Source organism: Pontitalea aquivivens (assembly GCF_046507575.1).
GTDB classification, from domain to species: Bacteria; Pseudomonadota; Alphaproteobacteria; order Rhodobacterales; family Rhodobacteraceae; genus Pontitalea; species Pontitalea aquivivens.
Genome location: NZ_JBKFEY010000002.1, coordinates 444,061 through 500,438 on the forward strand (window position 1 = coordinate 444,061; position 56,378 = coordinate 500,438).

Annotated in this window: 48 protein-coding genes (2 of these 48 only partly in view); 26 read left to right on the forward strand and 22 right to left on the reverse strand. The window is 65.5% G+C overall.

The features are described from left to right. On the reverse strand, window positions 1-339 hold the 5' portion of the coding sequence (locus ACK8OU_RS05750; RefSeq protein WP_410302407.1) for an alpha/beta fold hydrolase. Its footprint begins 423 nt before the window's first position; the window shows 339 of its 762 coding nt (coding positions 1-339); it begins with the start codon at window positions 337-339; its stop codon lies beyond the left edge, outside the window. Window positions 340-428: 89 nt separating this feature from the next. Between ACK8OU_RS05750 and ACK8OU_RS05755 the strand changes: the two genes are divergently transcribed. Further along, window positions 429-800, forward strand: coding sequence for a hypothetical protein (locus ACK8OU_RS05755; RefSeq protein ID WP_410302408.1), 372 nt, complete (start codon window positions 429-431; stop codon window positions 798-800). Window positions 801-847: 47 nt separating this feature from the next. On the opposite strand, the gene glyA is transcribed toward ACK8OU_RS05755, so the two are convergent. Further along, window positions 848-2,140 (reverse strand): serine hydroxymethyltransferase, encoded by a 1,293-nt coding sequence (glyA, locus tag ACK8OU_RS05760; RefSeq protein ID WP_410302409.1) that lies wholly within the window; start codon window positions 2,138-2,140, stop codon window positions 848-850. A gap of 166 nt (window positions 2,141-2,306) precedes the next feature. Here glyA and ACK8OU_RS05765 point away from each other — a divergent pair, with 166 nt between their 5' ends. Beyond that, a complete protein-coding gene (locus ACK8OU_RS05765; protein WP_410302410.1) occupies window positions 2,307-3,068 on the forward strand; it encodes an NAD kinase in 762 nt (253 codons plus the stop codon). A 15-nt stretch (window positions 3,069-3,083) separates the two neighbouring features. Here the strand turns inward: ACK8OU_RS05765 and prpE are convergent, their stop codons facing one another. Together prpE and ACK8OU_RS05775 are read right to left on the reverse strand one after the other, a co-directional pair. Further along, window positions 3,084-4,976 carry a propionate-CoA ligase PrpE gene (gene prpE, locus ACK8OU_RS05770; RefSeq protein ID WP_410302411.1) on the reverse strand — a complete coding sequence of 631 codons (1,893 nt, stop codon included), beginning with the start codon at window positions 4,974-4,976 and terminating at the stop codon, window positions 3,084-3,086. 295 nt (window positions 4,977-5,271) lie between these two features. After that, window positions 5,272-7,551 carry an NADP-dependent malic enzyme gene (locus ACK8OU_RS05775; protein WP_410302412.1) on the reverse strand — a complete coding sequence of 760 codons (2,280 nt, stop codon included), beginning with the start codon at window positions 7,549-7,551 and terminating at the stop codon, window positions 5,272-5,274. A 157-nt stretch (window positions 7,552-7,708) separates the two neighbouring features. Between ACK8OU_RS05775 and ACK8OU_RS05780 the strand changes: the two genes are divergently transcribed. The 6 genes from ACK8OU_RS05780 (at window position 7,709) to ACK8OU_RS05805 (ending at window position 12,863) form a co-directional block, all read left to right on the forward strand. Next, complete coding sequence (locus tag ACK8OU_RS05780) at window positions 7,709-8,101, forward strand: cytidine deaminase (protein WP_410302413.1); 393 nt, start codon at window positions 7,709-7,711, stop codon at window positions 8,099-8,101. Further along, entirely contained in the window at window positions 8,101-9,408 is a 1,308-nt protein-coding gene (locus ACK8OU_RS05785) for a thymidine phosphorylase (RefSeq protein ID WP_410302414.1), read from the forward strand. Before ACK8OU_RS05780 ends, ACK8OU_RS05785 begins: the two co-directional genes overlap by 1 nt. Before the next feature lies 1 nt (window position 9,409). Further along, on the forward strand, window positions 9,410-10,621 hold the full coding sequence (locus tag ACK8OU_RS05790) for a phosphopentomutase (protein WP_410302415.1): 1,212 nt from the start codon (window positions 9,410-9,412) through the stop codon (window positions 10,619-10,621). Further along, window positions 10,622-11,602 carry an adenosine deaminase gene (locus ACK8OU_RS05795; RefSeq protein WP_410302416.1) on the forward strand — a complete coding sequence of 327 codons (981 nt, stop codon included), beginning with the start codon at window positions 10,622-10,624 and terminating at the stop codon, window positions 11,600-11,602. Further along, window positions 11,595-12,227 carry a uracil phosphoribosyltransferase gene (gene upp, locus ACK8OU_RS05800; protein WP_410302417.1) on the forward strand — a complete coding sequence of 211 codons (633 nt, stop codon included), beginning with the start codon at window positions 11,595-11,597 and terminating at the stop codon, window positions 12,225-12,227. Before ACK8OU_RS05795 ends, upp begins: the two co-directional genes overlap by 8 nt. Before the next feature lie 75 nt (window positions 12,228-12,302). Next, the gene (locus tag ACK8OU_RS05805) at window positions 12,303-12,863 is read left to right on the forward strand and encodes an SPOR domain-containing protein (RefSeq protein ID WP_410302418.1); all 561 of its coding nucleotides are present in this window, start codon (window positions 12,303-12,305) and stop codon (window positions 12,861-12,863) included. A gap of 4 nt (window positions 12,864-12,867) precedes the next feature. Here ACK8OU_RS05805 and ACK8OU_RS05810 read toward each other — a convergent pair whose 3' ends face one another. Both ACK8OU_RS05810 and ACK8OU_RS05815 read right to left on the reverse strand, forming a co-directional pair. After that, the gene (locus ACK8OU_RS05810) at window positions 12,868-13,884 is read right to left on the reverse strand and encodes a hypothetical protein (protein ID WP_410302419.1); all 1,017 of its coding nucleotides are present in this window, start codon (window positions 13,882-13,884) and stop codon (window positions 12,868-12,870) included. A 77-nt stretch (window positions 13,885-13,961) separates the two neighbouring features. Then, window positions 13,962-15,584 (reverse strand): AMP-binding protein, encoded by a 1,623-nt coding sequence (locus tag ACK8OU_RS05815; RefSeq protein ID WP_410302420.1) that lies wholly within the window; start codon window positions 15,582-15,584, stop codon window positions 13,962-13,964. Between the two features lie 93 nt (window positions 15,585-15,677). On the opposite strand from ACK8OU_RS05815, the gene ACK8OU_RS05820 reads away from it, so the two are divergent. Next, window positions 15,678-16,601, forward strand: a complete 924-nt coding sequence (locus tag ACK8OU_RS05820; protein WP_410302421.1) for a DMT family transporter — start codon at window positions 15,678-15,680, stop codon at window positions 16,599-16,601. 54 nt (window positions 16,602-16,655) lie between these two features. Here the strand turns inward: ACK8OU_RS05820 and ACK8OU_RS05825 are convergent, their stop codons facing one another. The 8 genes from ACK8OU_RS05825 to ACK8OU_RS05860 all read right to left on the reverse strand — a co-directional run bounded on the left by ACK8OU_RS05825 (window position 16,656) and on the right by ACK8OU_RS05860 (window position 24,650). Further along, window positions 16,656-18,854, reverse strand: a complete 2,199-nt coding sequence (locus ACK8OU_RS05825) for a 3-hydroxyacyl-CoA dehydrogenase NAD-binding domain-containing protein (RefSeq protein ID WP_410302422.1) — start codon at window positions 18,852-18,854, stop codon at window positions 16,656-16,658. A 36-nt stretch (window positions 18,855-18,890) separates the two neighbouring features. Then, a complete protein-coding gene (locus tag ACK8OU_RS05830; RefSeq protein WP_410302423.1) occupies window positions 18,891-19,316 on the reverse strand; it encodes a hypothetical protein in 426 nt (141 codons plus the stop codon). Between the two features lie 155 nt (window positions 19,317-19,471). Next, window positions 19,472-20,683, reverse strand: a complete 1,212-nt coding sequence (locus tag ACK8OU_RS05835) for an acetyl-CoA C-acetyltransferase (RefSeq protein WP_410302424.1) — start codon at window positions 20,681-20,683, stop codon at window positions 19,472-19,474. A gap of 13 nt (window positions 20,684-20,696) precedes the next feature. Then, window positions 20,697-21,335, reverse strand: a complete 639-nt coding sequence (locus tag ACK8OU_RS05840) for a glutathione S-transferase family protein (RefSeq protein ID WP_410302425.1) — start codon at window positions 21,333-21,335, stop codon at window positions 20,697-20,699. Between the two features lie 267 nt (window positions 21,336-21,602). Further along, window positions 21,603-21,815, reverse strand: a complete 213-nt coding sequence (locus ACK8OU_RS05845) for a hypothetical protein (protein ID WP_410302426.1) — start codon at window positions 21,813-21,815, stop codon at window positions 21,603-21,605. 47 nt (window positions 21,816-21,862) lie between these two features. Then, the gene (locus ACK8OU_RS05850; protein ID WP_410302427.1) at window positions 21,863-23,641 is read right to left on the reverse strand and encodes an acyl-CoA dehydrogenase C-terminal domain-containing protein; all 1,779 of its coding nucleotides are present in this window, start codon (window positions 23,639-23,641) and stop codon (window positions 21,863-21,865) included. 25 nt (window positions 23,642-23,666) lie between these two features. Next, window positions 23,667-24,065, reverse strand: coding sequence for a MerR family transcriptional regulator (locus tag ACK8OU_RS05855; protein WP_410302428.1), 399 nt, complete (start codon window positions 24,063-24,065; stop codon window positions 23,667-23,669). 216 nt (window positions 24,066-24,281) lie between these two features. Beyond that, window positions 24,282-24,650: a MerR family transcriptional regulator gene (locus ACK8OU_RS05860; RefSeq protein ID WP_410302429.1), complete on the reverse strand. Its 369-nt coding sequence runs from the start codon at window positions 24,648-24,650 to the stop codon at window positions 24,282-24,284. A gap of 151 nt (window positions 24,651-24,801) precedes the next feature. Between ACK8OU_RS05860 and ACK8OU_RS05865 the strand changes: the two genes are divergently transcribed. Genes ACK8OU_RS05865 through ACK8OU_RS05875 form a run of 3 tightly spaced genes read left to right on the forward strand, consistent with a single transcriptional unit; the run spans window position 24,802 to window position 27,106 of the window. Beyond that, window positions 24,802-25,266 (forward strand): PaaI family thioesterase, encoded by a 465-nt coding sequence (locus tag ACK8OU_RS05865; RefSeq protein ID WP_410302430.1) that lies wholly within the window; start codon window positions 24,802-24,804, stop codon window positions 25,264-25,266. Next, complete coding sequence (locus tag ACK8OU_RS05870) at window positions 25,263-25,799, forward strand: PaaI family thioesterase (RefSeq protein ID WP_410302431.1); 537 nt, start codon at window positions 25,263-25,265, stop codon at window positions 25,797-25,799. Before ACK8OU_RS05865 ends, ACK8OU_RS05870 begins: the two co-directional genes overlap by 4 nt. Then, window positions 25,796-27,106 (forward strand): MATE family efflux transporter, encoded by a 1,311-nt coding sequence (locus ACK8OU_RS05875; RefSeq protein WP_410302432.1) that lies wholly within the window; start codon window positions 25,796-25,798, stop codon window positions 27,104-27,106. The genes ACK8OU_RS05870 and ACK8OU_RS05875 overlap by 4 nt, the downstream gene beginning before the upstream one ends. Window positions 27,107-27,167: 61 nt before the next feature. On the opposite strand, the gene trpS is transcribed toward ACK8OU_RS05875, so the two are convergent. After that, window positions 27,168-28,208: a tryptophan--tRNA ligase gene (gene trpS / locus ACK8OU_RS05880; RefSeq protein WP_410302433.1), complete on the reverse strand. Its 1,041-nt coding sequence runs from the start codon at window positions 28,206-28,208 to the stop codon at window positions 27,168-27,170. Window positions 28,209-28,307: 99 nt separating this feature from the next. Between trpS and ACK8OU_RS05885 the strand changes: the two genes are divergently transcribed. Next, window positions 28,308-28,991 (forward strand): rhomboid family intramembrane serine protease, encoded by a 684-nt coding sequence (locus tag ACK8OU_RS05885; protein ID WP_410302434.1) that lies wholly within the window; start codon window positions 28,308-28,310, stop codon window positions 28,989-28,991. A gap of 1 nt (window position 28,992) precedes the next feature. Here the strand turns inward: ACK8OU_RS05885 and murJ are convergent, their stop codons facing one another. From murJ to ACK8OU_RS05900, 3 genes are all read right to left on the reverse strand, one after another. Beyond that, window positions 28,993-30,537, reverse strand: coding sequence for a murein biosynthesis integral membrane protein MurJ (gene murJ, locus ACK8OU_RS05890; protein ID WP_410302435.1), 1,545 nt, complete (start codon window positions 30,535-30,537; stop codon window positions 28,993-28,995). Beyond that, window positions 30,537-33,299: a [protein-PII] uridylyltransferase gene (locus ACK8OU_RS05895; protein ID WP_410302436.1), complete on the reverse strand. Its 2,763-nt coding sequence runs from the start codon at window positions 33,297-33,299 to the stop codon at window positions 30,537-30,539. Before ACK8OU_RS05895 ends, murJ begins: the two co-directional genes overlap by 1 nt. A 62-nt stretch (window positions 33,300-33,361) precedes the next feature. Then, window positions 33,362-34,543, reverse strand: a complete 1,182-nt coding sequence (locus ACK8OU_RS05900; RefSeq protein ID WP_410302437.1) for a penicillin-binding protein activator — start codon at window positions 34,541-34,543, stop codon at window positions 33,362-33,364. A 96-nt stretch (window positions 34,544-34,639) separates the two neighbouring features. Here ACK8OU_RS05900 and rsmI point away from each other — a divergent pair, with 96 nt between their 5' ends. Genes rsmI through gshB form a run of 3 tightly spaced genes read left to right on the forward strand, consistent with a single transcriptional unit; the run spans window position 34,640 to window position 36,881 of the window. Beyond that, window positions 34,640-35,521 (forward strand): 16S rRNA (cytidine(1402)-2'-O)-methyltransferase, encoded by an 882-nt coding sequence (gene rsmI, locus ACK8OU_RS05905; protein WP_410302438.1) that lies wholly within the window; start codon window positions 34,640-34,642, stop codon window positions 35,519-35,521. Next, on the forward strand, window positions 35,521-35,880 hold the full coding sequence (locus ACK8OU_RS05910; protein ID WP_410302439.1) for a YraN family protein: 360 nt from the start codon (window positions 35,521-35,523) through the stop codon (window positions 35,878-35,880). The genes rsmI and ACK8OU_RS05910 overlap by 1 nt, the downstream gene beginning before the upstream one ends. A 59-nt stretch (window positions 35,881-35,939) precedes the next feature. Then, window positions 35,940-36,881, forward strand: coding sequence for a glutathione synthase (gene gshB, locus ACK8OU_RS05915; RefSeq protein WP_410302440.1), 942 nt, complete (start codon window positions 35,940-35,942; stop codon window positions 36,879-36,881). Here the strand turns inward: gshB and ACK8OU_RS05920 are convergent, their stop codons facing one another. Next, entirely contained in the window at window positions 36,882-38,396 is a 1,515-nt protein-coding gene (locus ACK8OU_RS05920) for a YifB family Mg chelatase-like AAA ATPase (RefSeq protein WP_410302469.1), read from the reverse strand. It lies immediately after the preceding gene. Between the two features lie 283 nt (window positions 38,397-38,679). Here ACK8OU_RS05920 and ACK8OU_RS05925 point away from each other — a divergent pair, with 283 nt between their 5' ends. From ACK8OU_RS05925 to ACK8OU_RS05950, 6 genes are all read left to right on the forward strand, one after another. Continuing rightward, window positions 38,680-39,558: an RNA polymerase factor sigma-32 gene (locus tag ACK8OU_RS05925; protein ID WP_410302441.1), complete on the forward strand. Its 879-nt coding sequence runs from the start codon at window positions 38,680-38,682 to the stop codon at window positions 39,556-39,558. Further along, window positions 39,555-40,355, forward strand: a complete 801-nt coding sequence (locus ACK8OU_RS05930; RefSeq protein WP_410302442.1) for a ChaN family lipoprotein — start codon at window positions 39,555-39,557, stop codon at window positions 40,353-40,355. Before ACK8OU_RS05925 ends, ACK8OU_RS05930 begins: the two co-directional genes overlap by 4 nt. A gap of 57 nt (window positions 40,356-40,412) precedes the next feature. Next, window positions 40,413-41,615, forward strand: a complete 1,203-nt coding sequence (gene coaBC, locus ACK8OU_RS05935) for a bifunctional phosphopantothenoylcysteine decarboxylase/phosphopantothenate--cysteine ligase CoaBC (protein ID WP_410302443.1) — start codon at window positions 40,413-40,415, stop codon at window positions 41,613-41,615. Window positions 41,616-41,678: 63 nt separating this feature from the next. Then, on the forward strand, window positions 41,679-42,125 hold the full coding sequence (gene dut, locus ACK8OU_RS05940) for a dUTP diphosphatase (protein WP_410302470.1): 447 nt from the start codon (window positions 41,679-41,681) through the stop codon (window positions 42,123-42,125). Continuing rightward, the gene (locus ACK8OU_RS05945) at window positions 42,122-43,162 is read left to right on the forward strand and encodes a HesA/MoeB/ThiF family protein (RefSeq protein ID WP_410302444.1); all 1,041 of its coding nucleotides are present in this window, start codon (window positions 42,122-42,124) and stop codon (window positions 43,160-43,162) included. Before dut ends, ACK8OU_RS05945 begins: the two co-directional genes overlap by 4 nt. 30 nt (window positions 43,163-43,192) lie before the next feature. After that, on the forward strand, window positions 43,193-45,211 hold the full coding sequence (locus ACK8OU_RS05950) for a M3 family metallopeptidase (protein ID WP_410302445.1): 2,019 nt from the start codon (window positions 43,193-43,195) through the stop codon (window positions 45,209-45,211). Between the two features lie 8 nt (window positions 45,212-45,219). On the opposite strand, the gene ACK8OU_RS05955 is transcribed toward ACK8OU_RS05950, so the two are convergent. Together ACK8OU_RS05955 and ACK8OU_RS05960 are read right to left on the reverse strand one after the other, a co-directional pair. After that, a complete protein-coding gene (locus ACK8OU_RS05955) occupies window positions 45,220-46,107 on the reverse strand; it encodes a cation diffusion facilitator family transporter (RefSeq protein ID WP_410302446.1) in 888 nt (295 codons plus the stop codon). Between the two features lie 51 nt (window positions 46,108-46,158). Next, on the reverse strand, window positions 46,159-46,710 hold the full coding sequence (locus ACK8OU_RS05960; RefSeq protein ID WP_410302447.1) for an SH3 domain-containing protein: 552 nt from the start codon (window positions 46,708-46,710) through the stop codon (window positions 46,159-46,161). Window positions 46,711-46,872: 162 nt separating this feature from the next. On the opposite strand from ACK8OU_RS05960, the gene ACK8OU_RS05965 reads away from it, so the two are divergent. The 3 genes from ACK8OU_RS05965 (at window position 46,873) to ACK8OU_RS05975 (ending at window position 51,124) form a co-directional block, all read left to right on the forward strand. After that, window positions 46,873-47,859, forward strand: a complete 987-nt coding sequence (locus ACK8OU_RS05965; RefSeq protein WP_410302448.1) for a 2-hydroxyacid dehydrogenase — start codon at window positions 46,873-46,875, stop codon at window positions 47,857-47,859. 308 nt (window positions 47,860-48,167) lie between these two features. Continuing rightward, window positions 48,168-50,663, forward strand: coding sequence for a GcvT family protein (locus tag ACK8OU_RS05970; RefSeq protein WP_410302449.1), 2,496 nt, complete (start codon window positions 48,168-48,170; stop codon window positions 50,661-50,663). 116 nt (window positions 50,664-50,779) lie between these two features. Next, window positions 50,780-51,124 (forward strand): carboxymuconolactone decarboxylase family protein, encoded by a 345-nt coding sequence (locus tag ACK8OU_RS05975; RefSeq protein ID WP_410302450.1) that lies wholly within the window; start codon window positions 50,780-50,782, stop codon window positions 51,122-51,124. 65 nt (window positions 51,125-51,189) lie between these two features. On the opposite strand, the gene carB is transcribed toward ACK8OU_RS05975, so the two are convergent. Beyond that, window positions 51,190-54,522: a carbamoyl-phosphate synthase large subunit gene (gene carB, locus ACK8OU_RS05980; RefSeq protein ID WP_410302451.1), complete on the reverse strand. Its 3,333-nt coding sequence runs from the start codon at window positions 54,520-54,522 to the stop codon at window positions 51,190-51,192. A gap of 208 nt (window positions 54,523-54,730) precedes the next feature. On the opposite strand from carB, the gene aspS reads away from it, so the two are divergent. Continuing rightward, on the forward strand, window positions 54,731-56,378 hold the 5' portion of the coding sequence (gene aspS / locus ACK8OU_RS05985) for an aspartate--tRNA ligase (RefSeq protein ID WP_410302452.1). Its footprint extends 131 nt past the window's final position; only the first 1,648 of its 1,779 coding nucleotides appear in the window; it begins with the start codon at window positions 54,731-54,733; its stop codon lies beyond the right edge, outside the window.

Sequence of the window (56,378 nt, forward strand, 5' to 3'; positions counted from 1 at the left end):
CACGGGGGCGATGTCGGCCACGATCAGGCGGCGGACCAGCCCGGGCCGGGTCAGCGCCAGCTGCATCGCGGCCTTGCCCCCCATCGAATGGCCCAGCACATCGGCCATCCCGCCGTGGTCGTCGATCACGCGGGCCAGATCGGCGGCCATGTCCGCATAGCCATGGGCGTCATTCCAGGGGCTGTCGCCGTGGTTGCGCTGATCGACGGCGATGACCAGCCGATCCTCGGACAGGCGGCGCGCGATCACGCCCCAGTTGCGGGCCGACCCGAACAGGCCATGCACGATCAGAAGCGGCGGGTGGTGCGAGGGCGCACCATGCAGGTGATGGTTCAACATGGCCGCAAGCTAGCGCAGGCCCGCGTTGCCCGCCAGCCCCGTTGCAAGGCGCCGGGACCGGGGCTAGGCTGACCGCGGAAGGAGCGCCAATGGACCCGATGGCCTTGCAGCAGATGACCGACCGTGTCGCCCGGCTGATGGAACAGCGGCTGGGGGCCAGGGGCGATGGGTTGCAGGCCAGGCTGCGGGCGCGGTCGCGCGCGTTACCGCGCAAGGTGCGCCGCGCCGTCGCGGTTCTGGCCGAGGCCGAGGCACTGGCCGCCGCCCCCAAGATTGCCCGCCAGCTGGACCCCGGCCAGGTACGGAAGGCCCATGACATCGCCGTTCACCACCTGCAGCCGTTGGGCGCGGGCGCGCGGTTGCGCGCGACGGTTCTGGGCATCGCGGCCTCGGTCGTGCTGGCGCTGCTGGTGACGGGGGCAGGGGTGCTGGCGGTTATGGTCTGGCGCGGGCTGATCTGAAACGAAAAGGGCCCCCGCAGGGGCCCTTCGCGCCTGTGACCCTGGGATCAGAGGTTCGGATAAATCGGGAAGCCAGCGCAAAGCGCGGCGACCTTGGCCTTCACGGCATCCTCGACCGCGCCGTTGCCGTCTTCGCCATTGGCAGCCAGGCCATCGATCACCTCAACGATCAGGCGGGCGATTTCGCGGAATTCCGTCTCGCCAAAGCCACGGGTGGTGCCGGCGGGCGTGCCCAGACGGATGCCCGAGGTCACCATCGGCTTTTCCGGGTCGAACGGGATGCCGTTCTTGTTGCAGGTGATATGCGCGCGCCCAAGCGCCTTTTCGGTCGCATTGCCTTTCACGCCCTTGGGGCGCAGGTCTACCAGCATCACATGGGTGTCGGTGCCGCCGGTGACGATATCAAGGCCACCTTTCATCAGTTCATCCGCCAGCGCCTGGGCGTTCCTGATGACCCGCTGGGCATAGACCTTGAATTCGGGGCGCAGGGCCTCGCCGAAGGCGACGGCCTTGGCGGCGATCACATGCATCAGCGGGCCGCCCTGTATCCCGGGGAAGATCGCCGAATTGACCTTTTTCGCGATATCTTCGTTGTTGGTCAGGATCATGCCGCCGCGCGGGCCACGCAGGGTTTTATGCGTGGTGGTGGTGGCCACATCCGCATACGGGAAGGGCGAGGGATGCGCCCCGCCCGCGACCAGACCCGCGAAATGGGCCATGTCGACCATCAGCCAGGCGCCGACCTTGTCGGCAATCGCGCGGAACCTGGCAAAGTCGATCTGGCGCGGAATCGCCGAGCCGCCGGCGATGATCAGCTTGGGCTGGTGTTCAACCGCCAGCGCCTCGACCTGATCATAGTCGATCAGGTTGTCCTGCTGGCGCACGCCATATTGCACCGCGTTGAACCACTTGCCTGACTGGTTCGGCGCCGCGCCATGCGTCAGGTGCCCGCCCGAGGCAAGGTTCATGCCCAGGATGGTGTCGCCCGGCTTGATCAGCGCCTGGAACACGCCCTGGTTCGCCTGCGAACCCGAATTCGGCTGTACATTGGCAAATTCGCAGCCAAACAGCTGTTTGGCGCGTTCGATCGCCAGATTTTCGGCCACATCGACGAACTGGCAGCCGCCGTAATAGCGCTTGCCCGGATAGCCTTCGGCATATTTGTTCGTCATGACAGAGCCCTGGGCTTCCATCACCGCCGCCGAGACGATGTTTTCGGACGCGATCAGCTCGATCTCGTCGCGCTGGCGGCCAAGCTCATCGCGGATCGAACCGAACAGTTCGGGGTCGCGGGTGGCAAGGCTTTCGGTGAAGAAACCGGCGTCACGTTGCGCAGTCATGGGCGTCTCCTGCAAGGGGTCATCGGGTTTGGGCGGAGCTTTATCGCAGTTTTCCCCACGCCGGAAGCGTTCAAAACGCGCAAGGGTCAATTTGGGCCCGGGCATTGGCGCTTGTCTTTCCGGGCGGGTCTTGCCACACCTTGGAAAAACAGGAAGGACATGGCCCGTGGCACAGGCACAGCACATCCATTTTGCCGCATCGACCAGCGCCAGCGCGCAAACGGCGCTGGCGGCGCTGGTCGCGCGCTATGGTCAGGTGCCGCGCTATGCGGCCGATGTGATCGTGGCGCTGGGGGGCGATGGCTTCATGCTGCAGACCCTGCATGAAGGTACCGGCCTGCCGGTCTATGGCATGAACTGCGGCACGATCGGCTTTCTGATGAATGACTATTCCGAAGACAGCCTGACCGAACGGCTGGCCGCCGCGGAAGAGGCGGTGATCAACCCGCTGTCGATGCGCGCACAAACCGAGGATGGCACGCTGCACGAAATGCTGGCGATCAATGAGGTGTCGTTGCTGCGCGCAGGCCCCCAGGCCGCCAAGCTGCAGATTTCCGTCAATGGCCGCGTGCGGATGGAAGAACTGATCTGCGACGGCGCGATCCTGTCCACCCCGGCCGGGTCCACCGCCTACAACTACTCTGCCCATGGGCCGATCCTGCCCATCGGGTCGGATGTGCTGGCGCTGACCGGCATCGCCTCATTCCGGCCGCGGCGCTGGCAGGGCGCGATCCTGCCGCGATCTGCCGTGGTGCGGTTTGACGTGCTGGAGCCCGACAAGCGCCCGGTCATGGCGGATGCCGATTCCCGATTTGTCCAGCCGGTGATCTGGGTCGAGGTGCGGTCCGAACCCCAGGTCGAACACCGCATCCTGTTCGACCCGGGCCATGGGCTGGAGGAACGGCTGATGCGCGAACAGTTCGCCTGATCGCGCGTCGCCCGTTCAGGCCGCGGGATACCCCAGCCCCTTCAGGGCCACGGCGATTTCGTCCAGAATTGCGGGGTCGTCGATCGTCGCGGGCATCTTGAAATCCTGCCCGTCGGCGATCTTGACCATCGTCGCGCGCAGGATCTTGCCCGATCGCGTCTTGGGCAGCCGGTCCACCACGCAGGCCAGCTTGAAGGCCGCGACCGGGCCGATCTGGTCGCGCACCAGCTTGACGCATTCGGCCACCACCGTCTCATGCGGGCGGTTCGAACCCTTGTTGAGGCACAGGAACCCCAGCGGCATCTGGCCCTTCAGCTCATCGGTAACACCGATCACGGCACATTCGGCCACATCGGGATGGCTGGCCAGAACTTCTTCCATCGCGCCGGTGGACAGGCGGTGGCCTGCGACGTTGATCACGTCATCGGTGCGCGCCATGATGTACAGATAGCCATCCTCATCCACATAACCCGCATCGCCGGTTTCGTAATAGCCGGGGAACTGCGTGAGGTAGCTTTTGCGGAAGCGGTCCTCGGCGTTCCACAGCGTGGGCAGGGTGCCGGGGGGCAGGGGCAGTTCGATCGCGATGGCGCCCAGCGTGCCCGGGGCGACGGGGTGCCCGCCTTCATCCAGCACCTGCACGTCATAGCCCGGCATCGCGACCGAGGGGCTGCCCACCTTGGTTTCCAGCTCTTCGATCCCCAGCGGATTCGCGGCGATCGGCCAGCCGGTCTCGGTCTGCCACCAGTGATCCACCACCGGCAGGCGCAGATGGCGCTGCGCCCATTTCACGGTATCGGGATCAGCCCGTTCGCCCGCCAGGAACAGCGCCTGAAGCGAGCGGATGTTGTAATCGCCGATCAGCTTGCCCTCCGGATCCTCGCGCTTGATCGCGCGCAGGGCGGTGGGGGCGGTGAAAAAGGATTTTACCTTGTGGTTCTGAATGACCCGCCAGAAGGTGCCGGCATCGGGCGTGCCCACGGGCTTGCCTTCGAAGACAATGGTGGTGGCCCCGGCAATCAGCGGGGCATAACAGATGTAGCTGTGCCCTACGACCCAGCCCACATCCGAGGCCGCCCAGAACACATCGCCCGCCTCGATGTTGTAGATGTTCTTCATCGTCCAGTTCAGTGCGACCATGTGGCCGGCGGTGTGCCGCACCACGCCCTTGGGCGCGCCCGTGGTCCCCGAGGTGTAAAGCACATAGGCCGGGTGGTTGCCTTCAACCGGCACGCAGTCGGCCGGTTCGACGCCATACTGGAAACTGTGCCACGCGAAATCACGCCCCTCGATCAGCTTGGCCACTTCCTGCTCGCGCTGGAAGATCACGGTGAAGGCGGGTTTGTGGGCCGCCTGCTCGATCGCTTTGTCCAGCAGTGGCTTGTAATGCACCACGCGGCCGGGCTCCAACCCGCAAGAGGCCGCGATGATCGCCTTGGGTTTGGCATCGTCGATCCGCACCGCCAGTTCATGCGCCGCAAAGCCGCCGAAAACGACGGAATGGATTGCACCCAGCCGCGCGCAGGCCAGCATCGCCTCAAGCGCCTCGGGGATCATCGGCATGTAGATGATCACGCGGTCGCCCTTCTCTATGCCCTTGGCGCGCAAGGCGCCCGCCAGGCTTGCGACCCGGTCGCGCAGTTCGGTATAGGTGATGCCCTTGGTGGAATGGGTGATCGGGCTGTCGTGGATGATCGCCAGCTGATCGCCCCGCCCGGCCTGTACATGGCGATCGACCGCGTTCCAACAGGTGTTGCAGCGTGCATCGGCAAACCATTCGTAAAGCGGTGCCTTGTCGGCAAACAGCGCCTTCGAGGGCGGTTGGTCCCAGTCGATGGAACCTGCTGCCTGCATCCAGAACCCCTCGGGGTCGTTCTTCCAGGCGGCGTAAACGTCCTTGTATGCCATTGAATGCCTCCTCCTCAGCTTGGGGGCTTGTAACGAGAGGCGGCAGATTCGAGCAAGTTTGTTACCGCCAAAGGTCTGGAGGAATTTGCAGAAATATGCGCGCGTGATCCGCAAATTTTTGCAAACCTGCGGAAAACCGATGTTTTGCGGCTGGCTCTGGTGCGATTTGCAAACTGCCGTGGCGCAGGTCGCAAAGCGGGGGGCTTTCCGCCCCCCGCGCCCCCCGAGAGTATTTTGCCAAGAAGAAGTCAATGTTGCTTCTTCTTGGTGAAAAATACTCCCCCCGGAGGGCCGCTCAGCCGTAATGCGCGACGGGGGTGCCGGCGATTGCGGACATGTTAAGCAGTCCCCGTGCCGTGATCGAGGGGGTGACGATATGGGCACGGTTGCCCATGCCCATGAGGATGGGGCCCACCTCCAGCCCGCCGGCCTTCATCTTCAGGATGTTGCGCACGCCCGATGCGGCATCGGTATTGGCGAAGACCAGGACATTCGCGGCACCTTCTAGCCGCGACCCGGGGAAGATCCTGTCGCGCAGGTGCTGGTCAAGCGCCGCGTCGATGTGCATTTCGCCTTCATAACAGAAATCGGGGTCGCGCTGGTCCAGAAGTTCCAGCGCGCGGCGCATCCGGCGGCCCGAGTCGGTATCGAGATTGCCGAATTGGGAATGCGAGCACAGCGCGATCTTGGGCGTCAGGCCAAAGCGGCGCACATGCCGGGCCGCGCCGACCACCGTTTCGGTGATCTGCTCGGGCGTCGGTTCGTGGTTTACATGGGTGTCGGCGATGAACAACGGGCCATCTTCCAGGATCATCATTGACAGCGCCCCAACCGGGCTGAGCCCGTCGCGCGCCAGAACCTGCCGGATGTAATTGAGGTGCCACAGGTACTGGCCGAAGGTGCCGCAGACCATGCTGTCGGCCTCGCCGCGGTGGACCATCACGGCGGCGATTGCGGTGGTATTGGTGCGCATCACCGCCCGCGCCAGATCGGGCGAGACGCCACGGCGCGCCATCAGGTCGTGATAGGTTGTCCAATAGTCGCGATAGCGCGGGTCGTCCTGCGGGTTGACGATCTCGAAGTCGGTGCCGGGACGGATCGGCAGGCCCGCGCGTTCGCAGCGTCGCGCGATGACATCGGGGCGGCCGATCAGGATCGGCTTGTCGGTGGTTTCCTCGATCATCGCATTGGCGGCGCGCAGGACGCGTTCATCCTCGCCCTCGGCGAAGACGATCGAGCGGGTGGCCTGGGCGGCGGCTTCGAACACGGGGCGCATCAGCAGCGCGGATTTGAAGACCGATCCGTCGAGCCGTGCCTTGTAGGCGGCGATATTGTCCAGCGGGCGGGTTGCCACGCCGGTTTCCATCGCCGCGCGGGCCACGGCGGTGGCGACGGTTCCGATCAGCCGCGGGTCGAAGGGTTTGGGGATCAGGTAATCCGCGCCGAAGGTCAGTTTTTCACCGCGATAGGCCGCGGCTGCCTCGGCCGAGGTGGTGGCGCGGGCCAGCGCGGCGATGCCCTCGATGCAGGCGATCTGCATTTCATCGTTGATCGTGGTGGCACCCACATCCAGCGCGCCGCGAAAGATGAAGGGAAAGCACAGGACGTTGTTGACCTGGTTGGGGTAATCCGACCGCCCGGTGGCGATGATCGCATCGGGCGCGGCCGAGCGGACCTGATCGGGCAGGATTTCAGGCGTCGGGTTCGCCAGCGCGAAGATGATCGGCCGGGCGGTCATCCTGGCCACCATTTCGGGCGTCAGCACGCCGGGGCCGGACAGGCCCAGGAACATGTCGGCCCCATCGATCACCTGATCAAGCGTGCGCAGGTCGGTCTTTTGCGCAAAGGCCGCCTTTTGCAGATTCATGTCGATCTCGCGGTCCGCATGGACAAGGCCGTGGATGTCGCACAGCCAGACGTTTTCGCGCCGCACGCCCAGTTTCAGCAGCATGTTCAGGCAGGCGATGCCTGCGGCGCCGCCGCCGGTCGAGACGATCTTGATATCCTCGAATCGCTTGCCCGCGATGCGCAGGGCGTTGCTGGCGGCCGCGCCAACCACGATGGCGGTGCCGTGCTGGTCGTCGTGAAAGACGGGGATGTTCATCCGTTCGCGGCAGATCTTTTCGACGATGAAGCAATCGGGGGCCTTGATGTCCTCAAGGTTGATCGCGCCGAAGGTGGGTTCGAGCGCGCAGACCAGCTCGGCCAGTTTTTCAGGGTTGGATTCGTTCAGTTCGATGTCGAAGGCGTCGATATTGGCGAATTTTTTGAACAGGACGGCCTTGCCCTCCATCACCGGCTTGGCGGCCAGCGCGCCGATGTTGCCCAGCCCCAGAACGGCAGTGCCGTTGGTGACCACGCCGACCAGATTGCCGCGTGCGGTATACCGGGCGGCCGTGGCGGGGGCCGCCCTGATTTCCAGGCAGGCTTCGGCCACGCCGGGCGAATAGGCGCGCGACAGGTCGCGCCCGTTCGCAAGTGGTTTCGTGGCGCGGATTTCCAGCTTTCCGGGCTTGGGGAATTCGTGATAATCCAGCGCTGCCTGACGGGCGGTATCCTGCCGAGCCTCTTCCATGCGTGCCTCCTTGAAAACTGGTTTAGCCTTAAACTAAATCTCTGCCCGGGGGAATAGGGTGCCTGCGGGGGTGGCGGCACCCTGCCCGCCGCTGCGGTGATGCTTGCATCGCGGTCCTGCCCGGCGCAGAATCGTCCAAAACCGACCGGAGGGTGTGATGTCGCTTGTCGAAGCTGCGCGCGAGGCGCGCGAAAACGCCTATGCCCCCTATTCCCGATTCAAGGTGGGGGCGGCCGTGCGCGGCAAGTCCGGCCGGATTTATCGCGGGGTGAATGTCGAGAATGTGGCCTATCCCGAAGGCACCTGTGCCGAGGCCGGCGCAATCGCCGCCATGGTGGCCGCGGGTGAGACAGAGCTGATCGAGGTGGCGGTCATCGCAGACAGCCCGTCACCCGTGCCGCCCTGTGGCGGATGCCGGCAGAAACTGGCCGAATTCGGGCGTCACGATACGCCGGTAACGCTGGCCACGGTCGATGGCGGGCGGCTGGATACGACGGTGGGTGATCTGCTGCCGGGTCGGTTTGACATTTCGCACATGGACCGGGCCTGATGGATGCGCGCGCGATCATCGCCGGGGTGCGGGATGGCCGTGGCCTGACCGCCGAGGCCGCGCGCTGGTTCGCGGCGGGGTTGGCTTCGGGTCAGGTGTCGGATGCGCAGGGGGGCGCCTTTGCCATGGCGGTGCTGCTGAAGGGCATCGGCGCGGAGGGCCGTGTGGCATTGACGCAGGCGATGCGCGACAGCGGGCAGGTGCTGCGCTGGGATCTGCCGGGGCCGGTGGTGGACAAGCATTCCACCGGCGGCATCGGCGATTCGGTGTCGCTTTTGCTGGCCCCCGCGATGGCGGCCTGCGGTCTTTATGTTCCCATGATCTCGGGCCGGGGGCTGGGCCATACCGGGGGCACGCTGGACAAGATGGAATCGATCCCCGGTTATCGCGCGGTGCCGGGCGTGGATGTGATGCGCAAGGTGGTGGCCGAGGTCGGCTGCGCCATTCTGGGCGCTACCGATGAAATCGCCCCCGCCGATCGCCGCCTGTATGGCATCCGTGACATTTCCGGCACGGTGGAAAGCATCGACCTGATTACCGCGTCGATCCTGTCCAAGAAACTGGCTGCGGGGCTTGGGGCGCTGGTGCTGGATGTCAAGGTGGGATCGGGGGCCTTCATGAAGACGATGGCGGATGCCCGCGCGCTGGCGCGTTCGCTGGTCGATACCGCCAATGGCGCGGGCTGCAAGACATCGGCGCTGATCACCGACATGAGCCAGAGCCTGGGCCACAGCGCGGGCAATGCGCTGGAGGTGATCGAGGTCATGGAAACCCTGACAGGAACCCGGGTCAGTGAATCGCTTTGGGATGTCACGGCCGCGCTGGGCGGCGAGGCGCTGGTGCTGGCGGGGCTGGCCCCCGACCTGGAAAGCGGTGTGGCAAAGATCGATGAGGCGCTGGAAACCGGCCGCGCCGCCGAGGTGTTCGGCCGCATGGTCGCCGCCCTGGGTGGGCCTGCCGATTTTGTGGAACGCTATCCCGACCGGCTGCCTTCGGCCCCGGTGATGCGCCCCGTGCCCAGTCCGCGGGCGGGCTTTGTCGTCACCGTCGATGCCGAGGCGCTGGGCCATGCGGTGGTGCATCTTGGGGGTGGACGGTTGGTGGGAACCGACCGGGTCAACCCCTCGGTGGGGCTGTCGCGGCTTGCGCCGATCGGGGCCGAGCTGTCGCCGGGCGCGCCGCTGGCCTTTGTGCATGCCGCGACCGATGCCGCCGCCGATGCCGCCGCCGCCGCTGTGGTCGCGGCTTATGGGTTGCACGACGCGCGGGCCGGGGAACCGGCCCTTGTCCACGAAAGGATCGCCTGACATGCCGCGCGCATTCCTGATCGTGATGGACAGTGTGGGCATTGGCGGTGCGCCGGATGCAGGGTCCTATTCCAACGATGGCCACCCCGATACCGGCGCCAATACGCTGGGCCATATCGCGCAGGCCTGTGCCGCGGGCCGTGCCGAACAGGGCCGCTCCGGCCCGCTGCGGATGCCCAATCTGGATGCGCTGGGGCTGGGGGCGGCGATTGAACTGGCCTCGGGCATGGCGGCGCCGGGGTTGGGGGTTGATCCGCGCGGGCTTTGGGGTGCCGCGACCGAGGTGTCGAGGGGCAAGGACACCCCGTCGGGGCATTGGGAACTGGCTGGTGTGCCGGTGCCGTGGGACTGGCACTATTTCCCCAGGACAATCCCCGCCTTTCCCGCCGATCTGTCGGCCGAGATCGCGCGGCGGGCCGGGACGGATGGCATCCTGGGCGATTGCCATGCCTCGGGCACGGATATCATCGGCCGGCTGGGCGGCGAACATCTGCGCAGCGGCTGGCCGATCTGCTATACTTCGGCTGACAGCGTGCTGCAGATTGCCGCGCATGAAGAGGCGTTCGGCCTGGACCGGCTGTTGCGGCTGTGCGCTGCCCTGGCACCGCGGCTGCATGCGATGAAGGTGGGCCGGGTGATCGCGCGCCCCTTCACAGGGACCGAGGGCGGCTTTGTCCGCACGCCCAACAGGCGCGATTTCGCGATTCCCCCACCTGCGCCGACGCTGCTGGATTGGGCCAGTGCCGCCGGGTGCACAACCCATGCCGTGGGCAAGATTGACGACATCTTTTCCGGGCGGGGGATCACGCACCGCCACAAGGGCAAATCCGATGCCGATCTGATGGACGACCTGATCGGCCTGGCCGAGGGGGCGGAAAACGGATCGCTGATCTTTGCCAATTTCGTAGAATTCGACAGTATCTTTGGCCATCGCCGCGATGTGTCGGGCTATGCGCGTGCGCTGGAATGGTTCGATGCGCGTGTGGCCGAATTTCTGGCGCGCCTGCGGCCCCGCGATCTGGCGATCTTTAGCGCCGATCACGGTAATGACCCGACCTGGACGGGGACCGATCACACCCGCGAACGCGCGCCCGTTCTGGGCTGGGGGCTGGGCGCGCGCGCGGTGGGGCAGGTGGGCTTTGCCGATGTGGCGGCCTCGGTCGCGGCGCATCTGAACATTCCGGCCCAGGGGCCGGGGCGGAGCTTTCTGTAGATGATCCCAAAAATAGAACTGCACCTGCATCTGGAAGGCGCCGCACCGCCCGACCTGATCCGTGCCATGGCGCGTGAAAAGCACGCCGACATCAGCGGCATTTTCGATGCGCAGGGCAATTACAGCTATGCCGATTTCCGGGACTTCCTGCGCGTCTATGAGGCGGCGACCTCGGTTCTGACCACGCCCGAGGATTACGCCCGCCTGACCCGCGCGGTGCTGGAACAGGGTGCCCAATCGGGCGTGATCTATTGCGAAACCTTCCTGTCACCCGATTTCTGCGGCGGGCGCGATCCGGTTGCCTGGCGCGAATATCTGCACGCGATGCAGGAGACCGCCGCCGCCGCGGAACGCGATCTGGGGATCACGCTGCGCGGTATCGTCACCGCAATCCGCCATTTCGGCCCGGAAAAGGCGCGTGAAACGGCGATCTGCGCGGCGGAAACGGCTGGCGCCTTCATCGTAGGGTTTGGCCTTGCCGGTGATGAAAGGATGGGCCGGCCCCGTGATTTCCGCTGGGCCTTCGATTGCGCGCGCGAGGCGGGGCTGTGCCTGACCGCCCATGCCGGTGAATGGTCAGGCCCGCAATCGGTGCGTGAGGCCTGGAAGGATCTGGGGGTTGCGCGCATCGGCCATGGCGTGCGCGCCGCCGAAGACCCCCGTCTGGTCGATGAACTGGCCCATGCGGGCATCGTGCTGGAGGTTTGCCCGGGGTCGAACGTGGCGCTGGGGGTCTATCCGTCCTGGGCGGCCCATCCGATCACGCGGCTGCGCGACCGGGGGGTGAAGGTCACCGTCTCAACCGATGACCCGCCCTTCTTTCACACCACGATGAACCATGAATACGATCGCCTGGCCGAAACTTTCGGCTGGGATGACGCCGACTTCGCGGGGCTTGCCCGTACCGCGGCCGAAGCCGCCTTCTGCGATGCCGAGACCCGTGCCAAGCTGCTGAAACAACTGGAGAAAACCGATGACTGAACATCTGACCGTGGTCACCCACCCTCTGGTGCAGCACAAATTGACGCTGATGCGGGAAAAGAACACATCGACTGCCGGGTTCCGCCGCCTGTTGCGCGAAATCAGCCTGCTTCTGGCCTATGAGGTGACACGCGGTCTGGAAATGACCACGCGGGTCATCGAAACCCCATTGTGTGAGATGGAGGCCCCCGCGCTGGGCGGCAAGAAGCTGGCGTTGGTGTCGATCCTGCGGGCGGGCAATGGGCTGCTGGATGGGATACTGGAACTGATCCCGGCGGCACGGGTGGGCTTCATCGGGCTTTACCGCGACCCGGAAACGCTGCGCCCGGTGCAATACTATTGCAAGGTGCCGTCGGAGCTGGAAGACCGCATGGTGATCGTGGTCGATCCGATGCTGGCCACCGGCAATTCCTCGGTTGCCGCCATCGACCTGCTGAAGGAAAAGGGCGCAAGGAACATCCGCTTCCTGTGCCTTCTGGCCGCGCCCGAAGGGGTCGCGCGGATGCAAGACGCCCATCCTGATGTGCCCATCGTTACCGCGGCGCTGGATGAACGGCTGAACGATCATGGCTATATCGTGCCCGGTCTGGGCGATGCCGGTGACCGGATGTTCGGCACGAAATAGCGTGATGCTTTACGCCGGGCCGGGTTTGGGGCAAAGGCCGGGCGTCGGGTTCATGATACGGGGGCGTCGGGCGGAATGGGTCTGGTTCGGTTGGTTGGGGTGGCGGTTGCGGCGATGGTCCTTGGCGGTGCGGCCCTGGCGCAGGGCATGCATGGCACGGTGCCCGCCGAGTTTCCCCCCGCGGGGTTCCGGGGCGCGGTCTATGTCGACAGCACCGGCTGCGCTTTTCGCCGGGCAGAGGATGTGGGTGGCGGCATCCGCTGGGATCCGCAGCGCGCGCGCGATGGCAGCCAGCTGTGCGGTTACGCGCCCAGCGTGATGGCGCCCGCCACCGACCCGGCCCCGGACATGCCGGTGCAGGATGCAGCGCCCGCCAGGCACGGGCCGCGCAGCAAGGCGCAGCCCGCCGCGGCGCCGCGTTATGTCCAGGTCGGCGTCTTTGCCGATCCGGCAAATGCACAGGCCGCGAAGCAACGGATCTGGGCGCTGGATCTGCCGGTATCGGTGGCGCAGGGGCGACGCGGGGGCAGGCCGCTGCAGGCGGTGCTGATCGGCCCGCTTGACACCCCTGCCGCCTTGCGCGCCGCCCTTGCGCAGGCGCGGGGGGCGGGCTTTGCGGATGCCTATCTGCGCTAGGCGATCAGCCCTCGCAGATTGCCTGCAGCGCGATCCACTGGGCATCTTCCAGCACCGGTTGCGGTGCAGGCGCACCCTTGAAGGGATCGGCCTCGATCAGCGCCAGAACGCTTTCGCCTGATGGGTCCAGCGCATAGGCATAGGGTGTGGCGCTGACCCCTGCGGCGGCAAAGGCGGCCAGTAATTTGTCGTCCCCGGGCCTGGTCGGGCGTTCGGCCAGCAGATGTTCGCCATAGCCGCGCAGCGCATCGGCGGGCATGTCCCCCGTGGTCAGCAGCCGGAAGCTTGCACCGACGCCGGCCCAGCGCAGCAGCTTCAGCAGCGGGTCTTCTTCGGGGCTTTCGGGTTCGGCGGCGATGACATGGCCCGCGGCCACCTCGGGGGTGTCATGATCCTCGGCCAGGGTGCGACCGATGACGGTAATCCGCCCGGGCAGACGACGCGCCCCGGTCAGCGCATTCGGCAGCACCACGATCCGGTCGGGCCCGGCCAGCCGCGCGGCCAGCGCCTCAAGTGCTGCGGTGCCCGCGGGGCTGGTACAGGGGGCGCCGGTCAGGGTGGCCAGTTCCGCCAGAACCTGCTGGCCGATCTCGGCGCGTTTGGCCAGCGGCGCGACCGATGCCGCGTGCCGCGTCATCGCGCCCGGCAGCCAGAACAGCGCCAGACCCGCGACCAACATCCCAAAGCCCCCCAGCAGCGCGCCGCGCAGCCGCCCCGGATGCGGGCGGCGGGATTCGATGATCGCATGGACCTTCTCGATCGCGGCGATCATCGTGTCGTCGGACAGTTCCAGTTCTTCCCCCGGTTCTTCCGAGGGGGCATAGATCGCCGGGCGCTTGCCGGGATTACGCCGGATCGTGGCGGGCAGCGACCAATGCGCAAGCGCGCGTGCCGCTTTGTCGTCTGAAATGACCAGCGTGGCATCGCCAAAGGATACGATCACCTCGCGCCGCTGCGCGGTGGGCGCATCGCGCCACAGGCCGGGGCATTCAAGCCGCTGATATTCGGAAAGCGCGGTCATGCGCGGGGGCTGCTCCTGTTCATTGCGGGCAGGATAGCGGATGGGGCCGGGGGGTCAATCGCGCCCGGCCCCGGCGCTTACAGCAGCTTGGCCACGGCGCGCAGCTCGAATTTCTGGATCTTGCCGGTCGAGGTTTTCGGCAGATCGGCAAAGATCACGCGCTTGGGTGTCTTGAAGCCCGCCAGCCGTTCGCGGGCAAAGGCGATGATCTGGTCCTCGGTCGCGCTGGCGCCGTCCTTCAGTTCGACAAAGGCGCAGGGCACCTCACCCCATTTGTCATCGGGCTTGGCCACCACCGAACACAGCGACACCGCCGGATGGGCGGCGATCACGCCCTCGACCTCAACCGAACTGACGTTTTCCCCGCCCGAGATGATGATGTCCTTGGCCCGGTCGGTGATCTTGATATAGCCGTCGGGATGCATGAAGGCGATGTCGCCCGAATGAAACCAGCCACCGGCGAAGGCCTCGGCGGTGGCTTGGGGGTTCTTGTAATAGCCCTTCATCGTGGCATTGCCGCGCATCACGATTTCGCCCAGATGGGCGGCGTCGCGGGTAACCTCGTGGCCCTGATCGTGGACGGTGATCGCCTCCATCATCGGCATCAGCACGCCGGTGCGCGCCTTGATCGCGGCACGCTCAGCGCCGGTGATGGCGTCCCATTCCGGTTTCCAGGTGCATTCGGTGGCGGGGCCGTACACCTCGGTCAGGCCGTAGACCTGGGTGACGTTGAAACCCAGCGGTTCTATCGCGGCCAGGGTGGCGGCGGGCGGTGGGGCGCCGGCGGTAAAGACCTCGACGATGTGGTCGAACGGGCGGCGGTCGGTCTCTTTCGCGTTGACCAGCGTGTTCAGCACGATCGGCGCGCCGCCGAAATGGGTGACGCCGTGGTCCGCGATCGCGTCATAGATCGCCTTTGCGGTGACATCGCGGCAGCAGACCACCGTGCCCCCCAACAGCGGCACCATCCAGCCATGCGTCCAGGCGTTGCAGTGAAACAGCGGCACGATGGTCAGATAGACGGGGTAAAGCTGCATCCGCCAGCTGATCAGGTTGCCCATCGTCGCCAGATAGGCGCCGCGGTGGTGATAGACCACGCCCTTGGGGCGCCCCGTGGTGCCCGAGGTATAGTTCAGCGCAAGGCTTTCCCATTCATCCTGCGGCATGATCCAGGCAAACATCGGGTCGCCCTGGGCCAGAAGATCCTCGTATTCCAGATAGTGGCCTGTGGCGGGGAAGCCGGCCTCGGGGTCGGCCACCTCGATGATTCGGGGTGCGGGGCCCTGCATCTGCTTGATCGCGGTTTCGGCCAGTTTCAGGAAGGCGGTGTCGCACAGCACCACCCTGGCCCCGCCATGTTCAAAGATATAGGCGACGGTATCGGCATCCAGCCGCGTGTTGATCGTGTTCAGAACCGCGCCGCAGGCGGGCACGCCGAAATGCGCCTCAAGCTGGGGGGCGGTGTTGGGCAGGATGGTGGCCACCACATCGCCCGGTTTCACCCCGCGCGCCGCCAGGGCCGAGGCCAGCCGGCTGACGCGGGCGTGATAATCCACATAGCTGCGCTGGACCGACCCATAGATCAGTGCGGTGCGTTCGGGAAACACCTCAAGCGCGCGGTTCAGATGCGACAGCGGGGTCAGTGGTACATGGTTTGCCGCGCATTTTTCCAGCCCGGTTTCGTCCGCCAACCAGCCCATATTCGTCTCCATGTCGCAAAAGATGTCGCTTCCGGGCGGGATTATTGGCCTGTGACGGGCTCTTTGGAAAGGGGTAAGCATGGAGATGCGGATATGGCGATGGCCGAGGCGGCGTCCGCGCCGGTAAACAGAACGCTGGCGGCGGCCGGGGCGATCACGCTTTATGCGGTGTTGATCGGGTTCACCGACAATTCCGTGCGCTTTATCGCCCAGGATATCGGCCTGTGGCAGTTTCTTGCCACGCGCACGGTGTTTGTGGTGGCGCTGATGTTGCTGGCGCTGCCGCTGCTGCGGCTGGACCTGCGCCCGCGCGACCTGCGCGCTGTCGCGGCGCGCAGCCTGCTGCATGGCGTGGCGCTGATGTGCTATTTCGCGGCCTTCGCCTTTCTGCCGGTGGCACAGGCCGCCGCGGGGCTGTTCACCGCGCCGATCTTTGTCCTGCTGATCGCGCGTTTTGCCTATGGCCAGCCGATCGGACCGTTTCGCATCGCGGCTGTGGTATTTGGTTTTCTGGGCATTCTGATGGTGTTGGGGCCGGGGCTGGCGTCGATCGGGCTGGCGGTCGTGGTGCCGGCGCTTGCGGGGTTTTTCTATGCGCTGGGGCATATCGCCACCCGCCGCTGGTGCGCGCGCGAAAGTGCCGCCACGCTGACGCTTGGGTTCTTTCTGGCGCTGGGGATGTTCGGGCTGATCGGAATGGGGGGGCTGCTGGCCTTTCCCCAGGCTGTGCCGCCGGATATGGCGGGGTTCGTGCTGCGCGCCCCGGTCGTGCCGTCGGCCGAGGTGCTGCTATGGATCCTGGTGCAGGCCATCGGCGCGCTGCTGGGCCTTTTGGCGATGGTGCGGGGCTATCAGCTGGCCGATGCCAGCCGGGTCGCGGTGTTCGAATACATCGTGCTGCCGGTGGCTGCGCTTTGGGGGTTCTTGCTGTGGGCCGAGGTGCCATCGGCCCTTGCGGTGGGGGGGATGGCCCTGATCGTCGCGGCGGGCCTGCTGATCGCCCTGCGCGGCGACTGACGACCAGACCCGGGCGGCAGATACCGCCCGGGTCTGTCGTTCGGATCGCGCGGGTCAGGCCGCTTGCGCCGCCTGCCCACCGCCAAAGCGCGCGTAGAAGCTGTCGCCCCCGGCCGCAATGTCGCGCAAAAGCGCAGGTGCCGCGAACCGCGCGCCATGCGCCGCCTCCAGCGCCTCGCAGATTGCGACGGCGCGCGGCGCACCGATGATGTCGAGCCAGGCGAACGGCCCGCCAGACCAGGGCGCAAAGCCCCAGCCCAGGATCGCGCCCACATCGCCTTCGCGGATGTCGGTCAGCACGCCCTGTTCAAAGGCCCGTACGGCCTCCAGCACCTGGGCCATCAGCAGGCGGTGCTGAACCTGATGCAGATCGGGCTGGGTTCCGGCCTGCGGGTATCTGTCCGCCAGCCCGTCCCACAGGCCCTGCCGCTTGCCGCCCTCATAGGCGTAAAAGCCCGCATCTGCCTTTTTTCCCAGCCGCCCCTGATCCGCCATCCAGAACAGCACCTGATCGACTGCGTCGTCGGGATAGGCATCGCCCATCGCGGCCTTGGTCGCCTTGGCGATCTTGACGCCCAGTTCGATTGAGGTTTCATCGACCAGCTGCAGCGGCCCCAGCGGCATGCCCACCAGCCGGGCGGCATTTTCCACCAGCACCGGGTTCACGCCCTCGGCCACCATGCGGATGCCTTCGTTGATATAGGGGATGATGCAGCGGTTGGCGTAAAAGAAACGTGCATCGTTCACCACGATCGGGGTCTTGCGGATCTGGCGCACGAAATCCAGCGCCTTGGCGACGGCGCGATCGCCGGTCTTTTCGCCCTTGATGATTTCCACCAGCATCATCTTGTCCACCGGGCTGAAGAAATGGATGCCGATGAACTGTTCGGGCCGGGCGCTGGCGCGTGCCAGCACCGAGATCGGCAGGGTCGAGGTGTTGGTGGCAAAGATCGCATCGGTCGGCATCACGGCTTCGGCGCGCTGGGTGACCTCGGCCTTGACGGCGGGGTCTTCAAAAACCGCCTCGACCACCAGATCACAGCCCGCAAGCGCGGTGTAATCGGTGGTCGGGGTAATGCGGGCCAGCACCTCGGCCTTGCGTGCCTCGGTCAGCTTGCGGCGGCTGATGCCCTTGTCCAGAATGCCGGCGGAATAGGCCTTGCCCCGTTCGGCCGCCTCGGGGGTGTTGTCGATCAGCACGACCTCGACCCCGGCATTGGCGGCGACATAAGCGATGCCCGCGCCCATCATGCCCGCGCCCAGGATGCCCAGCTTGCGCACGCTTTCATCGGCCAGCTTTGGCCGGTTCGCGCCTTTTTCCAGCGCCTCCTTGTTGATGAACAGGCTGCGGATCATCGCGCCCGAGGATGGATTCATCAGAACATGGGTGAACCAGCGCGCCTCGATCTTCAGCGCGGTGTCAAAGGGCACCAGCGCGCCTTCGTAGACCGCCGACAACAGCGCCTTGGCCGCCGGGTAGACGCCCATGGTCTTGCCATGCACCATCGCGCTGGCGCCGACAAAGGTCATGAAGCCTGCCGGATGATAGGGCGCGCCGCCGGGCATCTTGTAGCCCTTGGCATCCCAGGGCTTGACCAGATCGGCATCCTTCGCCGCCAGCACCCAGGCCTTTGCCGCCGCGACCGGGTCTTCGACCACCTCGTCGATGATCCCGGCGGCCTTGGCCTTCTTCGGATCGCTCAGCTTGCCTTCCAGCAGGAAGGGCGCGGCCATCATCGCCCCCATCTTGCGTGCCAGCCGCGTGGTGCCGCCCGCGCCGGGAAAGATGCCGACCATGATTTCGGGCAGGCCGATCCTGGCCTTTGGATTGTCGGCGGCAAAGATGCGGTGGCAGGCCAGCGGCAGTTCCAGCCCGATCCCCAGCGCGGTGCCGGGCAGGGCCGCAGCGACCGGCTTGCCGCCCTTCAGCGTTTTGGGGTCCATGCCCGCGCGTTCGATCTTGCGCAGCACGGCATGCATCTTCATCACGCCGTCAAACAGGCCCTGCGCGGGATTGTCGCCCGCCGCGTCCTTCATCCGCGCGATGACGTTCAGATCCATCCCGCCGGCAAAATCCTTCTTGCCGCTGGTAATGACCACGCCCTTGACCGCCGGATCGGCCAGCGCCTTGTCTATCATGCTGTCCAGCAGGGCAAAGCCGTCCAGCGACATTACGTTCATCGACTTGCCCGGAACGTCCCAGGTGATGATCGCCACGCCATCCGCGTCGAGGGCATAGGTGAAGTCGGTCATGTCAGATCCTCCGCATGCCCGCCTCACCGGCGGGCGTCAAATGGGTTCGCTGACCTTTGGAAACAGAACGGGCCAGCGTTCGTTTTGTGTTTCGTTCGAAATCGAGGCGGCCTTCCACCGCCCCGCATCGCGCCGCAGGGTCAGAACCGAGCGGAACGGGGGAATGATCTCGGTCGGGCCGGCCAGCGTGCGGGTCACATAGCTGCCCACGATCATGCCGGGGCCCAGTTGCACGATCGCATGCGCCCTTTGGTCCAGCCGCGTCACGCCAAGGTCCTGCATCATGGCGGCAAAACCTTCGAACCCCTCTTCCAGCTGGTCGCGGCAGGTCACCCAGATCGTGGCGGCCCTGGTCATCAGCGTGAAGGGCAGAATGATCTGTTCGGCGTAACCGTCGAAATCCTCGGTCATCACACAGCGGCTGACCGTGTCGAGATGGCCTTGAAAGATTTGCGGGCTCATGGCGCCGGGGTCCTGGGCAATCACACGCAAACCCCGCCCGGCCGGGCAGGGGCAACGCTGGGTTGTCGATTCTCAACCAATGATTGCAGCGCACCTGAATATTATCAAGTCGATAAAATCTACCCGTGGCTGGCCAGACCCCCGTCATCGCGCTGTCAGACCCGCTCGATGATGGTGGCAGCCCCCATGCCGGATGCAATGCACAGCGTGGCAAGCCCCGTGGACAGGTCGCGCCGTTCCAGTTCGTCCAGAAGGGTGCCTATGATGATCGCCCCGGTCGCGCCCAGCGGATGGCCCAGTGCGATCGCCCCACCGTTCACATTGACCTTTGCGGGGTCCACCCCGAATGCCTGCTGGAACCGCAGCACCACGGCGGCGAAGGCCTCATTGACCTCGAACAGGTCGATATCGGAAATCGCCATGCCACTGTCGGCCAGGATCTTTTCCGTCACCGGCACCGGCCCGGTCAGCATGATCGTGGGATCGGTGCCGATCTTGGCCGTGGCGCGGATGCGCGCGCGTGGCTTCAGGCCCATCGCCGCGCCGAATTCGCGGTTGCCGATCAGCACCGCCGCCGCGCCATCGACGATGCCCGAACTGTTGCCGGCGTGATGGATATGCTCAATCCGCTCAAGATGAGGATACTTCATCAGCGCGACCTTGTCGAAGCCAGGCATCACCTCGCCCATGTCCTTGAAGGCCGGCTTCAATGCGGCCAGCCCCCCGGCCGTGGTATCCGGGCGCAGGTATTCGTCACGGTCCAGAATCACCACGCCGTTCTGGTCCACCACCGGCACGATGGAGCGGGCAAAACGATCCTCGGCCCAGGCGGCAGCGGCGCGGTGCTGACTTTCCAGCGCCAGCGCATCGGCCTGTTCACGGCTGAAACCGAATTGCGTGGCGATGATATCGGCTGAAATGCCCTGGGGGACGAAATAGGTCTTCATCGCAAGGCTGGGATCCACGGCGATCGCGGCCCCGTCGCTGCCCATTGCGACGCGGCCCATCATCTCGACCCCGCCGGCGATATAGGCACGGCCAGCGCCACCCCGGATCTGGTTTGCGGCCAGGTTCACCGCCTCCATCCCGCTGGCGCAAAAGCGGTTGATCGACAGGCCGGGGATGCGTTCATCCAGATCCGACAGCAGCACCGCCGAGCGCGCAAGGCAGCCACCCTGTTCGCCCACCTGGGTGACATTACCCCAGATCACATCCTCGACGGCATGGCCGTCCAGCCCGTTGCGGGCCTTCACCGCGTTCAGAAGGCGCGCCGACAGCGCGACCGAGGTCACTTCATGCAGGCTTCCGTCGGCCCGTCCCTTGCCGCGCGGCGTGCGGCAGGCGTCGTAGATATAGGCTTCGGTCATGGGTTCCTCCGTCTCAAATCGGGGCCCGGTCAGCAGGGCTGCCGGGCATCAGGTCATAGGGATGCTGCCAGCCGGGCAGGGCGGCGATACGATCCAGCCAGCGGTCGATATTGGGCAGCGCCTTGCGTTCGAAGCTGAACGGCTCGGGGTAGAACAGATAGCCGCAGCAGGCGGTATCGGCGATGGTGGGCGTGTCGCCCACGATCCAGTCGCGCCCGTTCAGATGGCGCTCCAGCGTCTTGAAGGCGGCGGCCAGGCGCCCCGAAAGCCAGCCGATCGCTTCCATCGGCCGCTTTTCCTCGGGCAGGAAGTTCATCAAAAAGCGCAGCGTACCCGCCTGGGCGGACATCTTGTGATTGTCCCAGAACAGCCAGCGCAGAACCTCGGGCCGGTCTTCGGGCCGGCCCATCAGCTTGCCGGTGGTTTCGCCGATATGCAGCTGAATCACGCCCGACTGGGTCAGAACCCGGCCCCCCTCGACCAGCACCGGCACCTCGCCCATCTCATTGACGGCAAGAAAATCGGGGCTGCGCGTCGCGCCGTGGAAGAAATCCACGAAGACCGGGTCCCAGTCATAACCGGCCAGCGTCATCGTCAGCGCCGCCTTGTAGGCATTTCCGCTTTCGCCAAAGCAGTAAAGTTTCGCGCGCATGTTCCCCTCCCGCTGTTGCGCCGGTTTGCGGCGCTGGAATTGAGTATTTTTGCCAAGAAGAAGCGGCAAAGCGATCGTTTCTAACCTTTCCGTAACCTTGTTCTGCGCCCCATGGTCCCGCGGTACAGGCTGGAGAGCCGATGACCGCCCAAGGAGAAGCGTCCCCGATCCCCTGTGGTGCGCCCACTTAGGCCCGACCGGGGCAGGGATCGGGGCGCGATGCCTGCTTCTTCTTGGTCCAAATACTCATTCGACCGCGTCATCCGATCACGCCCTCCGGTCTTCCAGCGCGGCCTTGAACAGGCGCAGGCGGTGCGACAGGTTTTCCTGATGCACGATGGAACCGAAGTGCTCGAACAGAAAGCTTAGCGCCTCATCCGGAGTGATCCCGGCTTCCTGCGCGAAGCGGTGCAGGTTGCGATACGCGTCATTGCTGAGCGCGACGGGAAAACGGCGGGTCAGGCGCAGGCGTTTGGGCATCAGGCTCTCCGGGATGGGGCAGGGGGCCGCGGTTGGCGACCCGAAGCTTAGAATGCCTCGGCCGGCAGCGCCATGACCGGGTCGGCCCCGCTTTCGATCCGCGCAAGGTGCAGCGCGGTCGCGGGCAGGCAGCGCGCCATATAGAAGCGGCCGGTGGTGATCTTGGTCTCGTAAAAAGCCTTGTCCGGCGCCCCCGAGTCCAGCGCCATCGTGGCGGCCTTGGCTGCGCGCGCCCACATCAGGCCCAGGCAGACATGCCCCATCAGGTGCATGAAGTCGTAAGACCCCGCCAGCGCCGCATTGGGGTTTTTCATGCCGTTCTGCATGAAGAACATCGCCGCCGCCTGCAGATCCTTCGATGCCTTCCTGAGCGGGTCGAGGAAGGTTGCCTTCAGCGCGGCGTCATCCTCGTTTTCCTTGAGGAAGGTCTTGACCATCTCGAAGAAGGCCATGACATGCTTGCCGCCATCCTGCGCCAGTTTGCGTCCGACCAGATCCAGTGCCTGCACACCGTTCGCGCCTTCGTAGATCATGGCGATGCGCGCGTCGCGGACAAATTGCGACATGCCCCATTCCTCGATGTAGCCATGCCCGCCGTAGACCTGCTGGGCCTGCACCGCCATGTCGAAGCCCTTGTCGGTCAGGAAGCCCTTGATTACCGGTGTCAGCAGCGAGATCAGCCCCTCGGCATCGGCATCCCCCATCCGGTGGCTGCGGTCGATCAGATGCGCGCCCCAGAAGGTGAAGGCCCGGGCACCTTCGACAAAGGCCTTCTGTTCCATCAGGCTGCGGCGGATGTCGGGGTGCACGATCAGCGGATCGGCGGGGCCCGTGGGGTTTTCCGCACCCGTCACCGCGCGGCCCTGCAGGCGGTCCCTGGCATAGGCCACCGCGTTCTGATAGGCGGCCACGGCCACGGCATAGCCCTGCAGGCCGACGCCCAGGCGGGCCTCGTTCATCATGGTGAACATGGCGCGCATGCCCTTGTGCAGATCGCCCAGCAGGAAGCCGGTGGCGCCATCGTAGTTCATCACGCAGGTGGCATTGCCGTGAATGCCCATCTTTTCTTCGATCTTGCCGGCCGAGACCGCGTTGCGCGCGCCAGGGCTGCCGTCGGCATTGACCAGAAACTTCGGCACGATGAAGAGCGAGATGCCCTTGGTGCCCTCGCCCCCGCCCGGCGCCTTGGCCAGCACCAGATGGATGATGTTTTCCGCAAGATCATGTTCCCCGGCCGAGATGAAGATCTTTTGCCCGGTGATCGCGTAGCTGCCATCCGCCTGTGGTTCGGCCCTTGTGCGCATCAGGCCCAGATCGGTGCCGCAATGCGGTTCGGTCAGGTTCATGGTGCCGGTCCAGTCGCAGCTGACCAGTTTGGGCAGGTAGGTGCGTTTCTGGTCGTCGGTGCCGTGGGTGCGGATCGCCGAATAGGCGCCGTGGGTCAGGCCCTGATACATGTTGAAGGCCATGTTGGCCGAAACGAACATCTCGCCCACGGCACAGTTCATCAGATAGGGCATACCCTGACCGCCAAAGTCCGGGTCGCAGTCAAGCGCGGTCCAGCCGCCATCCTTCATCGCGGCGAAGGCGGTATCAAAACCTTCGGGCGTGCGCACCACACCGTTGTCCATCACACAGCCCTGGGTGTCGCCAATGGCGTTCAGGGGTGCCAGAACCTCGGCGCTGACCTTGCCGGCCGCGTCCAGCACCGCCTCGGTGAAGTCGCGTTCCAGATCGGCGTAACCGGGCACGCCGGTTTCGGTGATCTTCAGAACCTCGTGCAGTACGAACTGCATGTCCTTCGTGGGGGCGGTATAGCTGGGCATCGGTCGTCTCTCCCTTGCAAATGTGTCAGGCGCCGGGGTTGGCGGCGTTCATGCCCGCCAGTTCCCGTTCGCCCCAGTCGATCTGTTCGCTCAGTTCGGCGATTGCCTGGCCAAGCTCATCGCGCTGTCGCTGCATGGCGGCCAGGCGTTCGCGGGCGACGTCCAGCGTGCGGGCAAGTTGCGCCTTCTGCTGGCCGCCCATCGCATACATGTCCAGCAGCTGCCGGATATCTTCCAGGCTGAAGCCGAACCGCTTGCCGCGCAGGATCAGTTTCAGCCGCGCCCGGTCGCGCCGCGTGAACAGGCGCCTCTGCCCTTCCCGGATCGGGAACAGAAGCTCCTTGGCTTCGTAAAAGCGAAGCGTGCGCGGCGTCACTTGGAATGCATCGCACATTTCGCGGATCGTCATCAGGTCTTCACTCATCTCTCTGTCCTGCCTCTCAGGTCGCCGGTCCTTGCGTCACCCGGGGCAGATCCGGTCTCTGTCCCCTTGATACAAGCGAAGTTGACGTTCACGTCACTGTAACGTGGCGTCACGAATTCGCTGACGTAATGTCAGACAAACTTTACCTCAAGGTAAAGCAATTTTCCAAGCCGGCCAGATCGGCCAGGGCCTGCAGGAAGTTTTGAAGGGTGGGGATCAACGCTTCAGGGAATCAGCGACCTGATCGCGCAGCGCGCGCAGATCGGCGATCGTGACGTCCAGTTCGTCGCGCTGCCGGTTCAGCACGTCCAGCTGACGGTCGGCCAGTCCGATCCAGACCCGATTTTGTTCCTCGGTGCCCATCTGGTCATAGATCAGCAGCCACTGGCGCAGCTCTTCCAGGCTGAAGCCAAAACGCCGCCCGCGCAGGATCAGCGTCATGCGCGCGATTTCGCGCGGGCCGTAGAACCGGGCGCGGCCTTCTTTCTGCGGCGACAGCAATTCGATATATTCATAATAGCGCAGCGTCCGCGGGGTCACCTCGAAGCGTCCGCACATGTCCTTGAAGCTCAGTCGTTCCGCCATCGGTGCCTCCTGCTCGGGCAAAAGCTAGCGCGCGGGCGGGGCAAGCTCAACCGTATTGGGGGCGCGGTGTATCAGGGGGTTGCAGAGCCGCGCCGCTGGCGGGATAGTCGGTCCGTCACCGCCGCGGCCCCGACCAGCCCAAGGACAGATCATGCCTGACACCGATTCCCATCCTGCACCCGACCCCGAGGCGGTAATGCGCGCGGCGCAGCAGTTCATCGAGGCAATCCCCCATGCCAATGCCTGCAATATGCGCATCGAAGAAATCGGCGGCGGCGCGGCGGCGATCTCGATGCCCTATGACCTGCGGCTGGTGGGTGATCCGCGCACGGGCGTGGTGCATGGCGGGGCGGTTTCGGCCTTGATGGATACCTGTTGCGGGGCAGCGGTGATGTCGCATCCCGACGGGCCGGCGGTCACCGCCACCATCGACCTGCGGATTGATTACATGCGCGCGGCCACACCCGGCCAGCGCATCATCGCGCGGGCGACCTGCCATCACGTCACCCGCAGCGTCGCCTTCGTGCGTGCCACCGCCCATGATGAAGAAGACGGCCCCCCCGTGGCCACCGCCACCGGCGCCTTTACAGTCGATCGTTCCAAAGGTGCGCCATGACCCGGCCAAAGCCCGAACCCGTTCAGGTCGTCAAGCAACGCCGTGATGCGGCGCTGCGCGCGCTGGTCTCTGGCGTGCCCTATATCCAGTTTCTGGGCATCGAATTCGAACGCCGCGGCGATGAGCTGACGGCGATCCTGCCCTTTGACGAAAAGCTGATCGGCAACCCGATGTTGCCCGCGCTGCATGGCGGCGTCACCGCGGCCTTCCTTGAGGTCGCCGCGATCATCGAGCTAAGCTGGTCAACCCTCTGGGAAGATGTGGAAAGCGGCCGGATAGCCCTGTCCGGTCTGGATTCGCTGCACATGCCGCGCCTGCCCAAGACCATCGACTTCACGCTTGATTACCTGCGATCGGGCCTGCCGCGTGACGCCTATGCGCGCGCGCGCGTCAACCGGTCGGGCCGGCGCTACGCCAGCGTCCATGTCGAGGCCTGGCAGGACAACCGCGCGCGCCTGTTCGCGCAGGGGACGGGTCATTTCCTGATGCCGGATCGCGATCCGAAGGCCCCCGTGGCCCGGGCCCGGACTTGACCGATCGGATCAGCAACCGCCGCGTTCTGGCGATTGCCTTGCCCATCGTGCTGTCGAACGCGACGGTGCCGATCCTGGGGGCGGTCGATACCGCCGTGGTCGGGCAGCTGGGTCAGGCCGCGCCGATCGGGGCGGTCGGCATCGGCGCGATCATCCTCGCCTCGCTCTACTGGGTCTTTGGCTTTCTGCGCATGGGCACGTCGGGGCTTGTCGCGCAGGCGCATGGCGCGGGCGACCGGGCCGAGGTCGCGGCCGGCCTGATGCGCGCGCTACTGGTCGCGGGCGCGGCGGGGCTTGCCCTGATCACGCTGCAGGGGCCGCTTTTCACCGCGGCCTTCCACCTCGCCCCCGCCTCGGATCAGGTTGAAACCCTTGCGCAATCCTATCTGTCACTGCGCATCTGGGGGGCCCCGGCCACCATCGCGCTTTATGCCCTGACCGGCTGGCTGATCGCGCTGGAACGGACGCGGGCGGTTCTGGTGATCCAGCTGTGGATGAACGGGCTGAACGTGGTGCTGGATCTGTGGTTCGTGCTGGGGCTTGGCTGGGGGGTGCCCGGTGTCGCCACTGCCACGCTGATCGCGGAATGGTCGGGTGTGGCCCTTGCGCTGGCCCTGGCGCGCGGTGCCTTTGCGGGCGGCTATTGGCGCGACGTGGGCAGGGTCTTCGATCGGCCAAACCTGTGGCGCATGGCGCGGGTCAATACCGACATCATGATCCGTTCGATCCTGTTGCAGGCCAGCTTCACCACCTTTCTGTTCCTGGGCGCAGCGCAGGGGGACGTGCGGCTTGCCGCCAATCAGGTGCTGCTGCAATTCCTGGAAATCACCGCCTATGCGCTTGATGGCTTTGCCTTCGCCGCCGAGGCGCTGGTGGGCCAGGCCGTGGGCGCGCGATCGGTGCCGCGCCTGCGCCGGGCCGCGATCGTGACCGCGCAATGGGGCGTTGGGGGGGCGGTGCTGCTGGGGCTGACGTTCTTTCTTGCCGGTCCCGCGATCATCGATCTGATGACCACCGCCCCCGAGGTTCGCCAGACCGCGCGCGATTACCTGCCCTGGCTGGTGATCGCCCCGCTGATCGGCATCGCCAGCTGGATGTTCGATGGCATTTTCATCGGTGCCACGCTGACACGCGAAATGCGCAATACCATGCTGCTTTCGGTCGCGATTTATGCAGCGGCACTTGCCGCGCTGGTGCCAGGGTTCGGAAATCACGGCCTTTGGGCCGCGCTGATGGTCCTGAATGCCACGCGCGGCCTGACGATGGCGCGCCTATACCCGCGCGCGGAACACAGGGCAGGCGCCTGATGCCCCTTCATCTTGCCCGAAATACCTCGGGGGTGCGGGGGCAGCGCCCCCGCCGCGCGGCTCAGCGCGACCGCACCATCCCCATGATCTCATAGGTCCGTTCCAGGATCGGCCGGGCGATCGCATCGGCGCGCGCGGCACCTTCGCCCAGGATCCGGTCGATCTCGGCCGGGTCGGCCGCCAGGCGCTTCATCTCAAGGCTGATCGGTTCCAGCTTGGCCACGGCCAGATCGGCCAGCGCGGGCTTGAAGGTGCCGAACTGGGCGCCTGCGAAATCGGTGATCACCTGCTCGGGCGCATGCCCGGCCAGGGCGGCATATATGTTGACCAGATTGCGCGCCTCGGGGCGGTCCTTCAGGCCTTCCAGCGTGTCGGGCAGGGGCTCGGGGTCGGTCTTGGCCTTGCGGATCTTTTTCGCGATCGCATCGGCATCATCGGTCAGGTTGATCCGGCTGGCATCCGAAGGGTCGGATTTCGACATCTTCTTGGTGCCGTCGCGCAGGCTCATGACCCGGGTCGCGGCGCCTTCGATCACCGGCTCGGGGATCGGGAAGAAATCGACCTTGTAGTCGTGGTTGAACTTGGCCGCGATGTCGCGGGTCAGTTCCACATGCTGTTTCTGATCCTCGCCCACCGGCACCTGGGTCGCGTGATACAGCAGGATGTCCGCAGCCATCAGCGAGGGATAGGCATAAAGCCCAAGGCTCACATGTTCGGTGTTCTTGCCGGCCTTGTCCTTGAACTGCGTCATCCGGTTCATCCAGCCCAGACGCGCCACGCAGTTGAACAGCCATCCCAGTTCCGCATGCGCGCCGACCTGGCTTTGATTGAACAGGATGGACCGCGACGGATCCACGCCCGCGGCGATGAAGCCCGCCGCCGCCTCACGCGTCTGGCGGCGCAGCGCCTCGGGGTCCTGCCAGACGGTGATCGCGTGCAGGTCCACCAGGCAATAGATCGTCTCGATCCCCTCGTCCTGCTTTTCGGCGAACCGCTTCAGCGCGCCCAGATAGTTGCCCAGCGTCAACCCGCCCGAGGGCTGAATGCCGGAAAAGATCCGGGGTTTGAAGGCGGCATTGGGGGTCTGGGCTTCGGCGGTCATGGTCACGCTCCGATCCGGCGGGCTGGAAATCTGTTCCCCGCTCGCTTATCGCTAAAGCGCGCGGGGCGTCAACCGGACCCCGGCTTTGGGAGTATGCCGATGCGCGAGGGCTTTGACGAACATCCGATCAATCCGTTGCCGCCAGTGGTCTGGCTGCTGGCGCTGCCGATCCTTGCGGGGGAACTGGCCTTCGGGCTGGGGCAGGCGGGGTTTGCGGGGGAACTGGCGCGCGGCTGGCGGCTGGATGCGTTGCAGCGATTTGCCTTCGCGCCCGACATTTTCCGGGCGATGATCGATCAGGGCATCTGGCCCGTGAACCATCTGGCGCGCATCCTGGCCTATTCCTTTGTCCATGCCTCGCTGACCCACGCGCTGATGGTGCTGGTCTTCATCCTGGCCCTTGGCAAGATGGTAGGCGAGCTGTTTTCCCTGCCCGCCGTTCTGGCGGTCTTTTTCGGCGGGGCCGTCGCGGGGGCGGTGGCCTATGCGCTGGTGCCGGGTATGACCGCGCCGATCTATGGCGGCTATCCGGCGGTCTATGGGCTGGTGGGCGCCTTCACCTGGATCCTCTGGACCCGGCTGGGCCAAAGCCATGACAACCGGGCCCGCGCCTTCACGCTGATCGGCTTTTTGCTGGGGATCCAGCTGATCTTTGGCCTGTTGTTCGGCACCAGCCCCGACTGGATCGCGGAACTGGTGGGGTTTGCCACGGGTTTTGGCCTGTCATTTCTGGTGGCGCCGGGTGGCTGGCGGCGTGCGCTGCAGCGGCTGCGCCAGCGATGACCTAGCCCCGGCGGCGCAAGAGCCGCATCAGATCGGTCGCGCGATAAGCCCCGATCAGCGCGCCAAGGCCGAAATAGACCGTCATCCCGGCCAGGCACAAAACCGCCAGCGCCAGATAGCGCGATCCGGGCGCGACCAGCGCCGCCGCCATCGCGCCCGCCAGCGCCCAAAGTGCCAGCCCCATCACCGCCGAGGCCGCAAGGATACGCCACAGCCGCGACCAGAACCGCGCATCGGGTCGCGCCGCATCGCCCATCCGCCGCGCGCCGAACCACAGCTGCGCCACCATCACCCAGCCCGAAACGCTGGTCGCCAGGGCCGCCGCCATGAACCCCATCACCGGCATCATGCCCACCGCAAAGCCCGCGTTCACGATCATCGACCCCACCGCATACAGGAACGGGCGCCGGGTATCTTCGCGCGCATAGTATAGCGGCTGCAGCACCTTTTGCAGAACGAAGGCGGGCAGGCCCAGCCCATAGGCCGCCAGCGCCAGCGCGGTGGCGCTGGTATCGGCCGCCGTCCAGACGCCCCGGTCATACAGGACCGAGATCAGCGGCGTTGCGATCACCACAAGCGCCACTGCCGCCGGAACGGTCAGGAACAGCGCGAATTCCGCCCCGCGCGAGAAACTTTCCCGCCCCGCCACCGCATCGCCCGCGCGCAGCTGGCGCGACAGCGCGGGCAGCAGGACCGTGCCGATCGCAATGCCCACCACGCCCAGCGGCAGCTGATACAGCCGGTCGGCATAGGACAGCCAGGCCACCGCCCCTTCGGTGAAAGAGGCGACCTGCCGCCCCACCAGCAGGTTGATCTGCACCACGCCACCCGCCAGAACCGCCGGCCCCGCGATGATCAGAAGCCGCTTCAGATCCGGCGTCATCCGGGGCCAGCCCGGCCGCAGGCCATAGCCAAGACGGCGCGCGGAAAACCAGGTGAAAGCCAGCTGCGCGATGCCCGTCAGCGGCACGGTCCAGGCCAGCGTCAGCCCCATGTCCCAGCCCGCCTGTGCGCCGGTCCACATGGCGGCGATGAACATCAGGTTCATCAGCACCGGCACAAAGGACGCCTCGGTGAACCGGCCAAAGGCGTTCAGCACCCCCGACAGCAACGCCACGAGGCTGATGAACAGGATGTAGGAAAAGGCGATCCGCCCGAACAGAACCGCCATGTCGAACCGCGCATCGCCCGCAAAGCCCGACGCCATCAGCCACACCAGCCCCGGCATCGCCAGCGTGCCCAGAACGGTAAAGCCGATCAGCACCGCCGACAGGCCCGCGAAGGCATCCTGCGCAAAGTCCCTGGCATCCTCGCCCGATTCCAGCTTTTTGGAAAAGATCGGCACGAAGGCCATGTTGAACGCGCCTTCGGCGAAAAAGCGGCGGAACATGTTGGGCAGGGAAAAGGCGATCAGAAAAGCCTCGGCCACCGGGCCCGCGCCCAGATAGGCCGCCATCATCACATCGCGGACAAAGCCCACCACCCGGCTGACCAGCGTCCAGCTGCCCACCGTCAGGAAACCGCGCATCAGCCGGATCGGCGCCATCAGCGTCCGGCCCTTTCCGCGCCCGCCCGGATCGCCTCGCGCAGCTTCTTGTCCAGCGCCTCTTGCTTGGCCCTGGCATGCAGCTTCAGGCCGAACATGTCCTTGACGTAGAAGGCATCCACCACCTGCGCGCCGAAGGTCGCGATCACGGCGCTGGCGATGTAGATGTTGTTGGCTGCCAGTGTCCGCGTCAGATCATACAGCAGGCCGGGGCGGTCGCGGGTGTCGACCTCGATGATCGTGTAGATTTCCGATCCTTCATTGTCGAAGGTGATATGGGTGGGAAAGCGGAATTCGCGTTCGCGCTTCTTGATCTTGTCGCGGTCGATCAGCGCGTCACGCGCCACGACTTCGCCCCTCAGCGTCTTTTCGATCATCTGGCGCAGGCGGGGCAGCTTGTCGGCCTCATAGGGGTGGCCCTCGGTATCCTGCACCCAGAAGACGGCGGTGGCATAGCCGTCCTTTGAGGTATAGGTGCGCGCATCCACCACATTGGCCCCCACCAGCGCCAGCGCGCCCGCAAGGCGCGAAAAGATGCCCGGATGATCCGCCAGAGCAAAGGCCGCGCGCGTGGCATCGTGATCGGGGTCGGGATGCAGGTCGATGCGGATTTCGTCATCGCCAATGCCGCGCAGCAGATGGGCAAATACCACCTGCGTCGCCGTGGTCAGCCCCTGCCAGTAGGGCGCGTAATGGCGTGCCAGTTCAGCCCGCACCTCGCGCTGGTCCCAGTCGGCCAGCGCCTCGCGCAGGGCGCGCTTGGATTCGCTTTCGCGCTTGTCGCGATTGATCGCCTCAAGCCCGTTTTCCAGCATCTCGGCGGTTTCGGCATGAAGGCGGCGCAAAAGCATCGCTTTCCAGTTGTTCCAGGTGCCGGGGCCCACGCCGCGAATGTCGCAGACCGTCAGAACCGTCAGCAGATCCAGCCGCCTTTTCGTTTTTACCGCCTTGGCGAAATCGCGCAGCGTTCGCGGGTCTGACAGGTCGCGTTTCTGCGCCACGTCGGACATCAGCAGGTGATAGCGCACCAGCCATTCCACCGTTTCACATTCCTCTGGCGACAGGCCCAGCCGCGGGGCGACCTTGCGCGCGATCTGGGCACCCAGGATGGCGTGATCCTCGGGGCGGCCCTTGCCGATGTCATGCAGCAGCAGCGCCACATAAAGCACCCGGCGGTTTACCCCCGCCTTCAGGATGTGGGATGAGACCGGCAGTTCCTCGACCAGTTCGCCCCGTTCAATCTGCGCCAGGGTGGAAATGCACTGGATAGTGTGCTCGTCCACCGTGTAGTGGTGATAGACGTTGAACTGCATCATCGCCACGATCGGCTCAAATTCCGGGATGAAGGCGGCCAGCACGCCCAGTTCGTTCATCCGCCGCAGCGCGCGTTCGGGGTTGCCGTGTTTCAGCAGCAGATCCAGAAAGATGCGCGTGGCCTCGCGGTCTTCGCGCAATGTGTCGTCGATCAGGTCCAGGTTCGCCGCCACAAGCCGCATCGCCTTGGGGTGGATCAGCATTCCGGTGCGCAGGGCTTCCTCGAACAGCCGCAACAGGTTCAGCGGGGCGGTCAGGAAAGCCTGCGGATCGGCCACGCTGATGCGGTTGTTGTCGTCGAGCCAGGGCCCTTTCAGCTTGCGCCGGCGACGGAAGATGCGTTCCAGCATCGGTGCGCGCTTGACGTGACGGGCCTCCAGCTCGGTCAGGAAAATGCGGGTGACCTCGCCCACGCGGGTGGCGTGGCGGAAATAGTCCTGCATGAAGATTTCCACGCCGCGCCGGCCGGTCATGTCTTCATAGCCCATACGGCGGGCCACCTCGACCTGCATGTCGAAGGTCAACTGATCGGATGCGCGCCGCGCGATCAGGTGCAGATGGCAGCGCACCGCCCACAGGAAATCCTCGGCCCCGCGGAAATGTTCGTATTCCTCACGCGTGAAAACGCCCAGCGCGACCAGTTCGGCGGCCTTGTCGACCTGGTGGATGTATTTAGCGATCCAGTACAGCGTCTGCAGGTCGCGCAGCCCGCCCTTGCCCTCTTTCACGTTGGGTTCCAGCACATAACGCTGGCCACCCTGGCGTTTGTGGCGTTCGGCGCGCTCGATCAGCTTGGCTTCGATGAATTCGGCCCCGGTGCCGCGGAACAGGTCGGTGCGCAGCCGTTCGCCCAGGTCTTCGGCCAGCGATCGCTGCCCGCCGATGAAGCGGTGTTCCAGCAGCGCGGTGCGGATCGTGTAATCCTCACGCCCAAGGCGGATGCAATCTTCGACCGTGCGCGCGGCATGGCCAACCTTCAGCTTCAGGTCCCACAGCATGTAAAGCATGCTTTCGATGACGCTTTCGGCCCAGGGCGTGATCTTCCAGGGGGTCAGGAACAGCAGGTCCACATCGGACCCCGGCGCCATTTCGGCCCGGCCATAGCCGCCCACGGCAACCAGAGCGATCTGTTCGCCCTCGGTGGGGGTGGGCAGCGGGTGCAGTACCGTCAGCGCCACGCGCAGGATCGCGCGCACGATCCCGTCGGTCAGTGTCGCATAGGCGCGCACCGTGTCGCGCGCGGCGCGGGGATGGGTGGCAAATTCGGCCTCGACCGTGGCGGCGGCCTCTTCGCGGGCCTGGGCCAGGAATCTGACCGTGGCGGCGCGGATGTCACGGTCGTCGGTCAGCCCTGCGATGGCGGCATCGATCGCCTCATCCAGCGCGCTTTGATCCAGAAGCAGGGGCGCCCCGGCATCGGCCGGGGCGAAGGCGGTTGTGTCGGTCACGTCGGTGTCACTTCCTGAATCTGGCCTTGCTTGCGGGCCGGGCGCGGATCGGGGGGCCGGGGTCAGAACCCGGCGCCCCGGAAGCTGCGCGGGGCCGGATCGATCACGCTGACCTGGCCGTTACGCACCTCGGCCACGGCAAGGCCGCGTTCATTGGTGCCATCGGGGCGCAGGCGGAACACACCGCTGACACCGGCAAAACCGGACCCCTGGGTCAGCCCCGCACGGGTCAGCGCATCGGGGCGGCCCGACCGCGCCAGCGCGCCGATCGCGGCAATCCCGTCATAGGCAAGGCCCGCGATCGGATGCGGCGGTTCACCATAGGCGGCCTGGAAGCGCGACTGGAATTGCTGGTTCAGCGCCGGATCGGGCAGGGCGAACCAGCCGCCCTGAACGCCCGGAAGCGCCAGCGTCGCGGGCGGAATGTCCCACCGTGTCAGGCCAATGAACTTGGTCCCTGCCGGGTCAACGCCCTGTTCGGACAGCATCTGCGTCAGCAGCGGCAGCGCGCCCGCGGTGTCGGCCGTCAGGAACAGCGCATCCACGTCGCCCGCCTTGACCCGCGATGCGATGCCCGGCACCGCGCCGATCACGCCCTGCTGCGAAAACGGATAGCCCGCCTTGCCCGCCAGCGTCGCACCAGACCGCGCGATCGCGCCCTCGATCGCGCGGGCGCCGATTTCGCCGGCCGGGGTCTGTTCATGCACCAGCATGATCCGCCGCTTGCCCTTGGATGCGGCATAGGACACCAGCCGTTCGGCGGTGTTGGGGAAGGTCGGACCCAGGACAAAGACATTGCCGCCGGCAATATCGCTGTTGTTCGAGAAGGACAGCACATTCACGTTGCGCTGCGCCACGGCAAGGCCCACGGCATTCGCGGCTTCGGCAAAGACCGGGCCAAGGATGATCTTCGCCCCCTCATCCACGGCACGCGTGGCGACCTGCGCGGCCTGCGCGGCGTTGCCGCCGGTGTTGTAGACGCGCAGGTCGATGTCGACCCCCTGCAAATCGGCAATCGCCATTTCCGCGGCCTGACGCAGCGACCGGGCGATCGTCTCTTCGCCCGTGGTGCCCGATCCGGCGGGGACCAGCAGCGCCACCTGCACGGCTGCGCCCGGCTCGATCCGCTGGCCGGCATTGCCGCCGGCAGTCGAGACGGGTTCACAGGCGGCCAGCCAGAACGCTGACATCAGGGCCGTGATTCGCATCAGGGGCTTGCGGGGGGCGCGCAAAAGGGCAAACATGAAGCTATCCTCTGGTGATGGATCGGCAGGCAATATCGGAAAACCGTAAGCGTTTCCCGAAGACAAGTAAACTTGGCAGGGGCGAGGAAGATCAACATGGCGCTGCAGACGCGGCATTCCGGCGGAACCCCGCCGGGCGCACTGGCCCCGGGACTTCATTTCATTGCAACCCCGATCGGGGCGGCCCGCGACATCACGCTGCGCGCGCTGGACATCCTGGCGCAGGCCGATGTGATCGCCGCCGAGGATACGCGCACCCTGCGCCATTTGATGGAGATCCATGGCGTCGCGCTGAACAACCGCCCGCTGATCGCCTATCACGATCACAACGGCGAGGTGGCGCGCCCCAAGCTGTTGCGCGCGCTGGCCGAGGGGAAAAGCATAGCCTATGCATCGGAGGCGGGAACCCCACTGGTGGCCGACCCGGGATTTCAGCTGGCACGGGCGGCGATCGCGGCTGGTCATCCCGTGCTGGCCGCGCCGGGGCCCTCGGCGGTGCTGGCCGCGCTGACGGTTTCGGGCCTGCCCACGGACCGGTTCCTGTTCGCAGGGTTCGCGCCCAATACCGACAGTGCCCGTCGCAAATGGCTGCGCGAATTCGCAAATGTGCCCGCGACACTTGTGTTTTATGAATCGCCCAAGCGCGTTAGCGAATTGTTAGACGCCCTTGTGGCAGAGTTCGGAGAAGAAAGAGAGGCGGCGGTCTGCCGGGAATTGACGAAACGGTTCGAAGAGGTGCGGCGTGGCAGCTTGCGGGAATTGGCTGAAACCTTCGCCGGGCAGCCGGTCAAGGGGGAGATCGTGGTCCTGGTCGATCGCGCGCGGGGGCGCCGGGCAAGTGTCGAGGATGTCGATCAGGCCCTGTCGGAACGCCTGGCGCGGATGAGTGTGAAAGATGCCGCCGCAGAGGTGGCCGAAACGCTGGGCCTGCCCCGGCGCGAGGTTTACCAAAGGGCGCTTGCGCTGGAGAGAAAGTGATGTCGGGTGCTGTATCCTATCATGCCGGTCTTGCGGCCGAGGCCCAGGTGGCGGCCCATTATGTCAATACCGGACGGCGTATTGCCGCGACCCGCTGGCGCGGGCGTTTCGGGGGCGAAGTCGATCTGATCGCCCGGGAGGGCGCCCGGATCGTGTTCATCGAGGTGAAGAAAGCCAGGACCCATGCCCAGGCCGCGGCACGGATTTCGCCGCGTCAGATGGGTCGCATTCACGCCTCTGCGGCGGAATTCATTGGCAAGGAACCGATGGGTCAGTTGACCGAAGTACGCTTTGATGTGGCGCTTGTAGATGCCATCGGGCGGATCGACATCGTGGAAAATGCGTTCGCTGCAGGCTGACGGGACATTGCGTTACGCGCTGCGCTGGGCCATCAAGAGCGCAACGAAAGGGGGCGCAGATGGCCTTGAAAGTTGCGATCCAGATGGACCCGATCGGCGCGATCAATATTGACGCCGACAGTACCTTCCGCATTGCCCTTGAGGCACAAGAGCGCGGTCATACGCTGTTCTATTACACGCCCGGGCGGCTGTCTTATCGTGAGGGACGTGTTCTGGCGCGCGGCTGGCCGCTGACACTGCGGCGAGAGAAGGGCAATCACTTTACGCTGGGTGATGAGGTCGAGGTGGATCTTGCCGATTACGATGTGGTCTGGCTCCGGCAGGATCCGCCCTTCGACATGGGCTATATCACCACGACCCACATCCTTGACCGCATCCATCCGCGCACCCTGGTGGTAAACGATCCATTCTGGGTGCGGAACTATCCCGAGAAACTTCTGGTCCTGAACTTCCCTGAACTTACCCCGCCCACCCTGATCGCACGCGATCTGAACACGATTCGCGATTTCAAGGCGCGGCATGGCGACATCATCCTCAAGCCGCTTTACGGCAATGGCGGCGCGGGCGTGTTCCGGCTTGACCCGAATGATCGCAACCTTGCCTCGCTGCATGAACTGTTCATTGGCATCAACAATGAACCGTTGATCGCGCAAAAATACATTCCGGCGGTCAGCAAGGGCGACAAGCGGATCATTCTGGTGAACGGCGAGCCGGTGGGCGCGATCAACCGCGTGCCCGCAGAGGGAGAGACGCGATCCAACATGCATGTCGGCGGTCGGCCCGAAAAGATCGGCCTGACCGCGCGTGACCGTGAAATCTGTGCCGCAATCGGTCCGCTGCTGCGCGAGAAGGGCCAGGTTTTCGTGGGGATCGATGTGATTGGCGATTGGCTGACCGAAATCAACCTGACCTCGCCCACCGGGATTCAGGAGCTGGAGCGTTTTGACGGGGTCAATGTCGCGGAAAAGATCTGGCAGGTGATCGAGGCCAAGCGCGCCTGATCATTGCCCGGCCCGCAGGCTGAGCCGGTAGGCGACGGCCTCGGCCACATGGGGTGTGCGGACGGTTTCCGAGCCGTCCAGATCGGCGATGGTGCGCGCGACGCGCAGCACCCGGTGATAGCCGCGTGCGGACAGGCCGAACCGTTCGGCCACCCGGCTTAGCAGGGCCCGGCCTTCGGCATCGGGGGTGGCGATCTGTTCCAGCAGACTGCCCTCGGCCTCGGCGTTGACGTGGATGCCGGGCAGATTGGCAAAGCGTTCGGCCTGCCGACTGCGTGCCGCCTGGACGCGGGCGGCGACCGTGGCGGAATCCTCGCCCGTTGCGGGCAGGTCCAGGTCGGCGTAGGCGACGGGCGGCACCTCGATGCGCAGGTCGAACCGATCCATCAGTGGCCCCGAAATTCGCCCCAGATAATCTTCGCCGCAGGTTGGCGCCCGCGCACAGGCGCGCGAGGCATCCCCCAGATGGCCGCATTTGCAGGGGTTTGCCGCAGCCACAAGCAGAAAGCGGCAGGGATATCGCACATGGGCATTCGCGCGGGCGACGACGACCTCGCCCGTTTCGATCGGTTGGCGCAGCGTTTCCAGCACGGCGCGCGGGAATTCGGGAAATTCGTCCATGAACAGAACGCCGTTATGGGCCAGGCTTATCTCGCCCGGTTTGGCGCCGCGACCACCGCCGACGATCGCCGCCATCGAGGCGGTGTGATGGGGTTCACAGAACGGGCGCAGGCGTGAGATCCCGCCCTCGCGGATCAGGCCCGACAACGACTGGATCATCGAGGTTTCCAGCGCCTCGGTGGGGGACAGCGGGGGCAGGATGCCGGGCAGGCGGGCAGCCAGCATGGATTTGCCCGATCCCGGCGCGCCGATCATCAGCAGGTGGTGGCGCCCTGCCGCGGCGATTTCCAGCGCGCGTCTGGCCTTTTCCTGGCCCTTCACATCGCGCAGGTCGCGGGGCGCGCGCGCGGCGGTCACTTCGCCGGGGCGGGCGGCGGGCAGGGGGGACTGGCCGGTGAAATGGTGGATTGCTTCGGTCAGAGAGGACGGCGCAAAGACCGTGACGGCGCCGACCCATGCGGCCTCGGCGCCGCAGGCGGCAGGACAGATCAGGGCGCGGTCTTCCTCGGCGGCGGCCATGGCGGCGGGCAGGGCGCCCGCGACCGCCACCAACCGCCCGTCCAGCGACAATTCGCCGATGGCGACGCTGGCTTCCACCTCTTCCTTGGGCAGGATGTCGATCGCCGCCAGCAGCGCAAGCGCGATCGGCAGGTCGAAATGCGACCCTTCTTTCGGCAGATCGGCGGGCGACAGGTTGATGGTGATCTTCCTGGATGGCAGCGCGATGGAAAGCGCGGCCAAGGCGGCGCGGACACGTTCGCGCGCCTCGGACACGGCCTTGTCGGGCAGGCCGACGATGGCAAAGCCGGGTATTCCGGGGGCGAGCGCGCATTGCACCTCGACCAGCCGGGCCTCTATGCCGTCGAAGGCCACCGTATAGGCCCGTGCCACCATCTTTCCGCCCCCCGTGTTCGGGTCAGGCATAGAGGAAGATTGGTTGATGAAGGGTTAACAGCGAAAGGTTAACGTTGACGGGTTGGCGATCGGGGAAACCGCCAGAGTCAGCCCGCCGCCGTTATCCGGGCACAGGTCCGGTCATGATCCCTGCCAATTCCACATCCGAAATTGAACTTTTCCGTGAGACCCCGGTGATCTGCAAGACTCACCCCGCCGTATCAGGCATAGTGTTTGAAGAAGAGCACGCCAACAGCAAGGGCAATGGCCTGGGAGACTGCAGATGGCACTCGACGGAATGACGGATGAAACCCTGCCACGCCGCGCGATGCGGGCAGAGCTTCTGGATGCGGAAACGGAAATCGAACTTGCCCGCGCCTGGCGCGACCGGCGTGACGTGGCGGCGATGCAGCGGCTGGTGTCGGCCTATATGCGGCTGGCGATCTCGATGGCGTCGAAATTCCGCCGCTATGGCGCGCCGATGAACGATCTGATCCAGGAAGCAAGCCTGGGCCTGCTGAAGGCAGCCGACAAGTTCGATCCCGATCGCGGCGTACGGTTTTCCACCTATGCGGTCTGGTGGATCAAGGCCAGCATACAGGATTTCGTGATGCGCAACTGGTCGATGGTGCGCACCGGATCGACATCATCGCAAAAGGCCCTGTTCTTCAACCTGCGCCGGGTGCAGGCCCAGCTGGAACGCGAGGCCGAGGCCGAGGGGGTGACGCTGGATGGTGCCCAGTTGCGTCAGCGCGTGGCCGAGACGATTGGCGTGCCGCTGGCCGATGTCGAGATGATGCAGGGTCGGCTGGCCGGGTCGGATTTTTCGCTCAATGCCACGCAATCCTCGGATGAAGAGGGACGCGAATGGATCGAGGCGCTGGAAGATGATGGCGCGCGGGCCGAGGATACGGTTGCCGAAACCCATGACATGGCGTTGATGCGCGACTGGCTTGGCGAGGCGATGGACCGGCTGACCCCGCGTGAAAGGTTCATCGTGACGCAACGGCGCCTGCGCGATGATCCCCGCACGCTGGAATCGCTGGGCGAGGAGCTGGGCCTGTCCAAGGAACGCATCCGTCAGCTTGAGGTTCAGGCCTTCACCAAAATGCGCAAAAGCCTTGAAAGTCACGGCAACGCCGTGCAGCAATTCTTTTCATGAAAGTTTTTCTTGCGTCCTGCCTGTTGTGCGCCGCCGTTCCTGTTTTTGCCGCCCAGATCAGCCCCCAGGATCTGGGCGATCTGCAGGCCGATATCGTGGTGCTGGGCGAGGTTCACGACAATCCCGCTCATCACGCCAATCAGGCAACGGTCCTTGCCGCGCTTGCCCCGCGCGCCATCGTCTTTGAGATGCTCAGCCCCGAACAGGCCGCTCGCGTGACGCCGGACCTGCTTGCGGATGTGGTGGGCTTGGGCGCGGCGCTGGAATGGGCCGCCTCGGGCTGGCCGGATTTCACGATGTATGCGCCTTTGTTCACCGCGGCCCCCGGGGCCGTGATCCATGGCGCGGCCCTGCCGCGCGATGAGGTGCGCCGTGCCATGGCCGATGGTGCCGCAGCGGTCTTTGGCCCGGACGCCCCCGTCTATGGCCTGGATCAGCCCCTGCCCCAGGCTGAACAGGCCGCGCAAGAGGCCGAGCAGATGGCCGCCCATTGCGATGCCCTGCCAGCCGACATGCTGCCCGGTATGGTGGCCGCCCAGCGGCTGCGCGATGCCGCTTTTGCGCGCACCGCGATTCAGGCGCTGGAACAGACCGGCGGTCCGGTGGCGGTGATCACCGGGTCGGGTCATGCGCGCACCGATCGTGGCGTTCCGGCGATGATCGCGCGCGCCGCACCGCAGGTTTCCGTTCTGTCGCTGGGTCAGGTTGAGGCCCCGGCGGACGGGCCTCAGCCCTTCGATCTGTGGATCGTGACCGAGCCCACCCCGCGTGAAGACCCCTGCGCGGCGCTGCGCTAACTTGCGCGGGGCGGTGCCGGGGCCTAAAGCTTGTGGCGCAAGGCGTAGGAGGCGGGGATGCTGGCGGGCAAGAAGATACTCCTGATCATCGGTGGCGGTATTGCGGCCTACAAGGTGCTGGATCTGATCCGGCGGCTGCGTGACGCGGGTGCGGGTGTCGTGCCGGTGCTGACCCGCGCGGCCGAGGAATTCGTGACCCCGCTAAGCGTTGCGGCCCTGGCGGGGGAAAAGGTGCATCGGGACCTGTTCGACCTGACCGAAGAGGCCGAGATGGGCCATATCCAGCTTAGCCGCAGCGCCGATCTGGTGGTGGTGGCGCCCGCGACGGCCGATCTGATGGGCAAGATGGCGGCCGGGCTTGCCAATGACCTGGCCTCGACGCTTCTGATGGCAACGGACAAGCCGGTGCTGCTGGCGCCTGCGATGAATGTGCGGATGTGGATCCATCCCGCGACCCGGCGCAACCTGGCCACCCTGCAGGGTGACGGAATCATGGTCGTGGGCCCGGATGAGGGCGCGATGGCCTGTGGCGAATTCGGCCCGGGCCGCATGGCCGAGCCCGAGACGATTCGCGCCGCGATCGGTGCGGCGCTGGGCGGTGGGCCGCTGGCGGGGCGTCATGTGTTGGTGACCTCGGGGCCGACGCATGAACCCATTGATCCGGTGCGCTATATTGCCAACCGATCGTCCGGGGCGCAGGGCACGGCGCTGGCGGCGGCGCTGCGCGATCTGGGCGCGCGGGTGACCTTTGTCACCGGCCCCGCCACCGTGCCCCCGCCGCCGGGCGTGGCCGTGGTGCGCGTGGAAACCGCGCAGCAGATGCTGGCTGCCGTGCAGGACGCGCTGCCCGCAGATGCGGCGGTCTTTGCCGCCGCCGTGGCCGATTGGCGCGTGGCCAATGCCGCCGGGCAGAAGATGAAGAAGGACGGTTCCGGCAAGGCGCCGGCGCTGGAATTCGCGGAAAACCCCGACATTCTGGCAACGATCAGCCAGATGGGCGCGGGCAGGCCCGGGCTGGTGGTGGGTTTTGCCGCCGAGACCCATGACGTGCTGGCACATGCGACCGCGAAACGCGCGCGCAAGGGATGTGACTGGATCGTGGCCAATGACGTCAGCCCCGGCACGGGGATCATGGGCGGGGCGGAAAATGCGGTGACGCTGATCTATCCCGACGGGTCGGAAAGCTGGCCGCGCATGGCCAAGGACGATGTCGCCCGCCGGCTTGCGGCACGCATCGCCGAGGCGCTGGCGGATCGCTAGGGCCAGGGGCGTGACGGGCAACGGATCATTGGGAAAGGGGCAGATGTGACGGTTGTGAAAATCATGCGCGAGGATTGGGCCGATCCCGCCATCGCCTTGCCCGCCTATGAAACGGTGGGTGCTGCGGGGGCCGATCTGCGCGCCAACCTGTGCCCCGGGGATCGGGCGGTCGGGATCGTGCTGGCACCGATGGCCCGCGCGCTTGTCCCCACCGGGCTGCGGGTTGAAATCCCCGAGGGGTTTGAGATGCAGATCCGCCCGCGTTCGGGGCTGGCGTTCAAGCACGGCATCGGGCTGGTCAACAGCCCCGGCACGATCGACGCCGATTATCGCGGGCCCGTGGGGGTGCTTTTGATCAACCTTGGGGCCGAGCCCTTTGTCGTGGCCCATGGTGATCGCATCGCGCAGGCGGTGATCGCGCCGGTGGTGCAGGCGCGCTTTGAACTGGCCGGTGATCTGGCACAGACCGCCCGGGGTGCGGGCGGCTTTGGGTCGACGGGGACGGCATGATCGGGCTTTTGGGATTTGCGGCGATCTGGGCGCTGGCCGTCTGGAAACGCCCACCGCGCTGGCAGCTTTGGGCCGTGGCCGGGGGCTGGTGGTTGGCGATCCTGTGGGTCCATGCGCCCTGGGGCGGCTTGCCCCCCCTTGCGCGGCTGACCGGGGGGGATTTCCGGGCCTGGCTGGTGTTTGGGGTGATCCTTGCGGTGGTGGGGGTCTATCGGCTTGTGCTGGCCGCTGTGAAGGCGCGTGCGGCGCCGACCCCGGTTGTCGCCACGCCGCCGAAGGCCAGCTTTTCCGCGGCGGAACTGGACCGTTATGCCCGCCACATCATGCTGCGCGAAATCGGCGGGCCGGGGCAGAAACGCCTGAAGGGTGCGAAGGTTCTGGTGGTGGGCGCGGGGGGGCTTGGCTCGCCGGTGCTGCTGTATCTGGCGGCGGCGGGCGTTGGTACGGTGGGCGTGATCGATGATGACGTTGTGTCCAATTCCAACCTGCAGCGGCAGGTGATCCATACCGATGCGCGCATCGGCATGCCCAAGGTGTTTTCCGCCGAACTGCAGATGAAGGCGCTTAATCCCTATATCGAGGTGCGTCCCTACAACCGCCGCCTGTCCGGGGCCGATGCCCCCACCCTGTTCGCCGAATATGACCTGATCCTGGACGGGACCGACAATTTCACCACCCGCTATATGGTGAATGCGGCGGCGGTGGCGGCGGGCAAACCGCTGATCGCGGGCGCCATCGCGCAATGGGAAGGGCAGTTGTCGGTCTATGATCCGGCGCGCGGTGCGCCCTGTTTCGCCTGTGTCTTCCCAGAGGCGCCGGCTGCGGGCCTGGCACCATCCTGTGCCGAGGCCGGCGTGGTCGGCGCGCTGCCCGGCGTGGTGGGCGCGATGATGGCGACCGAGGCGATCAAGGAAATCACCGGCGCGGGCCAGGGGCTGCGCGGGCGGCTGCTGATTCACGATGCGCTTTGGGGCGAAAGCCGTCAGATCGCGGTGAAGCCGCGCCCCGGTTGCGCCGTATGCGGGGCAAAGGGCTGACAGGCCCGCCCTGTGCGAGAGGAGAGTGTGATGACCAATCCCCTGCTGCAAGACTGGGCCGGGCCCTTTGGCCTGCCGCCGTTCGCGGCCCTGTCGGATGACCATTTCGGCCCGGCCTTTGATGCGGGGCTGGCCCAGGCGCGCGCGGCGATCGCGGCGATTGCCGAAAACCCCGCCCCGCCCAGCTTTGCCAATACGATCGCGGCGCTGGAATTGGCTGAGGCGACGTTGGACCGGGTGGCGGGGGTGTTCTACAACCTTGCCGGGGCCGACAGCACCCCCGCGCGTGAGGCCTTGATGCGCGAACTGGCGCCGAAAATGGCGGCCTTTTCGTCCGAGGTCACGATGAACCGTGCGCTTTTCGCGCGGATCGAGGCGCTGTGGACCAGCCGCGACACCCTTGCCCTGCCGCCCGAAGAGGCGCGCGTGCTGGATCTTTACCGCCAGATGTTCCTCCGCGCCGGTGCCGCGCTGCAAGGGGCGGCGGCGGAACGGATGGCCGCGATCAAGGAACGGCTCGCGGTGCTGTCCACGGCCTTCACGCAAAACCTTTTGGCCGATGAGCGGGGATGGTTCCGGCCGCTGGCCGAGGAAGACCTGGCTGGCCTGCCTGATTTTGTGGTCGATGCCGCCCGCGCGGCGGGGGCGGAACGGGGTGCGCCGGGGCCAGTGCTGACGCTGAACCGATCGCTGATCGTGCCGTTCCTGCAGTTTTCCCCGCGCCGTGACCTGCGTCAGATCGCCTGCGCGGCCTGGGCTGCGCGCGGTGCCAATGGCGGCGAAACCGACAACCGCGCGCTGGCGGCGGAAATCCTGGCGCTGCGGGCGGAACGCGCGCGTCTGCTGGGCTATGACAGTTTCGCCGCCTTCAAGCTGGAACCTGAAATGGCCGGCGGGCCCGACCGGGTGCGCGCGCTGCTGATGCAGGTCTGGGAACCGGCCCGCGCCAAGGCGCTGGCCGATGCACAGGTGTTGACGCGGATGTTGCATGCCGATGGCATCAATGGCGTGCTGGAACCCTGGGACTGGCGCTATTACGCGGAAAAGCGGCGCAAGGCCGAACATGATCTGGATGAGACCGCGTTGAAGCCCTATCTGCCGCTGGAGGCGATGCTGGGCGCGATGTTCGACGTGGCCAACCGGCTGTTCGGGCTGGAATTCCAGCCGATCGAGGGGCCGTTCTACCACGCCGATGTCCGCGGCTGGGAGGTGACCCGCCGGGGCCGGCACATGGCGGTGTTCCTGGGTGACTACTTTGCGCGCAGTTCGAAGCGGTCGGGCGCGTGGTGTTCGGCGATGCGCGCGCAGCGCAAGCTGGGGGACGAGGTGCGCCCCATCGTCGTCAATGTCTGCAACTTTGCCAAGGGCGCGCCGACGTTGCTAAGCCATGATGACGCGCGCACCCTGTTCCACGAATTCGGCCATGCGCTGCATCAGATGCTGTCGGATGTGACCTATCCGCTGATCTCGGGCACGTCGGTGGCGCGCGATTTCGTGGAACTGCCCAGCCAGCTTTATGAACACTGGCTGGACGTGCCTGCGGTGCTGGACCGCCATGCCCGTCACTGGCAGACCGGCGCGCCGATGCCCGCCGATCTGCGCGACCGGCTTCTGGCGGCGGCGACCTGTGACCAGGGCTTTGCCACGGTGGAATATGTCGCCTCGGCCCTGGTCGATCTGGCCTTCCATGAAGGTGCGGCGCCCGCCGATCCCATCGCCCGCGAAGCCGAGGTGCTGGCCGAAATCGGCATGCCCCATGCCATTGCGATGCGCCATGCCACACCGCATTTCGCCCATGTCTTTGCGGGCGACGGCTATTCTGCGGGCTATTACAGCTATATGTGGTCCGAGGTGATGGATGCCGATGCCTTCGCCGCGTTTGAGGAAGCGGGCGATGTGTTCGACCCGGCCACCGCCGAACGTCTGGAACGGTTCATCCTGTCGGCGGGCGGATCGCGCCCGGCCGAAGAGCTTTATACCGCCTTCCGGGGCCGGATGCCGGGGGTTGAGGCGTTGTTGAAAGGGCGCGGCCTGCAGGACGTCGCCTGAACCGGCGGTCAGCTTTCGCCCCGGACATCCTTGTGGATGATGACATCGGCCTGCGGGTAGGCCTGCATGATCGCGCGGCGCAGCCCCGCGCCGATGGCATGGGCCGCGCGCAGGCTTTGATCACCGTCCAGTTCGATGTGCAGGTTCACAAAGACCCGCGATCCGGCGGTGCGGGTCTTGAGGTCGTGGAACCCATGCACGCCGGGCCAGCTTGCGGTGATGGCGGCGATGCCCTCGATGATTTCGGGCGGGGCGGCGCGGTCCATCAGCGCGTGCCAGGCGCCCAGCCCGATCACGATGGCACCGCGCCCCATCATGGCGGCTGCGATCAGGGCGATGATGCTGTCAGCCCCCGACAGGCCAAAGCGGCTGGACAGCCACAATGCAAGGATTGCGCCCAGCGTCGGCCCCAGATCGCCGACATAATGCATCATGTCCGCCGCAACGACCCGGTTGCCGGTGTGGCGTGCCACACGGCGCTGCCACAGCACCAGACCGGCGGTCAACAGCGCCGATGCCACCATCACGGCGATCCCCGCGCCTTCGGCGGCCAGGGGGGGCGTCGTGTCGGCCAGCAGGCGATGCGTTGCCGCCCAGGCGATGGCCGCAGCCGAAGTCAGAACGAACAGCGCCTGACCCAGTGACACCAGATCCTCGGCCGAAGTATGGCCAAAGGCGTGATCTTCGTCCGCCGGGCGCTGTGCATACAGGATGGCGGTCAGACCCGCGCCCGAGATCAGCAGATCCATCGCGCTGTCGGCCAGCGATGCGGCGATTGACAGTGACCCTGTCTGCGCCAGGGCCCACAGCTTCATCACCACCAGAACGCCCGCCACCCCGACAGAGGCCATGCCTGCGGAACGGTTCAGCCTGTCCTGGTCGGTCTGGGGCAGCATCGCGGTCTCGGGGTTGCCTGATCGCGGGCGGTGCTATCCTGAAATCGTCGGTCAGTCACGCAATTCTTCCGCGCCCACGCCCCAGATCCGCGTTTTTTGCACCCAGCCCTTTTCGCCCTCGGCGGTGATCCGGCACCAGTCGCGCAGGCATTCGCCCAGCCGCGCGATCGCGCCCGCCTCGGCCACGGCCACGACGCCGGCGGCAGGATCGGGGCGCATCTTCAACTCGGTCATGTCGTCCTGAATGATGACGGTGCGCACCCCCGACAGAAGCGAATAATGCACCCAGCCGCCCGCGCCGTCGCGGTCCTCGACCCGGCGCCAATGGCCGAATTCCGCCGTCACCCGCAGCGGCATGCCGTTGTGACGGAAGACCCAGTCGATCCGATGCGACAGTGACGGGCCACGGCGGGCATTGCCCTCGGACCCTTTCAGCGAAACGAATCGCGGCAGCGGCAGGTTGGTTACCGGCCCCCGTGCGGGCTGGGCGCTGACGGCCATCTGTTCGGGCGGGGCTGCGGCGTCCTGCGCGTACAGCGCGGCACCGGCCAGCGCCCCTGCGGCGACCAGCGCCGCCCCGATGATTGCCGAACGCAGTTTCATGCCTTGTCCCATCATTTCCGCTTCATTCCGCCGGCGGCGCAATAAAATTGCGCTGTCGGGTGGAATAACGCGTTTTGTGTTCTTGCGGGGCCTTGTCCCCCGGCCCGTTGCGCGTCACTTTGCACCCAGAAGAAGGCGTTTGGAAGAGAGGAGACCCCCGCCATGCCCGCACCGCGCCTGAGTGTTGTCGTGACGCGACGGTTGCCCGAGGTCGTCGAGACCCGGATGAAGGAATTGTTCGACGTCGAGTTGAACGAAACCGATCGGCGGATGACCCGTGAGGAACTGGTTACGGCCATGCAGCGTGCCGATGTGCTGGTGCCCTGCGTGACCGATACGCTTGAGGCAAACATGCTGGCGGCAGCGGGCGACAAGCTGAAGCTGATCGCCAATTACGGCGCGGGTATCGATCACATTGACGTGGCCTCGGCCCGCCAGCGGGGGATTCTGGTGGCCAACACCCCCGGCGTGGTGACCGAAGACACCGCCGACATGGCGATGGCGCTGATTCTGGGCGTGATCCGGCGCATCCCCGAAGGCATGGCGGTGATGCAGGCGGGCGAATGGCGTGGCTGGTCGCCCACCGCCTTTCTGGGTGGCCGGGTCGGCGGCAAACGGCTGGGCATTCTGGGCATGGGGCGGATCGGGCAGGCGCTGGCGCGACGTGCGCGCGCCTTCGGGATGCAAATCCACTATCACAACCGCAAGCGCCTGCGCCCCGAGACCGAGCAGGAGCTTGAGGCGACCTGGTGGGAAAGCCTGGACCAGATGGTCAGCCGGATGGACGTGGTTTCGGTCAACTGCCCGCACACGCCATCGACCTTTCATCTGCTGAATGCGCGGCGGCTGAAGCTGATGAAACCCTCGGCGGTGATCGTGAATACCTCACGCGGTGAGGTGATCGATGAAAACGCCCTGACGCGGATGCTGCGCGCGGGCGAAATTGCCGGGGCGGGGCTGGATGTGTTCGAACACGGCGCCGAGATCAATCCCCGGCTGCGTGAACTGCCCAATGTGGTGCTGTTGCCGCATATGGGATCGGCAACGATCGAGGGACGGGTCGAGATGGGTGAGAAGGTCATCATCAACATCAAGACCTTCGCCGATGGGCACCGGCCGCCGGATCTGGTGGTTCCGGGGATGCTGTAGGCCAAAGGCCCGGCGCGTGATGCCGGGCCTTGTTGGTCGGGGGCGGGTCGATGTCGGCTTCGGACACATGGACGCGCTTGCCGATAAAGTCCGAGGCAGAACTGCCTGATCCACCATGGGCACAAAGATATCGGCGGTCATGTCCACCTGCGCGGCAACGGATGCGCGGGTCTGTTCGGTTGCCATGTGGGTGTCGGCTTTGCGTTGCCGCGCCCGCGCATGTCGCTTTTGGCTGGCAAAGGTCGGGCGGGATGGCCCGCAGGGCGACAGGTCTGGCAGAACGGGACAAAGTCCCAAGGGAGTCGCCCATGAAAACCCACGTCAAAGCCCTGGTCGTCGGCGGCGGTGCTGTCGGGTGCGCGATCGCCTATCATCTGGCCAAGGCGGGCTGGGACACGATGCTGGTGGAACGCGATGAGCTGACATCCGGGTCGACCTGGCATGCCGCAGGCCTGCTGCCGCTGTTCAACATGGGCTATGCGACGACCCACATCCACAAATACTCGGTCGATTTCTACAAGGGCCTGGAGGCCGAGACCGGGCTGAACGCGGGCTTTGCGGTGGTGGGCAACCTGCGCATGGCGCAGACGCAGGACCGCATGGATGAATATATGCTTTATTCAAGCGTGGCCGAAACCGCCGGTATCCATCACGAATTCATGACGCCCGCGCAGATCCGTGACCGCTGGCCGCTGGTGCGGACCGAGGATCTGAAAGGCGCGCTGTTTCACCCGCAGGACGGCTATATCAACCCCGCCGATGTGACCCAGGCCATGGCCAAGGGCGCCCGGATGCGCGGGGTGACGATCCTGCGCAAGATGCAGGTGAACGGCTATCGCTGGACGGGCAGCGAATGGATCGTGACGCTGGAACAGATGGTGGAACGGGGTGGCAATCTTGTCGGCTCGGGCGAGATGGTGGAATTGCGCGCCGAACATGTCGTCACCGCCACGGGCAATCATGCGCAGCGCACCGCGCGGCTGCTGGGGATCAGGATCCCGGCCATTCCGGTGGAACATCAGTATATCGTGACCGAGCCCGACCCGGCGCTGGCCGCCTGGCGGGCCGCCGGCAACCCCGAACATCCCGTGCTGCGCGATGCCGATGCGAAATGGTATGTGCGCGAGGAACGCGGCGGCTGGATTCTGGGCCCCTATGAACGCGGGGCGCCGGCACGGTTCGTGTATGACGTGCCGCAATCTTTCCGCGCGGATCTGTTCCCGCTGGATCTGGACCGGATCGAGGCGGAGTACCTGTCGATGATCCACCGCATTCCCTCGTCGGAAAGTGTGGGGCTGAAGGACGATTTCAACGGTCCGATCTGTTACACCCCCGATGGTAACCCGCTGGTTGGTCCCGCGCCGGGGCTGCGCAACATGTGGCTGGCCGAGGGGTTCAGCTTTGGCATTACCGCGGCGGGCGGCACCGGCCATTACCTTGCGCAACTGATGACCGAGGGCGAGGCCGAGATCGACATGGCCAGCCTGGATCCGCGCCGCTATGGCCCCTGGATGACCACCGAATATGCCGCGCGCAAGAATGAGGAATGCTATGAGCATGTTTTCATCCTGCACCACCCCGATGAGGAGCGCGAAGCCTGTCGCCCGCTGCGCACCACGCCGAACTATGACCGCCAGATCGCGCTGGGCGCGCAGATGGGGCAGGTCAATGGATGGGAACGACCGAATTACTATGCCCCCGGCGTGGCGTCCGATTTCGACCACAACGGCCGCAGCTTCCGGCGCGGCAACTGGTGGCCCTATGCCGAGGCCGAGGCGCGGGCGATCCGCGATACCGCAGGCCTGATCGACGCGACCGCCTTTACCAAGCATCTGTTGCGCGGCCCCGGCGCAACGGCTTTCCTGGACTGGTTTACCACCAACAGGCTGCCGAAGGTGGGTCGTATCAACCTGACCTATGCGCTGACGCCGGCAGGCACCACGCGGACCGAATATACAATCGTCCGATTGTCGGAAAATGAATATTACCTGATATCGGCCGGGGCCTGGTCGACCTATGATGGCGATTATCTGCGTCAGTGTGCCGAGGACAGAATATCCGATTTCGGCTATGTCGAGATTCACGATGTCACCACGCAATGGGGCGTTTTCGCGCTGGCGGGGCCCAGGTCCCGCGCGATCCTGCGCGAAATCGTCAAGGATGCCGATCCCGGCACGGTCCTGGGCAATGCTCGGTTCCCGTGGCTTTCCTGGCGCAATATCGAACTGGGCATGTGCCCGGTGCGTGCGCTGCGCGTGGCCTATACCGGCGAACTGGGGTGGGAGCTGCACCATCCGATCGAGATGGGTCGCTATCTGTGGGATCAGCTGATGACCGCCGGGGCGAAGCACGGGATGACGCTGGTCGGCACCCGGGCGCAGAACTGGCTGCGCCAGGAAAAATCCTACCGCGCCTTTGGCAATGAACTGGGCCGCGATGCCACGCCGCTGGAAGGCGGGCTGGATCGTTTCGTGGATCTGTCGAAGGCGTTTCTGGGCAGGCAGGCGATGTTGGACACGGGGCTGCGGTCGAAATGCGTTACCCTGCTGATCGACGGGCCCGATGATGCCGACCCCTGGGGCAAGGAGGCGATCCTGCTGGATGGGGAAAAGGTCGGCCGGCTGACCTCAGGCGGCTGGTCGGTGGTCTTTGGCAAGCAGATCGGCATGGGTTATGTGCGCCCCGATCTGGCCGGGGTGGGCCAGCGGCTGAAGGTGCGGATGCTGCGCCAGCAATGGGATGCGGTGGTGGTCGAGGATAGCCCCCATGACCCGCAGAACCTGCGCATCCGCGCCGATGACTGACCCTTCGCCGGGGCGGTTCGGGAAATATTCAGGGATCTGAATGGGATTTGACGCAGGTCAAGGTCCTGCGAATGTTGCCATGCGACCTGCAACCGACACCTGAACAGGAGAATTTCATGAGCTACAAGGCAAAGATGGACGAGATGCGCGGCGAGCTGCGGGCGCTGAACAAGACCGCGCCGGCGGCGATGCAGGGCTTTGGCACCCTGTCGAAGGCGGTCAAGGAAAACGGGGTCCTGTCGCTGAAGGAAAAGGAATTCGTGGCGTTGGGCATGTCGGTGGTGCTGCGCTGTGAACCCTGCATCATGTTCCATGTCGAGGCGCTGATGAAAGCGGGCGGCACCCGCGAAGAGCTGGCCGATGTGCTGGCCATGGCGGTGCAGATGGCCGGTGGGCCGGGGATGATGTATGCCGGACACGCGCTGGGCTGCTGGGATGAACTGGCCGCGCAGCAGGATTGACGCGTGCGAAATACAAAGGCCCGCGCGGATGGCGCGGGCCTTTTGGTGTGCGGGTCGTGGCGGGATCAGGCCTGCAGCGGACGCACGCTGATATCCCCTTCGCCACGCGACTTCATCGCCGCCACGGCCGCGATGCTGGCCGCCGCCGTGGTGAAATAGGGAATCTTGTCGTAAAGCGCCACGGCGCGGATTTCGCGGCTGTCGGACACGGCCTGGCTGCCCTCGGTCGTGTTCATGACCAACTGGATATCGCCGTTTTTCAGCCGGTCCACGATGTTCGGGCGGCCTTCGTAGACCTTGTTCACCAGCTCGGCCTCAACCCCGTTTTCCTTCAGCCACAGCGCGGTGCCGCGGGTGGCGACCAGGGAAAAGCCCATCGCGATCAGGTCGCGCGCGGCCTGCGCCAGATCGGCGGTCTTGTCGGTATCCTTGATCGACAGGAACACGCGGCCTTCTTCGGGCAGATGCGTGCCGGCGCCCAGCTGCGCCTTCAGGAATGCGCGCGGGAAGTTGCGGTCCCAGCCCATCACCTCGCCGGTGGAACGCATTTCAGGCCCCAGCAGCGTATCGACGCCGGGGAAGCGGGCAAAGGGCAGAACGGCCTCTTTCACCGAATACCAGGGTGTGTTCGGATCGGCCAGCGTCAGCGGATCGGCGAAGGGCAGGGGCGTTTCGGGGCCCACGCCTTCGGGATAGGCAGCGCGCAGCGGGAAGTTCGCCATCGGTTCGCCCGCCATCAGCCGCGCCGCGATCGAGGCGATGGCGCTGTCGGTGGCCTTGGCGACGAAGGGCACGGTGCGCGAGGCGCGGGGGTTGACCTCCAGCACATAGATCACGCCGTCCTTGATCGCGAACTGCACGTTCATCAGGCCGACCACGTTCAGGCCAAGGGCCAGCTTGACGGTCTGGTCCTTCAATTCGGCGACGGTTTCGGGTGACAGGCTGTAGGGCGGCAGCGAGCAGGCGGAATCGCCCGAATGGACGCCCGCTTCCTCGATATGCTGCATGATGCCCGCGACATGCACGGTCTTGCCGTCGGACAGGGCGTCCACGTCTACCTCGATCGCGCCGGACAGGTAGCTGTCCAGCAGCACCGGGCTGTCGCCCGACACATGTACGGCGGTCGCGATGTAGCGTTTCAGATGATCCATGTCGCGCACGATTTCCATCGCGCGACCACCCAGAACATAGGACGGTCGGATCACCAGCGGAAAGCCGACTTTGTATGCGATTTCAATGGCCTGCGCCTCGGACGAGGCGATGCCGTTCACCGGCTGCTTCAGGCCCAGATCATGCAGCAGGTGCTGGAACCGTTCACGGTCCTCGGCCAGATCGATCGCGTCGGGCGTCGTGCCCAGGATCGGGATGCCCTCGGCCTCCAGCGCGTTCGCCAGTTTCAGCGGCGTCTGGCCGCCGAACTGCACGATGACGCCGTGCAGGGTGCCGTTTTCCTGTTCCACGCGCAGGATTTCCAGCACATGTTCCAGCGTCAGCGGTTCGAAATACAGCCGGTCCGAAGTGTCGTAGTCGGTCGATACGGTTTCCGGGTTGCAGTTGACCATGATCGTTTCATAGCCGGCCTTGGTCAGCGCGAAACAGGCGTGGCAGCAGCAATAGTCGAATTCGATCCCCTGGCCGATCCGGTTCGGGCCGCCACCCAGGATCACCACTTTCTTGCAGCCCGACGGCCGGGCCTCGCATTCCACGTCGCCCATCGCGGGGGCCTCGTAAGTGGAATACATATAGGGGGTCTGGGCCTCGAATTCGGCGGCGCAGGTATCGATACGCTTGAACACCGCCTTGACGCCCAGATTGCGCCGCGCGCGGCGGACGTTGGCCTCATCCCGGCCGGTCAGCTTGGCCAGACGGGCATCGGTAAAGCCCATCATCTTCAGATCGCGCAGGCCCTTTTCCGTGACGGGCAGGCCGGTGCGGCGGATCTCGGTCTCGGTTTCCACGATTTCGCGGATGCGGGCCAGGAACCAGGGGTCGAAGGCGGTGGCGTGCTGGATTTCCCCGTCGCTCAGCCCTTCGCGCATGGCCTGGGCGATCAGGCGCATCCGATCCGGGGTCTGGCCCGAGATCGCCTTGATCACGGCGGCTTTGTCGGGCGCGCCGGGGATCTCGATTTCGTCAAAGCCGGTCAGGCCGGTTTCCATTGAGGCCAGCGCCTTCTGCACCGATTCGTGGAAGGTGCGGCCGATCGCCATCGCCTCGCCCACCGATTTCATCGCGGTGGTCAGTTCGGCCTTGGACCCGGGGAATTTTTCAAACGCGAAGCGCGGGATCTTGGTCACGACATAGTCGATCGCCGGTTCGAACGACGCAGGCGTGACCTTGGTGATGTCGTTGTCCAGCTCATCCAGCGTGTAGCCCACGGCCAGTTTCGCGGCAATCTTGGCGATCGGGAAGCCGGTGGCCTTGGACGCCAGCGCCGAGGATCGCGACACGCGCGGGTTCATCTCGATCACGACCATGCGACCGTCTTTCGGGTTGATCGCCCATTGCACGTTCGACCCGCCGGTTTCCACGCCAATTTCACGCAGCACGGCGATACTGCCGTTGCGCATGATCTGATATTCCTTGTCGGTCAGCGTCAGCGCCGGGGCCACGGTGATCGAATCGCCCGTATGTACGCCCATCGGGTCGATGTTCTCGATGGAACAGACGATGATCGCATTGTCCGCCTTGTCGCGGACGACTTCCATTTCATATTCCTTCCAGCCCAGCAGCGATTCATCGACCAGGATCTGCGCCACCGGCGAGGCATCGAGGCCCGAACGGCAGATCGCCTCATAGTCATCGCGGTTATAGGCCACGCCGCCCCCGGTGCCGCCCAGCGTAAAGGCGGGACGGATGATCGCGGGCAGGCCGACCTCTTCGATGGCGGCCATGGCAAGGGCCACACCGGCATTGATATCATACTTGCCGTTGGGCAGTTTCGGCGCGGAAATGATTGTGGCGCGGGGGTTTTCCAGGCCGATCCGATCCATCGCCTCGCGGAACAACTTGCGATCTTCTGCCATTTCAATGGCATCGCGATTGGCACCGATCAGTTCAACATTGTACTTTTCCAACACCCCCATGTCGGCCAGCGCCAACGAGGTGTTCAGGCCTGTCTGCCCGCCCATGGTGGGCAAAAGCGCGTCGGGGCGTTCTTTTTCGATGATCTTGGCGACGACTTCGGGGGTGATCGGCTCGATATAGGTGGCATCGGCCATTTCCGGGTCGGTCATGATCGTGGCCGGGTTCGAGTTGACCAGGATGACCCGGTAGCCTTCCTCGCGCAGCGCCTTGCAGGCCTGGGCGCCGGAATAGTCGAATTCGCAGGCTTGCCCGATGACGATGGGCCCCGCGCCGATGATGAGAATGGACTTGATATCGGTTCTCTTCGGCATGTCTTTCCCCTTTGTCATCCCGGCGGCGCGCAAATTGACGGCGTTATAGTCCTGCAAAGCCTGCGCGCAAGCCCTCGATTGCGTCAACTGCCTGCACTGCCCGGGCGGGGTGCACATTCGGCGGCCCCTGTGCACGATCGCTTGACTTCGGCGCGGCCAGAAGGTTGAAGGCGCGGATAGGAATCCAGCCCGGGACAAGGGGAGAACCATGCACGCCTATCGCAGCCATACCTGTGCGGACCTTAACAAGGACCATGCAGGCCAGAACGTCCGGCTTTCGGGCTGGGTGCATCGGGTGCGCGATCACGGGGGTGTGCTGTTCATCGACCTGCGCGACCATTACGGCATTACGCAGGTGCTGTGCGATGGCGACAGCCCCGCCTTTGCCGCGTTGGAGAATGCGCGCGCGGAATGGGTGATCCGTATCGACGGCATGGTCAAGCTGCGCGATGCCAGCCTGGTGAACCCCAAGCTTCCGACCGGCGAGGTCGAGGTTTACGTCCGCGAGGTCGAGGTGCTTGGCCCCGCCGAGGAGCTGCCCCTGCCGGTGTTCGGCGATCAGGACTACCCGGAAGAAACCCGCCTGACCTACCGTTTCCTCGACCTGCGGCGCGAAAGCCTGCACAACAACATGATGCTGCGGTCAAACGTGGTGCGATCGATCCGCAACCGCATGTGGAACGCGGGCTTCAACGAGTTCCAGACGCCGATCATCACCGCCTCGTCGCCCGAGGGCGCGCGCGACTTTTTGGTGCCCTCGCGCCTGCATCCGGGCAAGTTTTACGCGCTGCCCCAGGCGCCGCAGCAGTTCAAGCAGCTGATCATGGTCGCGGGCTTTGACCGTTATTTCCAGATCGCGCCCTGCTTCCGCGACGAAGACCCGCGCGCCGACCGCAGCCCGACCGATTTCTACCAGCTTGACGTCGAGATGAGCTTCGTTACCCAGGAAGACGTCTTTGCCGCCGTCCAGCCGGTGATCCAGGGCCTGTTCGAGGAATTCGGCAACGGCCGCCGCGTTGATCCCGACTGGCCGCGTATCGCCTACAAGGATTCGATGCTGTGGTATGGCAGCGACAAGCCCGACCTGCGCAACCCGATCAAAATGCAGGTGGTAAGTGAGCATTTCCGCGACTCGGGCTTTGCGATCTTCGCCAGACTGCTGGAAAACGAGGGCACCGAAATCCGCGCGATTCCGGCCCCCACCGGCGGCAGCCGCAAGTTCTGTGACCGGATGAACGCCTTTGCACAGCAGCAGGGCCTGCCGGGCATGGGCTATATCTTCTGGCGCAAGGGCGATGACGGGCAGATGGAGGCCGCGGGCCCCCTGGCCAAGAACATCGGACCCGACCGGACCGAGGCGATCCGCCTGCAACTGGGCCTGGGCGAGGGCGACGCGGCCTTCTTCCTGGGCGGTCGCCCCGAACAGTTCGAGGCCGTGGCCGGGCGCGCGCGCAATGAGATCGGCCGCGAACTGGGCCTGACCGAGGAAGGCGTGTTCAAATTCGCCTGGATCGTCGATTTCCCGATGTATGAAAAGGACGCGGAAACCGGCAAGATCGATTTCAGCCACAACCCCTTCTCGATGCCGCAGGGCGGGCTGGAGGCGTTGATGGGGGATCCGCTGAAGGTCCATGCCTATCAGTATGATCTGGCCTGCAACGGCTATGAACTGGTGTCGGGCGGCATCCGCAATCACAAGCCCGAAATCATGTTCAAGGCTTTCGAACTGGCCGGTTATGGCCGGGACGAGGTTGAAAAGCGGTTTGGCGGCATGGTCAAGGCGTTCAAATATGGCGCCCCCCCGCACGGTGGCTGCGCCGCCGGCATCGACCGGATCGTGATGCTTCTGGCGGATG

Excerpts from the sequence above, each read along its gene's own strand:
- ACK8OU_RS05975 (WP_410302450.1), top strand. The coding sequence starts at position 50,780 with ATGAGCTACAAGGCAAAGATGGACGAGATGCGCGGCGAGCTGCGGGCG.
- ACK8OU_RS05970 (WP_410302449.1), top strand. The coding sequence starts at position 48,168 with ATGAAAACCCACGTCAAAGCCCTGGTCGTCGGCGGCGGTGCTGTCGGG.
- ACK8OU_RS05925 (WP_410302441.1), top strand. The coding sequence starts at position 38,680 with ATGGCACTCGACGGAATGACGGATGAAACCCTGCCACGCCGCGCGATG.
- ACK8OU_RS05830 (WP_410302423.1), bottom strand. The coding sequence starts at position 19,316 with ATGAGCCCGCAAATCTTTCAAGGCCATCTCGACACGGTCAGCCGCTGT.
- ACK8OU_RS05790 (WP_410302415.1), top strand. The coding sequence starts at position 9,410 with ATGCCGCGCGCATTCCTGATCGTGATGGACAGTGTGGGCATTGGCGGT.
- rsmI (WP_410302438.1), top strand. The coding sequence starts at position 34,640 with ATGGCGCTGCAGACGCGGCATTCCGGCGGAACCCCGCCGGGCGCACTG.
- ACK8OU_RS05860 (WP_410302429.1), bottom strand. The coding sequence starts at position 24,650 with ATGGCGGAACGACTGAGCTTCAAGGACATGTGCGGACGCTTCGAGGTG.
- dut (WP_410302470.1), top strand. The coding sequence starts at position 41,679 with ATGCGCGAGGATTGGGCCGATCCCGCCATCGCCTTGCCCGCCTATGAA.
- ACK8OU_RS05775 (WP_410302412.1), bottom strand. The coding sequence starts at position 7,551 with ATGGAAGAGGCTCGGCAGGATACCGCCCGTCAGGCAGCGCTGGATTAT.
- ACK8OU_RS05840 (WP_410302425.1), bottom strand. The coding sequence starts at position 21,335 with ATGCGCGCGAAACTTTACTGCTTTGGCGAAAGCGGAAATGCCTACAAG.
- ACK8OU_RS05845 (WP_410302426.1), bottom strand. The coding sequence starts at position 21,815 with ATGCCCAAACGCCTGCGCCTGACCCGCCGTTTTCCCGTCGCGCTCAGC.
- ACK8OU_RS05825 (WP_410302422.1), bottom strand. The coding sequence starts at position 18,854 with ATGACCGACTTCACCTATGCCCTCGACGCGGATGGCGTGGCGATCATC.
- glyA (WP_410302409.1), bottom strand. The coding sequence starts at position 2,140 with ATGACTGCGCAACGTGACGCCGGTTTCTTCACCGAAAGCCTTGCCACC.
- ACK8OU_RS05855 (WP_410302428.1), bottom strand. The coding sequence starts at position 24,065 with ATGAGTGAAGACCTGATGACGATCCGCGAAATGTGCGATGCATTCCAA.
- prpE (WP_410302411.1), bottom strand. The coding sequence starts at position 4,976 with ATGGCATACAAGGACGTTTACGCCGCCTGGAAGAACGACCCCGAGGGG.
- ACK8OU_RS05795 (WP_410302416.1), top strand. The coding sequence starts at position 10,622 with ATGATCCCAAAAATAGAACTGCACCTGCATCTGGAAGGCGCCGCACCG.
- ACK8OU_RS05780 (WP_410302413.1), top strand. The coding sequence starts at position 7,709 with ATGTCGCTTGTCGAAGCTGCGCGCGAGGCGCGCGAAAACGCCTATGCC.
- ACK8OU_RS05805 (WP_410302418.1), top strand. The coding sequence starts at position 12,303 with ATGGGTCTGGTTCGGTTGGTTGGGGTGGCGGTTGCGGCGATGGTCCTT.
- ACK8OU_RS05785 (WP_410302414.1), top strand. The coding sequence starts at position 8,101 with ATGGATGCGCGCGCGATCATCGCCGGGGTGCGGGATGGCCGTGGCCTG.
- ACK8OU_RS05955 (WP_410302446.1), bottom strand. The coding sequence starts at position 46,107 with ATGCTGCCCCAGACCGACCAGGACAGGCTGAACCGTTCCGCAGGCATG.
- trpS (WP_410302433.1), bottom strand. The coding sequence starts at position 28,208 with ATGACCGCCGAAGCCCAGACCCCCAATGCCGCCTTCAAACCCCGGATC.
- ACK8OU_RS05755 (WP_410302408.1), top strand. The coding sequence starts at position 429 with ATGGACCCGATGGCCTTGCAGCAGATGACCGACCGTGTCGCCCGGCTG.
- upp (WP_410302417.1), top strand. The coding sequence starts at position 11,595 with ATGACTGAACATCTGACCGTGGTCACCCACCCTCTGGTGCAGCACAAA.
- ACK8OU_RS05910 (WP_410302439.1), top strand. The coding sequence starts at position 35,521 with ATGTCGGGTGCTGTATCCTATCATGCCGGTCTTGCGGCCGAGGCCCAG.
- ACK8OU_RS05960 (WP_410302447.1), bottom strand. The coding sequence starts at position 46,710 with ATGAAACTGCGTTCGGCAATCATCGGGGCGGCGCTGGTCGCCGCAGGG.
- ACK8OU_RS05885 (WP_410302434.1), top strand. The coding sequence starts at position 28,308 with ATGCGCGAGGGCTTTGACGAACATCCGATCAATCCGTTGCCGCCAGTG.
- gshB (WP_410302440.1), top strand. The coding sequence starts at position 35,940 with ATGGCCTTGAAAGTTGCGATCCAGATGGACCCGATCGGCGCGATCAAT.
- coaBC (WP_410302443.1), top strand. The coding sequence starts at position 40,413 with ATGCTGGCGGGCAAGAAGATACTCCTGATCATCGGTGGCGGTATTGCG.
- ACK8OU_RS05810 (WP_410302419.1), bottom strand. The coding sequence starts at position 13,884 with ATGACCGCGCTTTCCGAATATCAGCGGCTTGAATGCCCCGGCCTGTGG.
- ACK8OU_RS05900 (WP_410302437.1), bottom strand. The coding sequence starts at position 34,543 with ATGTTTGCCCTTTTGCGCGCCCCCCGCAAGCCCCTGATGCGAATCACG.
- ACK8OU_RS05820 (WP_410302421.1), top strand. The coding sequence starts at position 15,678 with ATGGCGATGGCCGAGGCGGCGTCCGCGCCGGTAAACAGAACGCTGGCG.
- ACK8OU_RS05865 (WP_410302430.1), top strand. The coding sequence starts at position 24,802 with ATGCCTGACACCGATTCCCATCCTGCACCCGACCCCGAGGCGGTAATG.
- ACK8OU_RS05950 (WP_410302445.1), top strand. The coding sequence starts at position 43,193 with ATGACCAATCCCCTGCTGCAAGACTGGGCCGGGCCCTTTGGCCTGCCG.
- ACK8OU_RS05835 (WP_410302424.1), bottom strand. The coding sequence starts at position 20,683 with ATGACCGAAGCCTATATCTACGACGCCTGCCGCACGCCGCGCGGCAAG.
- carB (WP_410302451.1), bottom strand. The coding sequence starts at position 54,522 with ATGCCGAAGAGAACCGATATCAAGTCCATTCTCATCATCGGCGCGGGG.
- murJ (WP_410302435.1), bottom strand. The coding sequence starts at position 30,537 with ATGGCGCCGATCCGGCTGATGCGCGGTTTCCTGACGGTGGGCAGCTGG.
- ACK8OU_RS05870 (WP_410302431.1), top strand. The coding sequence starts at position 25,263 with ATGACCCGGCCAAAGCCCGAACCCGTTCAGGTCGTCAAGCAACGCCGT.
- ACK8OU_RS05945 (WP_410302444.1), top strand. The coding sequence starts at position 42,122 with ATGATCGGGCTTTTGGGATTTGCGGCGATCTGGGCGCTGGCCGTCTGG.
- ACK8OU_RS05920 (WP_410302469.1), bottom strand. The coding sequence starts at position 38,396 with ATGGTGGCACGGGCCTATACGGTGGCCTTCGACGGCATAGAGGCCCGG.
- ACK8OU_RS05850 (WP_410302427.1), bottom strand. The coding sequence starts at position 23,641 with ATGCCCAGCTATACCGCCCCCACGAAGGACATGCAGTTCGTACTGCAC.
- ACK8OU_RS05930 (WP_410302442.1), top strand. The coding sequence starts at position 39,555 with ATGAAAGTTTTTCTTGCGTCCTGCCTGTTGTGCGCCGCCGTTCCTGTT.
- ACK8OU_RS05815 (WP_410302420.1), bottom strand. The coding sequence starts at position 15,584 with ATGGGCTGGTTGGCGGACGAAACCGGGCTGGAAAAATGCGCGGCAAAC.
- ACK8OU_RS05965 (WP_410302448.1), top strand. The coding sequence starts at position 46,873 with ATGCCCGCACCGCGCCTGAGTGTTGTCGTGACGCGACGGTTGCCCGAG.